This window comes from Amycolatopsis sp. NPDC089917 (assembly GCF_040684635.1).
Classification (GTDB): domain Bacteria; phylum Actinomycetota; class Actinomycetes; order Mycobacteriales; family Pseudonocardiaceae; genus Amycolatopsis.
This window is the reverse complement of sequence record NZ_JBFBGL010000008.1, coordinates 55,581-110,952: the sequence shown is the minus strand read 5'-3', so window position 1 is coordinate 110,952 and position 55,372 is coordinate 55,581. Positions and strand designations below refer to the sequence as shown.

General features: G+C 69.7%; 60 protein-coding genes (2 of these 60 only partly in view). 35 read left to right on the top strand and 25 right to left on the bottom strand.

Annotated elements, in window-relative coordinates:
• Both AB0N89_RS08775 and AB0N89_RS08770 read right to left on the bottom strand, forming a co-directional pair.
• A protein-coding gene (locus tag AB0N89_RS08775; RefSeq protein WP_364201875.1) for a cytochrome P450 crosses the window boundary here: on the bottom strand, positions 1-58 show its beginning. The gene continues 1,112 nt to the left of window position 1, outside the view; the window shows 58 of its 1,170 coding nt (coding positions 1-58); it begins with the start codon at positions 56-58; its stop codon lies beyond the left edge, outside the window.
• 61 nt (positions 59-119) lie between these two features.
• Complete coding sequence (locus tag AB0N89_RS08770) at positions 120-329, bottom strand: hypothetical protein (RefSeq protein ID WP_364201873.1); 210 nt, start codon at positions 327-329, stop codon at positions 120-122.
• A gap of 349 nt (positions 330-678) precedes the next feature.
• Between AB0N89_RS08770 and AB0N89_RS08765 the strand changes: the two genes are divergently transcribed.
• The 5 genes from AB0N89_RS08765 to AB0N89_RS08745 all read left to right on the top strand — a co-directional run bounded on the left by AB0N89_RS08765 (position 679) and on the right by AB0N89_RS08745 (position 4,219).
• Positions 679-1,257, top strand: a complete 579-nt coding sequence (locus AB0N89_RS08765) for a hypothetical protein (RefSeq protein WP_364201870.1) — start codon at positions 679-681, stop codon at positions 1,255-1,257.
• A gap of 82 nt (positions 1,258-1,339) precedes the next feature.
• On the top strand, positions 1,340-2,224 hold the full coding sequence (locus AB0N89_RS08760) for a DUF5926 family protein (protein WP_364201867.1): 885 nt from the start codon (positions 1,340-1,342) through the stop codon (positions 2,222-2,224).
• Between the two features lie 88 nt (positions 2,225-2,312).
• On the top strand, positions 2,313-2,666 hold the full coding sequence (locus tag AB0N89_RS08755; RefSeq protein WP_364201864.1) for a DUF952 domain-containing protein: 354 nt from the start codon (positions 2,313-2,315) through the stop codon (positions 2,664-2,666).
• A gap of 204 nt (positions 2,667-2,870) precedes the next feature.
• Positions 2,871-3,383 (top strand): SigE family RNA polymerase sigma factor, encoded by a 513-nt coding sequence (locus AB0N89_RS08750; RefSeq protein WP_364201995.1) that lies wholly within the window; start codon positions 2,871-2,873, stop codon positions 3,381-3,383.
• Positions 3,380-4,219 (top strand): hypothetical protein, encoded by an 840-nt coding sequence (locus AB0N89_RS08745; RefSeq protein WP_364201861.1) that lies wholly within the window; start codon positions 3,380-3,382, stop codon positions 4,217-4,219. Before AB0N89_RS08750 ends, AB0N89_RS08745 begins: the two co-directional genes overlap by 4 nt.
• 91 nt (positions 4,220-4,310) lie before the next feature.
• On the opposite strand, the gene AB0N89_RS08740 is transcribed toward AB0N89_RS08745, so the two are convergent.
• The 3 genes from AB0N89_RS08740 to AB0N89_RS08730 form a co-directional block, all read right to left on the bottom strand.
• Positions 4,311-4,862 (bottom strand): ferritin, encoded by a 552-nt coding sequence (locus AB0N89_RS08740; protein WP_005149504.1) that lies wholly within the window; start codon positions 4,860-4,862, stop codon positions 4,311-4,313.
• Between the two features lie 157 nt (positions 4,863-5,019).
• Positions 5,020-6,231 carry an arginine deiminase gene (locus tag AB0N89_RS08735; RefSeq protein WP_364201858.1) on the bottom strand — a complete coding sequence of 404 codons (1,212 nt, stop codon included), beginning with the start codon at positions 6,229-6,231 and terminating at the stop codon, positions 5,020-5,022.
• Between the two features lie 13 nt (positions 6,232-6,244).
• Complete coding sequence (locus tag AB0N89_RS08730; protein WP_364201855.1) at positions 6,245-7,042, bottom strand: type II CAAX endopeptidase family protein; 798 nt, start codon at positions 7,040-7,042, stop codon at positions 6,245-6,247.
• 23 nt (positions 7,043-7,065) lie between these two features.
• On the opposite strand from AB0N89_RS08730, the gene AB0N89_RS08725 reads away from it, so the two are divergent.
• Positions 7,066-7,527, top strand: coding sequence for a PPOX class F420-dependent oxidoreductase (locus AB0N89_RS08725; protein ID WP_364201852.1), 462 nt, complete (start codon positions 7,066-7,068; stop codon positions 7,525-7,527).
• Here the strand turns inward: AB0N89_RS08725 and AB0N89_RS08720 are convergent.
• Positions 7,524-8,312 (bottom strand): DUF2470 domain-containing protein, encoded by a 789-nt coding sequence (locus AB0N89_RS08720; RefSeq protein WP_364201849.1) that lies wholly within the window; start codon positions 8,310-8,312, stop codon positions 7,524-7,526. The genes AB0N89_RS08725 and AB0N89_RS08720 overlap by 4 nt on opposite strands.
• A 95-nt stretch (positions 8,313-8,407) precedes the next feature.
• Here AB0N89_RS08720 and AB0N89_RS08715 point away from each other — a divergent pair, with 95 nt between their 5' ends.
• Complete coding sequence (locus AB0N89_RS08715) at positions 8,408-9,415, top strand: hypothetical protein (RefSeq protein ID WP_364201846.1); 1,008 nt, start codon at positions 8,408-8,410, stop codon at positions 9,413-9,415.
• A 2-nt stretch (positions 9,416-9,417) separates the two neighbouring features.
• Here the strand turns inward: AB0N89_RS08715 and AB0N89_RS08710 are convergent, their stop codons facing one another.
• The 3 genes from AB0N89_RS08710 to AB0N89_RS08700 form a co-directional block, all read right to left on the bottom strand.
• Complete coding sequence (locus AB0N89_RS08710; protein ID WP_364201843.1) at positions 9,418-10,155, bottom strand: hypothetical protein; 738 nt, start codon at positions 10,153-10,155, stop codon at positions 9,418-9,420.
• A gap of 11 nt (positions 10,156-10,166) precedes the next feature.
• Entirely contained in the window at positions 10,167-11,984 is a 1,818-nt protein-coding gene (locus tag AB0N89_RS08705) for a substrate-binding and VWA domain-containing protein (protein ID WP_364201840.1), read from the bottom strand.
• A gap of 119 nt (positions 11,985-12,103) precedes the next feature.
• Positions 12,104-13,282 carry a homogentisate 1,2-dioxygenase domain-containing protein gene (locus tag AB0N89_RS08700; RefSeq protein WP_364201838.1) on the bottom strand — a complete coding sequence of 393 codons (1,179 nt, stop codon included), beginning with the start codon at positions 13,280-13,282 and terminating at the stop codon, positions 12,104-12,106.
• A gap of 85 nt (positions 13,283-13,367) precedes the next feature.
• Between AB0N89_RS08700 and AB0N89_RS08695 the strand changes: the two genes are divergently transcribed.
• Positions 13,368-14,222: a hypothetical protein gene (locus AB0N89_RS08695; RefSeq protein WP_364201993.1), complete on the top strand. Its 855-nt coding sequence runs from the start codon at positions 13,368-13,370 to the stop codon at positions 14,220-14,222.
• Positions 14,219-14,860: a helix-turn-helix domain-containing protein gene (locus AB0N89_RS08690; RefSeq protein ID WP_364201835.1), complete on the top strand. Its 642-nt coding sequence runs from the start codon at positions 14,219-14,221 to the stop codon at positions 14,858-14,860. The genes AB0N89_RS08695 and AB0N89_RS08690 overlap by 4 nt, the downstream gene beginning before the upstream one ends.
• Before the next feature lie 4 nt (positions 14,861-14,864).
• Here AB0N89_RS08690 and AB0N89_RS08685 read toward each other — a convergent pair whose 3' ends face one another.
• Together AB0N89_RS08685 and AB0N89_RS08680 are read right to left on the bottom strand one after the other, a co-directional pair.
• Positions 14,865-15,536 (bottom strand): DUF998 domain-containing protein, encoded by a 672-nt coding sequence (locus AB0N89_RS08685; protein ID WP_364201833.1) that lies wholly within the window; start codon positions 15,534-15,536, stop codon positions 14,865-14,867.
• An 88-nt stretch (positions 15,537-15,624) separates the two neighbouring features.
• Positions 15,625-16,212, bottom strand: coding sequence for a TMEM165/GDT1 family protein (locus tag AB0N89_RS08680; protein ID WP_364201990.1), 588 nt, complete (start codon positions 16,210-16,212; stop codon positions 15,625-15,627).
• Positions 16,213-16,400: 188 nt separating this feature from the next.
• Here AB0N89_RS08680 and AB0N89_RS08675 point away from each other — a divergent pair, with 188 nt between their 5' ends.
• The 9 genes from AB0N89_RS08675 to AB0N89_RS08635 all read left to right on the top strand — a co-directional run bounded on the left by AB0N89_RS08675 (position 16,401) and on the right by AB0N89_RS08635 (position 27,289).
• The gene (locus AB0N89_RS08675; protein WP_364201830.1) at positions 16,401-17,354 is read left to right on the top strand and encodes a S41 family peptidase; all 954 of its coding nucleotides are present in this window, start codon (positions 16,401-16,403) and stop codon (positions 17,352-17,354) included.
• A gap of 82 nt (positions 17,355-17,436) precedes the next feature.
• The gene (locus AB0N89_RS08670) at positions 17,437-18,948 is read left to right on the top strand and encodes a cytochrome ubiquinol oxidase subunit I (protein ID WP_364201827.1); all 1,512 of its coding nucleotides are present in this window, start codon (positions 17,437-17,439) and stop codon (positions 18,946-18,948) included.
• A gap of 318 nt (positions 18,949-19,266) precedes the next feature.
• Entirely contained in the window at positions 19,267-20,274 is a 1,008-nt protein-coding gene (gene cydB / locus AB0N89_RS08665; RefSeq protein WP_364201825.1) for a cytochrome d ubiquinol oxidase subunit II, read from the top strand.
• A complete protein-coding gene (gene cydC, locus AB0N89_RS08660) occupies positions 20,271-23,522 on the top strand; it encodes a thiol reductant ABC exporter subunit CydC (protein WP_364201822.1) in 3,252 nt (1,083 codons plus the stop codon). The genes cydB and cydC overlap by 4 nt, the downstream gene beginning before the upstream one ends.
• A 14-nt stretch (positions 23,523-23,536) precedes the next feature.
• Positions 23,537-24,682, top strand: coding sequence for a GAF domain-containing protein (locus tag AB0N89_RS08655; RefSeq protein ID WP_364201819.1), 1,146 nt, complete (start codon positions 23,537-23,539; stop codon positions 24,680-24,682).
• 111 nt (positions 24,683-24,793) lie between these two features.
• Positions 24,794-25,210 (top strand): excalibur calcium-binding protein, encoded by a 417-nt coding sequence (locus AB0N89_RS08650; RefSeq protein ID WP_364201816.1) that lies wholly within the window; start codon positions 24,794-24,796, stop codon positions 25,208-25,210.
• Positions 25,207-25,785 (top strand): sortase, encoded by a 579-nt coding sequence (locus AB0N89_RS08645; RefSeq protein WP_364201813.1) that lies wholly within the window; start codon positions 25,207-25,209, stop codon positions 25,783-25,785. The genes AB0N89_RS08650 and AB0N89_RS08645 overlap by 4 nt, the downstream gene beginning before the upstream one ends.
• A gap of 9 nt (positions 25,786-25,794) precedes the next feature.
• Positions 25,795-25,923 (top strand): hypothetical protein, encoded by a 129-nt coding sequence (locus AB0N89_RS08640; RefSeq protein ID WP_364201810.1) that lies wholly within the window; start codon positions 25,795-25,797, stop codon positions 25,921-25,923.
• Positions 25,924-26,014: 91 nt separating this feature from the next.
• Complete coding sequence (locus AB0N89_RS08635; protein WP_364201807.1) at positions 26,015-27,289, top strand: HAD family hydrolase; 1,275 nt, start codon at positions 26,015-26,017, stop codon at positions 27,287-27,289.
• A gap of 3 nt (positions 27,290-27,292) precedes the next feature.
• Here the strand turns inward: AB0N89_RS08635 and AB0N89_RS08630 are convergent, their stop codons facing one another.
• The gene (locus AB0N89_RS08630) at positions 27,293-27,919 is read right to left on the bottom strand and encodes a response regulator transcription factor (protein ID WP_364201804.1); all 627 of its coding nucleotides are present in this window, start codon (positions 27,917-27,919) and stop codon (positions 27,293-27,295) included.
• Positions 27,920-27,945: 26 nt separating this feature from the next.
• Positions 27,946-28,266 (bottom strand): nucleotide pyrophosphohydrolase, encoded by a 321-nt coding sequence (locus AB0N89_RS08625; RefSeq protein ID WP_364201802.1) that lies wholly within the window; start codon positions 28,264-28,266, stop codon positions 27,946-27,948.
• Positions 28,267-28,417: 151 nt separating this feature from the next.
• Here AB0N89_RS08625 and AB0N89_RS08620 point away from each other — a divergent pair, with 151 nt between their 5' ends.
• The 5 genes from AB0N89_RS08620 to AB0N89_RS08600 all read left to right on the top strand — a co-directional run bounded on the left by AB0N89_RS08620 (position 28,418) and on the right by AB0N89_RS08600 (position 33,160).
• Positions 28,418-29,311 carry a nitrate- and nitrite sensing domain-containing protein gene (locus AB0N89_RS08620; RefSeq protein ID WP_364201799.1) on the top strand — a complete coding sequence of 298 codons (894 nt, stop codon included), beginning with the start codon at positions 28,418-28,420 and terminating at the stop codon, positions 29,309-29,311.
• Positions 29,308-30,621: a hypothetical protein gene (locus tag AB0N89_RS08615; RefSeq protein ID WP_364201796.1), complete on the top strand. Its 1,314-nt coding sequence runs from the start codon at positions 29,308-29,310 to the stop codon at positions 30,619-30,621. Before AB0N89_RS08620 ends, AB0N89_RS08615 begins: the two co-directional genes overlap by 4 nt.
• Before the next feature lie 200 nt (positions 30,622-30,821).
• Complete coding sequence (locus AB0N89_RS08610) at positions 30,822-32,378, top strand: DUF1841 family protein (RefSeq protein ID WP_364201793.1); 1,557 nt, start codon at positions 30,822-30,824, stop codon at positions 32,376-32,378.
• Between the two features lie 69 nt (positions 32,379-32,447).
• Positions 32,448-32,747, top strand: coding sequence for a type II toxin-antitoxin system Phd/YefM family antitoxin (locus tag AB0N89_RS08605; protein ID WP_037315524.1), 300 nt, complete (start codon positions 32,448-32,450; stop codon positions 32,745-32,747).
• A complete protein-coding gene (locus tag AB0N89_RS08600; protein WP_364201789.1) occupies positions 32,744-33,160 on the top strand; it encodes a type II toxin-antitoxin system VapC family toxin in 417 nt (138 codons plus the stop codon). The genes AB0N89_RS08605 and AB0N89_RS08600 overlap by 4 nt, the downstream gene beginning before the upstream one ends.
• A gap of 37 nt (positions 33,161-33,197) precedes the next feature.
• Here AB0N89_RS08600 and AB0N89_RS08595 read toward each other — a convergent pair whose 3' ends face one another.
• The 3 genes from AB0N89_RS08595 to AB0N89_RS08585 form a co-directional block, all read right to left on the bottom strand.
• On the bottom strand, positions 33,198-33,368 hold the full coding sequence (locus AB0N89_RS08595) for a hypothetical protein (RefSeq protein WP_364201787.1): 171 nt from the start codon (positions 33,366-33,368) through the stop codon (positions 33,198-33,200).
• 441 nt (positions 33,369-33,809) lie between these two features.
• Complete coding sequence (coaA, locus tag AB0N89_RS08590) at positions 33,810-34,742, bottom strand: type I pantothenate kinase (protein WP_005149547.1); 933 nt, start codon at positions 34,740-34,742, stop codon at positions 33,810-33,812.
• A 158-nt stretch (positions 34,743-34,900) separates the two neighbouring features.
• Positions 34,901-35,542, bottom strand: a complete 642-nt coding sequence (locus tag AB0N89_RS08585; RefSeq protein WP_364201784.1) for a macro domain-containing protein — start codon at positions 35,540-35,542, stop codon at positions 34,901-34,903.
• A 97-nt stretch (positions 35,543-35,639) separates the two neighbouring features.
• On the opposite strand from AB0N89_RS08585, the gene pheA reads away from it, so the two are divergent.
• The 3 genes from pheA (at position 35,640) to AB0N89_RS08570 (ending at position 37,971) form a co-directional block, all read left to right on the top strand.
• Positions 35,640-36,548: a prephenate dehydratase gene (gene pheA, locus AB0N89_RS08580; RefSeq protein ID WP_364201782.1), complete on the top strand. Its 909-nt coding sequence runs from the start codon at positions 35,640-35,642 to the stop codon at positions 36,546-36,548.
• Positions 36,545-37,165, top strand: a complete 621-nt coding sequence (locus AB0N89_RS08575) for a histidine phosphatase family protein (protein ID WP_364201779.1) — start codon at positions 36,545-36,547, stop codon at positions 37,163-37,165. Before pheA ends, AB0N89_RS08575 begins: the two co-directional genes overlap by 4 nt.
• Before the next feature lie 155 nt (positions 37,166-37,320).
• On the top strand, positions 37,321-37,971 hold the full coding sequence (locus AB0N89_RS08570) for a DUF4232 domain-containing protein (RefSeq protein WP_364201776.1): 651 nt from the start codon (positions 37,321-37,323) through the stop codon (positions 37,969-37,971).
• Positions 37,972-37,984: 13 nt separating this feature from the next.
• Here the strand turns inward: AB0N89_RS08570 and AB0N89_RS08565 are convergent, their stop codons facing one another.
• The 4 genes from AB0N89_RS08565 to AB0N89_RS08550 all read right to left on the bottom strand — a co-directional run bounded on the left by AB0N89_RS08565 (position 37,985) and on the right by AB0N89_RS08550 (position 41,333).
• Entirely contained in the window at positions 37,985-38,419 is a 435-nt protein-coding gene (locus AB0N89_RS08565) for a hypothetical protein (protein WP_364201773.1), read from the bottom strand.
• A 61-nt stretch (positions 38,420-38,480) separates the two neighbouring features.
• Positions 38,481-39,752 (bottom strand): MFS transporter, encoded by a 1,272-nt coding sequence (locus tag AB0N89_RS08560; RefSeq protein ID WP_364201770.1) that lies wholly within the window; start codon positions 39,750-39,752, stop codon positions 38,481-38,483.
• Between the two features lie 215 nt (positions 39,753-39,967).
• A complete protein-coding gene (locus tag AB0N89_RS08555) occupies positions 39,968-40,318 on the bottom strand; it encodes a metallopeptidase family protein (RefSeq protein WP_364201767.1) in 351 nt (116 codons plus the stop codon).
• A gap of 4 nt (positions 40,319-40,322) precedes the next feature.
• A complete protein-coding gene (locus tag AB0N89_RS08550) occupies positions 40,323-41,333 on the bottom strand; it encodes a septum formation family protein (RefSeq protein WP_364201765.1) in 1,011 nt (336 codons plus the stop codon).
• 94 nt (positions 41,334-41,427) lie between these two features.
• Here AB0N89_RS08550 and AB0N89_RS08545 point away from each other — a divergent pair, with 94 nt between their 5' ends.
• Genes AB0N89_RS08545 through AB0N89_RS08530 form a run of 4 tightly spaced genes read left to right on the top strand, consistent with a single transcriptional unit; the run spans position 41,428 to position 44,672 of the window.
• Positions 41,428-42,036 (top strand): hypothetical protein, encoded by a 609-nt coding sequence (locus AB0N89_RS08545; RefSeq protein ID WP_364201762.1) that lies wholly within the window; start codon positions 41,428-41,430, stop codon positions 42,034-42,036.
• Positions 42,037-43,203, top strand: a complete 1,167-nt coding sequence (locus tag AB0N89_RS08540; RefSeq protein WP_364201760.1) for a glutathionylspermidine synthase family protein — start codon at positions 42,037-42,039, stop codon at positions 43,201-43,203.
• Positions 43,204-43,259: 56 nt separating this feature from the next.
• Positions 43,260-43,712, top strand: a complete 453-nt coding sequence (locus AB0N89_RS08535) for a DUF350 domain-containing protein (protein ID WP_005149563.1) — start codon at positions 43,260-43,262, stop codon at positions 43,710-43,712.
• A gap of 54 nt (positions 43,713-43,766) precedes the next feature.
• On the top strand, positions 43,767-44,672 hold the full coding sequence (locus AB0N89_RS08530) for a haloalkane dehalogenase (RefSeq protein WP_364201757.1): 906 nt from the start codon (positions 43,767-43,769) through the stop codon (positions 44,670-44,672).
• A 69-nt stretch (positions 44,673-44,741) separates the two neighbouring features.
• Here AB0N89_RS08530 and AB0N89_RS08525 read toward each other — a convergent pair whose 3' ends face one another.
• Complete coding sequence (locus tag AB0N89_RS08525; protein WP_364201754.1) at positions 44,742-46,025, bottom strand: aspartate aminotransferase family protein; 1,284 nt, start codon at positions 46,023-46,025, stop codon at positions 44,742-44,744.
• A 166-nt stretch (positions 46,026-46,191) separates the two neighbouring features.
• On the opposite strand from AB0N89_RS08525, the gene serS reads away from it, so the two are divergent.
• Entirely contained in the window at positions 46,192-47,460 is a 1,269-nt protein-coding gene (gene serS, locus AB0N89_RS08520) for a serine--tRNA ligase (RefSeq protein WP_364201751.1), read from the top strand.
• A 26-nt stretch (positions 47,461-47,486) separates the two neighbouring features.
• Positions 47,487-48,479 carry a DUF3558 family protein gene (locus AB0N89_RS08515; protein ID WP_364201748.1) on the top strand — a complete coding sequence of 331 codons (993 nt, stop codon included), beginning with the start codon at positions 47,487-47,489 and terminating at the stop codon, positions 48,477-48,479.
• Here AB0N89_RS08515 and lhgO read toward each other — a convergent pair.
• Positions 48,476-49,663, bottom strand: a complete 1,188-nt coding sequence (gene lhgO, locus AB0N89_RS08510; protein WP_364201745.1) for an L-2-hydroxyglutarate oxidase — start codon at positions 49,661-49,663, stop codon at positions 48,476-48,478. The genes AB0N89_RS08515 and lhgO overlap by 4 nt on opposite strands.
• 80 nt (positions 49,664-49,743) lie before the next feature.
• Between lhgO and AB0N89_RS08505 the strand changes: the two genes are divergently transcribed.
• The gene (locus AB0N89_RS08505; protein WP_364201742.1) at positions 49,744-50,340 is read left to right on the top strand and encodes a TetR/AcrR family transcriptional regulator; all 597 of its coding nucleotides are present in this window, start codon (positions 49,744-49,746) and stop codon (positions 50,338-50,340) included.
• Positions 50,337-50,825: a nuclear transport factor 2 family protein gene (locus tag AB0N89_RS08500; RefSeq protein WP_364201739.1), complete on the top strand. Its 489-nt coding sequence runs from the start codon at positions 50,337-50,339 to the stop codon at positions 50,823-50,825. Before AB0N89_RS08505 ends, AB0N89_RS08500 begins: the two co-directional genes overlap by 4 nt.
• A gap of 65 nt (positions 50,826-50,890) precedes the next feature.
• On the opposite strand, the gene AB0N89_RS08495 is transcribed toward AB0N89_RS08500, so the two are convergent.
• Both AB0N89_RS08495 and AB0N89_RS08490 read right to left on the bottom strand, forming a co-directional pair.
• A complete protein-coding gene (locus tag AB0N89_RS08495) occupies positions 50,891-52,438 on the bottom strand; it encodes an MFS transporter (protein WP_364201736.1) in 1,548 nt (515 codons plus the stop codon).
• Positions 52,435-53,532, bottom strand: coding sequence for a C45 family peptidase (locus tag AB0N89_RS08490; protein ID WP_364201734.1), 1,098 nt, complete (start codon positions 53,530-53,532; stop codon positions 52,435-52,437). Before AB0N89_RS08490 ends, AB0N89_RS08495 begins: the two co-directional genes overlap by 4 nt.
• A gap of 124 nt (positions 53,533-53,656) precedes the next feature.
• On the opposite strand from AB0N89_RS08490, the gene AB0N89_RS08485 reads away from it, so the two are divergent.
• Complete coding sequence (locus AB0N89_RS08485) at positions 53,657-54,352, top strand: hypothetical protein (RefSeq protein ID WP_364201731.1); 696 nt, start codon at positions 53,657-53,659, stop codon at positions 54,350-54,352.
• On the opposite strand, the gene AB0N89_RS08480 is transcribed toward AB0N89_RS08485, so the two are convergent.
• Positions 54,322-55,372, bottom strand: partial view of a BTAD domain-containing putative transcriptional regulator gene (locus AB0N89_RS08480; protein WP_364201728.1) — the end only. 2,081 nt of this gene lie beyond the right edge of the window; only the last 1,051 of its 3,132 coding nucleotides appear in the window; its start codon lies beyond the right edge, outside the window; its stop codon occupies positions 54,322-54,324. The genes AB0N89_RS08485 and AB0N89_RS08480 overlap by 31 nt on opposite strands.

The window sequence follows — 55,372 nt, the reverse complement described above, 5'->3', positions numbered from 1 at the left end:
GATCGGCGAAGGACGGATACGGATTCGCGAGGAAGGCCGGGTCGGCGAGGTCGAACACCCGCCGACTGTAACCCGGCCGGGCGCCGCGCCGGGGTGGTCGCCCCGGCGCGGCAAGGGAGCTACAGATGCAGCCAGAGTCCCAGGTGCAGGCCGATGCCGTGGTGATGGTGCCCGTGGTGACCGACGCACAGCAGCAGGCAGTCGCGGGCCTGGGTGGCCGACTCGGACTGTGGCGCGGCCGAGGCCGTGCCCACGGCGGGGCCGGCCAGCATCAGCCCGAGTGCCACGGGCAACGCGGCCAGCGCGGCCCGGCGCTTCGAGGTGCTCATCTGTGATCCCTTCTCCGCACTACGACGCCGGATGGCGCCGAGATCGAGTATTCGGTGCGGTGAGGGGAAAACGGCAGGCTGATCACCCGCGATTAGATCGACCGGATGATGACAACCGTTTTCAGTCACGTTTGCGTGATACCCGAACGGCCGCTGAAACCGGCCGATCCGGTAAACCCCGTGGGCGGAGGGGTGTCATCCGCGACGGTTTCGTTACCGACCCCGGTGAACCCCGGGCGCCGCTTGGCGTCTCTAGTGGTGTCGGAACGCGGTAGCGCGGGACGGCAAGGGGATTCCGTGGCCGTCTGGCCCGGAATGAATTCGTCTCTTTCGGAACTGGGGTATTTCCATGCGTGTTCGTCATGCCGTTTTCGCCGGGGTCACCGCCGCCGCGCTCGCGCTGCTGCCCGCGACCGCCTTCGCCACCGAACCGCTGACGGGGGTGCCGGAAAAGCCGAAGGGGACCAAGTTCTGGGTGTCGCCGAAGACCGTCGAGGCGGGAGGGAAGGTGACGGCGCAGGGCCGTTGCGTCACGCCGCACGACTTCACGATCGTCGCTCCGGAGAGCGTCACTCGGCTCTCCGACAAGTCGGTCAAGCGTGACGGCGGCACCGACGTCAAGGTGACCTACCAGGTGCGGTCGGACGTCAAGCCCGGCGATCAGCTGTTCGTCCTGCTGTGCGACGCCAACGAGCTCGCGGCGACGGTGAAGGTCGTCCCGGCGGCCAAGAAGCCGGAACCGGCCAAGTCGGAGCCGGTCAAGAAGCAGGTCGCGAAGGTCCCGGCGGGTGCGCCGCAGACCGGTGGCGGTCCCGTCGAAGACGACCCGGCTTCGGTCGGCTGGCTGATCGCCGGGCTGGCCGGAGCGGGCGCGGCGGGTGCGGGTGGCGTCCTCCTGACGCGCCGCCGTACGGCCTCGCGGTCCTGATCGCGTGCGGGAAGGGCGGGGGTCTTACGAGGCCCGCGTCCTTCCCGCGATAGCGTTTCGAACCGAGCTTGAGGAGGCTGACGTGGGCAAGGGTTCGCGCAAGAAGGGTCCCAAGACGACCTCGGACCGCAAGCCGAAGGTGCGCGACGTCTTCGTCGGCCAGCCCTTCGAGGGACTCGCGGCGGAGACCGAGCTGATCGCGCTGCGCGAGTTCGTCCCTTCGGCGACGGCCTCGCTCACGCTGGCGGGTTCCGGCGAGAAGGTCACCCTCGGCACGGTGCTGCCGATGGCGGCGGCCGCGTTCGTCCGGTCCGACGGCGAGCGCTACGTCGGGATGCAGGTGCAGACCCGGTCCTCGGACATCAGCCGCGACCTCGGCCGCGCGCTCCAGTGGGTGCTGGAGGCCAAGGAGGGCGACGTCCTGTCCGTGCCGGACACCACGACGCCGCCGACCGCCGACGAGAAGGCCCGCCTGCAGGACCTGCTCGACACGAGCGCCGAACTCGACGTCACGCTCTACAACGACTTCGCCTGGTGGCTGCCCGAGGACGCCGACGCGAGCGGCGACGTCGCGCTGTCCCTTGAGCGTGCGAACGCGGCGATCATGCCGACCGAGCGCCTCGGCGCGGGTGCCTACTGGGTGCTCGCCGGCGAGAAGGCGCACCTGCGCTGGGTCCGCCCCGAGCCGGAGAACCTGCTGCTGCAAGCGCTTGCGCGGCTGTCCGCGGCCGGTGAGCTGGGCCTCGGCGAGGGCTCCCGCTACGCCGGTTCGTTCCGCGCTCACGGACTGCTCGTCCCGGTCTGGGACCTCGATCCCGAGGCCCACGCCCGCGAGTGGGCCGACGCGAAGGACCAGCTCGGCGTCCGGCTCGAAGCCGCGCTGAAGTCCCTCGACTCCGAGCCGCTCAACGCCACCGAGCGCCGCTCGCGCGACGGCCTGATCGGCCGCCAGCTCACCATCCGCTGACCCCCTCTTCGCGCACTTCGTCCTCTGATTGCGGTGGTTGCGCACGCAACCACCGCAATCAGAGGACGAAGTGCGCGAGGATGGTCCCGTGATCCTGCACATCTGCCCCGAGGGCGACTGGGCCGCGGTGCCCGAAGGCGGCGTCTACACCGCCGCGTCCCTCGAATCCGACGGCTTCATCCACTGCTCGGACCCCGGAACCGCGCACATCCCGGCCAACGCCGTGTTCCCCGGCCGCACCGACCTGCTGCTGCTGGAGATCGACCCGGCGCTCGTCGGCGCGCCCGTCGTCTGGGAGGACGGCGACCCGCCGCATCCGGCCGGTCTCCAGTTTCCCCACGTGTACGGGCCGATACCGCGTAACGCCGTGGTGGCCGTGCACGAATTCCCTGTTCAGGGGGACGGTTCGTTCAGAATTCCCGAATCCGTGTCGAGACGTTGAGCAGGCAACTCCTCACTCGGACGGGCGTCTCCCGAAAGTGTTCGCGGCGAGAGACAACCTGTGGGGGCGGTCATGCGTTTCGGGAGAGGTGAGCCAGGTGAACCTGGCCGCGTGACCCCGGGAGGAGGCGATACGGTGACCGCTGCCGCGACGGTCGTCCCGGGGACGGACGTCTGGGGGGCCGGCGAGAGCCGAGGGAGGCACGTGCCGGGCGAGCTCACCGACTTCGGCGACTTCGTGCAGGCCAGCCTTCCGGGTCTGCTGAGGTACGGGCACGCCCTCACCGGGAACCCGCACGACGCCGCCGACCTGGTGCAGACCGTGCTGGAGAAGATCGGCTCCCGCTGGTCCTACGTCCAGCACAAGACCGGCGACCCGATGGCCTACATCCGCCGTTCGATGGCCAACGCGCACATCAGCCGCTGGCGCCGGGCCAAACGGGAGAGCCTGGTCGCCGACCTGCCGGACACCCAGCCGTACAGCCCGGCCGACCCGTTCGAGCACGAGCCGTTGTGGCAGGCGTTACGCGCGCTGCCGCCGAGGCAACGCGCGGTGATGGTCCTGCGTTACTACGAGGGGCTGTCCGAAGCGGAGATCGCGGATTCGCTCGGCGTCAGCCAGGGCACCGTCAAAAGCCAGGCGAGCAAGGCGATCGCGTCGCTGCGCACGAAGCTCGCGCTGTTCGAACCCAAGGACGAAGGGAGGGAAGCGGGATGAACATGTCCGAGGAGGACGTGCGGCAGAAGCTGCGCGACCTGTTCGCCGACGATCGGCTGGGCGCGGGATCCACGCTGAATCCCGAGACGATCGTCGCGGGCGCCCGGCGCCGCCGGCGCCGCCGTCAGCTGATGCAGACCACGAGCGGGATGGCCGCCGCGATCGTCATGGTGGGCGGCGGGCTCACGGTCTTCACGATCCACGACAAGGACAACGGCGCGGCCTTCCCCGGCGACCAGCTCACCATGGGCGCGGCTTCGTCGAGCCTGGTGCAGCCGGGGCCGGCGAGCCCGGTGCCGCCCGCGTCGTCTTCGGCGCAGCCGCCGGAGCAGACGTCCGCGCCGCAGCATTCGACGATCTCCGACGGGCCCGTCAAGCCGCCGAAGAGCACCGCCGCCACGAAGCCGCCCGCTCCGGGCAAGGTGACCACCGGTTCCTTGCTGACGGCCGCCGGTTTCGGCAAGCTCCGGCTCGGGATGAGCGAGTCCGAGGCGGAGCTTGCCGCCGGTCCGCTGCGGGCGAAAGAGGTCAGGGGCACCTGCACGTACGGCTACGCGGAGGGAGCCGCGGTTCCGGGACCCGCGTCGGTTTCGCTGACCGAGGGCAACGGGATCACCGTCATCAACCCGTCGGGCACGGTGCACACCCCGGAGGGGATCGGCGTCGGCTCGACCGAGGCGGACATCCTCGCGGCCTATCCCGGCAGCACCAAGGACGGCGGCGCGTACGTCGCGCCGGTCAGCGCGGTGAGCGCGTACCGGATCGTCGTGGCCAAGGACGGGTCGGCCGTCAGCATCCTGCTGACCAGCATCAACCAGGACTGCCAGTTCAGCTGAGGCCGAGGCCGTCCGCGCGAAAGGGAAAACCCGGGCTGCTCCAAGGGGGAGAGCCCGGGTTTTCCCTGTGGTGGGAGCGTTGGTCAGTGCGTCAGAGCGCGCCACCCGCGACCGGGGGCATGCTCGAGTCGGCGCCGCCGTCCCCGACGGATTCGCGGTGCAGGTGGTTCTCCACCTCGAACAGGTTGCCGTCGGCGCGCTTGACGATGTTGAGCAGCGTGGACATCTGGGAGATCTCTTCGACCTGCTCCTTGAGGAACCACTGCGTGAACTGCTCGCCGATGTAGTCCTCTTCGGCGCGGGCGGCCTTGGCCAGCTGCTGGATGTCGGTCGCGACGTCCTTCTCCTGCTGCAGCGCGAGCTCGATGAGCTCACGGACGTCGGAGAAGTCGTTGCGCACGTCGCCGGTGCCGGGGATCTCCACGTGGTGGTCGGTGTCCAGCATGTACTGGACCAGCGCCATTCCGTGGTTCCGCTCCTCGACGGACTGCTTGTAGAAGTGCTTCGCGAGCTGCGGCAGGTCCTCGGCGTCGAACCAGACCGCCAGCGCGATGTACTGCTGGGAGGCGTTGAACTCGTTGTGGATCTGCGCCTGCAGCAGTTCGTAGAACTTCGAGCGCGGTTGCTTCTTGGTGAGGGCCATGTGTTCGAAGATACGTCATGTCCCTATTTGATTTCCAGTTTTTCCTGGTGATCTACCCCCTATTAGGTTACCATTACCGATAATAGTCCCACCTTAATTAAGTAAGCCTTCCCTAATTGATCGCAATTGATTAGGGAAGGCTTACTTAATTTGTTTCTCAGATGCTTTCGCGCCGGATCGGGCACGACATGCAGCGCGGCCCGCCGCGGCCGGAGCCCAGCTCGGAGCCGGTGATGGCCAGCACCTCGATACCGGCTTCGGCCAGGCGCGCGTTGGTTTCCACATTGCGTTCGTACCCGACGACGACGCCGGGCGCGAGCGCGAGGGTGTTGTTCCCGTCGTCCCATTGCTCGCGTTCCGCGGTGACCGGATCGAGTCCGGTGTCGATGACGCGGAGCCGGTCGATCCCCATCGCTTCGGCGGCCGCGGTGAGGAATGGAGCGGGCCCTTCCACCTTCACCGAACCGTCGTCGGTGGGGCGCATGGTGAACGCGGTCAGCGAATCGGCCGAAAGCGGATACATGACGACGGCGTCGGCCGCGACCATCGTGCAGACGGTGTCCAGATGCATGGTCGCGCGGGTCTGCTGGATCGGGACGGCGAGCACGGTATGCGCGATCCCGTCGGCGAACACCGACCGGGCGAGGGATTCCGCGCCCGCCGCCGTGGTCCGCTCGCCGACGCCGATGGCCAGGACGCCCGGCGAGAGCAGCATGACGTCGCCGCCTTCGATCGGCGCCGAATGCGCGCCGTACGCGCGCGCCGCGTGACGGAACCACGGGTGGTAGGCGTAGATCAGGTCCAGCACCGCGGTCTCGCGGACGCGCGCGGGCATCGTGAGCGAGGAGATCGCGACCCGGTCGCCGATCCACGCCGACGAGTCGCGCGTGAACAGCAGGTTCGGCAGCGGGTCGACGGCGAAGTCGTTCGGGTGGTTCATCAGCCGGACCAGCGAGGCGCCCTCGGCGGCGGGCAGCTCCTCGAAGGTCATGCCCGCCATCAGGACCTCGGCCAGCACCGCGGGGGAGACGCTCGACAGATGGGAACGGAGCGAGTCGGCCAGGTCCGGCCCGAGCCGCCGCTCGTCGACGGCCGCGTGCACGCCCGCCGCGTGGGCGCGGTTGTCGCCGAGCGCCGTGCGCAGCGCGTCGGCCAGCAGCAGCACCTCGACACCGCGGCCGCGCAGCACCTCGGCGAACGCGTCGTGCTCCTCCTGCGCGCGGTCCACCCAGGGGATGGAATCGAACAGGAGCTGGTCGTTGTTGCGAGGCGTGAGCCTTTTGAGCTCGTTGCCGGGCCTGTGCAGCAGCACCGCACGCAGGGGGCCGACTTCGCTGTCAACTCGGGGTGGAGTCGTCTCGTCAATCACGGTTTCACCCTAGCTAGGGAAGCCAGGAAACTCGCCCTTTGAGCAGCGCGTATCCGACGAAGGAAACGAAATCCAGCATGGTGTGCGCGACGATCAGCGGCCACAGCCGGTTCGTCTTCTGCCACAGCCTGCCGAACACCAGGCCCATCACGACGTTGCCGACGAAACCGCCGAAGCCCTGGTACAGGTGATACGACCCGCGCAGCACCGACGACGCGACCAGTGACGTGTTCTCGCGCCACCCGAGTTGCCGCAGCCGGGTCAGCAGGTACGCGACGACGAGCACCTCTTCGGCGAACGCGTTCCCGAAGGCCGACAACGTCAGCGTGATCGGCCGCCACCAGGTTTCGCCCAAAGTGGACGGTTGCACCGACAGGCTGAACCCGAGGCTGTAGGAGAGGAAGTACAGCCCCAGCCCCGGAATCCCGATCACGGCGGCGAGCAGGAGCCCGTGGACGACGTCGCGGCCCGGACGTCGTTTGTCGAGCCCGACCTCCGCGAGCTTCATCCCGCCGCGCCACAGCAGGTACAGCCCGAGCGCGCCCCAGCCGACCAGTTGGCCCGCGCTCAGGAGCTGCTTGAGCAGGTCGACCAGGCTCAGCGTCGCCTGGGGGACGTTGAGCTGGGCCTGTTGCCGCGCCAGCGGGACCGGCTGCAGCAGCGAGTCCACAAGGGACAGAAGACTGCGCAGGCCCGAGAGGCCCAGGGTGATGCCGAAGACGACGACGAGTTCGATGACGATCGCGCGGCGGCGCGCCGGGTCTTCCACGAACTCCGGCAGCGCCGGGCGTTCGGGACGCAGCCAGCTCATCCCGCACAAGCTACCGTCGGGTCATGCCCAGGAGTATCGCGACCAACGAAACCGTCGACCGGGCCGCGCTCGTCGACTTCCTGTCCACCCGTCACCGCGTCATCCTCATGACCACCAAGGCCGACGGCGGCCCGCAGCTCTCCCCGGTGACCTGCGGAGTCGACGCCGAAGGCCGCCTGGTCATCTCCACGTATCCGAAGCGCGCGAAGGTCGTGAACATCCGGCGCGAGCCGAAGGTGTCCGCCTGCGTCCTGTCCGACGAGTGGAACGACCAGTGGGTCCAGCTGAACGGCACCGCCGAGGTGCTCGACCTGCCCGATTCGGTCGAGCCGCTGGTCGACTACTTCCGCGCGATCTCGGGTGAGCACCCCGACTGGGACGAGTACCGCGAAGCGATGGTGAAGCAGGGCAAGAGCATCATCCGCGTCACCATCGACTCGTGGGGCCCGATCGCCAAGGGCGGCTTCCCGGCGGAACTCGCTTAGCCGAACGAATACGGGCAGCCGACGAGCCGTCGGATCTCGCCGCTCAGCTGCTGTGGCCCTTCGACCGGACGCGAGAACGCGAGCCGGACGTCGTGGTCGCCGGAGTCGGCCTCGACCCGCAGCCGCAGGCCGTAGCGGTCCAGGCCGAGCGGCCGGATCCAGCCGCCGCGCAGTTCGGCGGGCACGTGCTTGGCGAGCTGCGCGACGACGTCGGCGTGGTCGGTCTCCAGATGCCGCAGCCACGCGGCCTCGTAGTCGTGGAACGGGTCCGGCGGCGCGGCGCTGAACATGTGCGGCCGCAGCGAGTGCGTGCCCTCGGCGTCGGCGAGCACCAGCGACGCCGGGGTCAGCCGCAGCAGCGTCAGGCCGTGTCCGACGTCCAAGAGCCGCTCGTCCGGCCGGGTTTCGGCGATGGAGACCGCGCGGGCGCGCGCCGAGACCTCGGAGAGCGGGCGGAGCCAGCCGGTGATCCACAGCAGCCCGCGGATCGGCTCACGCAGGTCGACCGGCGCCTGATCGGTCAGCTCGACCATCACCGCGAGCTCGCCGCGTTGCGCTTCGTGCGCGCGTTTCACCAGGTGGTGCTCGTCGGGCAGCAGCACGCTGACGCTGCCGCTCGTGTGCACGTGGTGCAGTTCGGGGATGACGCGGCCGTACTGTCCTGGCTGGTCACGCTGTTCGGCGGTCGGCATGAGCGTCGCCGGTCCGTTGCGGGTGGCGATCGTCTTCGCGCGTTCCGCGGGGTTCGGCGCCGGCGGGCGGCGCAGGGACGTCGGTGTGGTCACGGCTCACCTCCTAAGTTAGGTGAGCCTAACCTGATCTCCGTGCCTAACGGAAGTAGCTTCGATCACTTCTCTTCTCACCCGTATACGTTGACCAGGTGGAAGAGCGCAGAATCCAGGTCGTCGAACCACCCGAAGGGGTGCGGGCGGCGGACATGCCGCTCCTGGTGCCCCTGCTCGACCGGCTCACCGTGACGTACGGAACGACGGGCTTCGCGTCCGGGCTGCTCGTCGCGCTGGGCGTCTTCCTGGCGTTTTCGGGGCGGTACGGGGTCGCCGTGCCCGCCTTCCTCCTCTTCTTCATGGCCGCGGTCTCGCTCTACTCCGGCTCTGTCGTGCTGGCCGGATCGTCGCCGATGCGGAAGCTCACCGGCAAGCCGTTCCGCCTGGTGAGCGGGTTGGACGGTGCCCTCGTCGCCGGTTCGCGGGTGAGCGTCCCGCTCGACGGCCGCTGGCTCGTCGTCCGGCTGCCGGCCCCGCTCCGTGCGCAGCTCGCGGCTCAGCGACGGCTGTGGGTGCTCGGCCCGTTCTTCGTGCTTCCCGGCGTCATCGTTCCGCGGCGCGGCAAGATCCGGGACGCTCCGGTGAAGGGCTCGGCGCCGCTGACGGCCGAGCCCGTCTCCCCGGGACGGATGCTGACCTTGCAGCGACGGCTCCTGGCGTCGTACTACCTGCTGGGCGCCTGGACCACGCTGGTGGCGGCCGCCTTCTCGGTCTGGGTCTCCGTCGACCTCCCGGACCGTGACAGCGTTCTCGTGCCGAACACGCGGGTGCTGGCCGTCCTGTGCGTCCTCGCGACGATCGGGCTCGTCATCACGGCTCTCGTGGTGGCCCGGCCGTCCCCGGAGCCGCGGTGGACCGAGCTCGCCGTCGTGTCCGGACCCGCGTCGGTCAACCTCTTCGGCATGGTCACGGTGAAGGGCCGGACGGTGCTGCCCGACGGTCGCGAGGTCACCGTCCGGGCCGGTGGTTCGGATCCGTCGCTGGCCGCCGGCATCGCCGCGACCGGACGGCTGTGGGTGCTCGGGGTGCCGGTGGCCGGGAAGACGGCGAAGGCCGGAGTGCCCGGTCACGCGGTTTTCGGGCCGGTCAAGTTCGGGCGCTGAACTCAACCGAGCGAGCGCCGCGTCGCTTCCTCGGTCTCCACGACGCCCCGCCGGATCCCTTCCAGCTGCTCGCCCAGTTCGCCGATCGTGGTGGTGTCGAGCAGCGCATCGCCGGTGGCGGCCGAAAGTTCCGCCGCCCTGGCGACCAGGCCGTCGAGGCCGAGCGCGCCGGATCGCAGCTGTGCCATCAGCTTCCGCTGCGCGCTCGTAAGCCGCGCGTGGACGTCTTGCTGTGCCTGCACGGCTTCGAGCGACTGGGTCAGGTCACCGCGGATGTCGTCGTCGGCGGTCTTCAATTCCTTCCGCAGCCGGGCTTTCTCGGCGGACACCGCGCCGGCGTCCACCCGCGTCAACGCCTTGCCGGTGGCCGTCGCGCGGCCCGCCAGCCGCCGCAGGGTGTCGACGGTTTCCCGCACCACCGGTGCCATGTCGGCCACCCGGTCGGCGAGCGGCCCGGCTTCGAGCGAATCGGAAATCGAGGAGAAGCCCTCGGCCGCGGCCTCCGCGCGCCGCAGCCAGCCCGCCTCGGGCGACCCCGGTTCGACGTCGGGAAGGGCCCGTTCTTCGGGATCTGGCGCGGGTTTCCGTGTGGCGGCGGCGACCCCGGCACGGGCGGCGAGCACGGTGACGCCGACGCCGAGCGCGGTGACCACCGGCAGCTGCACCGCCCAGGCCGCGCCCGCCGATGTCGCCGCGAGGAGCAGTCCCCACGGTTCGGCGAGCTCACGAACGAAGCGCATATCCGAGGATCTCAGAAATTCGAGATCACGGCGGTGAAGACCTGATCGATCGAATCCGGTTTGGACGAGTCGTAGCCCACGCCCTGGGTGGTTTCGGCGATCTCCTTGAGCACGTTCAAGTCCGCGTCGGAGCCGTAGGCGATGGTGAACATTCGCACCGCCTCGCCGCCGCCTTCGGTCCGCAGCTGCCCGATGAGGTTCTGCAGGTCGATCCCGCCCGGATCCTCGTTCCGGCCGTCGGTGAGCACGACGACGGCGTTGATCGCGTTCGGGTCCAGCCGCTGCTTCATGAACTCGTAGGCCGCGAGCGACGAGTCGTAGAGCCCCGTGCCGTTCTGCGGCGTCAGCCCGTTCAGCCGTGCCGCCAGCTCCTGCCTGCCCGCCTCACCGCCGATCGGTGACACCGGCCGGAGTTCGAAGTAGTCCTTGTCGCCGTTCAGTTTCGTGGAGAACATCCACAGCCCGACCTGGTCCGCGTCGCTGAACTGCGGCAACGACGCCACGGCCGCCTGCTTCGCGAGGTCCATCTTGTTCTTGCCGGTCCCGCTGACGCCGTCGCCCATCGACCCGGAGACGTCGACGACCAGCAGCACGTTCGCCTTCTTCCGCAGGTCCTTCCACGACTTCAGCACCTCGGTCAGCACCGGCGGGCTCGGCGGGCGGATCAGGTTGAGCTTCCCGTCGGGCTGCGCGCCGTTCTCCGCCGTGGTCTGCGAGCCGGGCTTCCCGTCGAACGTGCGGAAGCCGATGTCGCTGAACTTCTGCTGCGCCTCGGCGCCGCGCAGATGCCCGAGGAAGTCCGCCGCGACCTGCTTGTGGAGGTCGTCGGCCCAGTTCAGCACGGTGAACGGGTGATCGGAGTTGAGCGTGCCGTCGCTCGGGTAGATGCCGACGAGCGGCACCTTCGGCGGCGCGTGCTGCCCGCGTTTCGCCGGATCGTTGGTGGGATTGCCCTGGTTGTAGCCGACGAGCGAGTTCTCCTCGACCGTCACCGCCGAGATGTACGACAGCGCCGCGCCGCGGTCGTCGGCCTTCTGCAGGTTCGTCAGGAACGTCAGCGTGTTGTCGCCGTAGTGGACGATGGCCTGCTCGACGTTCTGCACGAACGTCCGCGCCTCCGGTTTGGCGAGCGCGTTCGCGGTGAGGTCCGAAGACGTCCCTGTCGCCGCGTAGTAGGCGCCGATGGTGGCGTTGAGGCCGGACGTCGAGATGTTCGGGTTCGTCTTGCCCAGCCGGAACTTCCCCCATTCCGGATGCCCGTACTTCGCCCAGCCCTGCGGATCTGTGGCGAGCGCCGCGAGATCCTTCCAGCCGATGCCCTTACCCGGCCAGCCGAGCGCCTCGGCCATCGGCTTCGGCATGGCGACCACCAGCGGCGCGTTCGCGACCGATTCCGGTTCGCCTTCGGGCACCAGGGCGGGGTGGTCGGTGCCGGTGAGGTTCTGGCGCAGCAGATTCACCCAGCCGGACGCCGCGGGCGTCCAGACGTCCGGCCGCGGGCCGTCCACCGCCTCGTTCCAGCCGCGCGACAGCGCCTGCATCGCGGTGCCCGAGGACTTCGACTGCACGAGCACGTCGACGCACCGTCCGGCCACCGTGCGGCCGCTGTAACCCTTGGCGATCTCGGCGACCACGCCCGCCTTCTCCGGCGACGACGACACCTGCAGCTTGACCGCGTCGCCCGTCGTGCACTTCGCCTCCGCGGCCTCCTCGCCGGAGTCACTCGTGATCGCGCGCAAGCCGATGATCAGGCCGACCGCGACCACCGCCGCGGCCGCGAACGCCAGGACCTTGCGGCCGCCGCGGGACTGCTGAGGATTCACGACCATGGAGAACCTCCGCCGGTGGGAAGACCGATTATCCGGAGGTTTCGCCTTGTCCGGCTGGGCGTTGCCGAACCGTTGCGGCCGTGGCGGTACTTATCCCGCCACGGCCGTGAGGGGTGTCGCTAAGCGCCCGGACCGCGGCCGGACCAGGTCCACGCGTAACCGGGGTCCTCCGACGCGTCGGCCGCCTCGCCGAGCTCCAGCGGCGCGAAGGTGTCCACCATGACCGCGGTCTCGTCGAAGAACTGGGCCCCGATCGACGCCTCCGCCGCCCCGGGCTGCGGCCCGTGCGTGAAACCGGACGGGTGCAGCGAAAGCGAGCCGACCTCGATCCCGGACCCCTTGCGCGCCTCGTAGTTGCCCCGGACGTAGAACATCAGCTCGTCCGAATCGACGTTCGCGTGGTTGTACGGCACCGGGATCGACTCGGGGTGATAGTCGACCTTGCGCGGGCAGAACGAGCAGACCACGAAGTTCGGCCCCTCGAACGTCTGGTGCACGGGCGGCGGCTGGTGCACGCGGCCGGTGATCGGCTCGAAGTCGTCGATGTTGAACACCCACGGGTACAGGCAGCCGTCCCAGCCGACGACGTCGAACGGGTGGGTCGCGTAGGTGTAGCGCGTCAGCCCGGCGCGGTGCCGCACGAGGACCTCGACGTCGGTGCCGTCGACGACCAGCGGCTCCGACGGGCCCCGGATGTCGCGCTCGCAGTACGGCGAGTGCTCCAGGAACTGGCCCTTCGCCGACAGGTACCGCTTCGGCGGGCCGATGTGGCCGCGCGCCTCGATGGTCAGCAGCTTGACGCCGTCGCTGCTGTCGTGCGGGAGCACGCGATAGGTGCACGACGTCGGGATCACGAGGTAGTCGCCGTCGCCGATCTCCAGCGAGCCGTAGATCGTCTCGACGGTCGCGCTGCCGCCTTGGACGTAGAACAGCTCGTCGCCCGCCGCGTTGCGATACAGCGGTGACGGCCGGGTCGCGTGGACGAAGCCGATGGTGACGTCGGCGTTGCCGAACAGCCGCCGCCGGTCGGTGACCGCGTCGGCGTCGCCGAACTTGAGGTCGTGGGTCTTGAACGCGCGGGGCTTGAGCGGGTGGTTCGGGGTGATCGGGCCACGCTCGTCCTCGATCGCGACGGCGTCGACGATCGCGGTGGGCAGGCCGCGGTGGTAGAGCAGTGCCGAGTCCGCCGAGAAGCCCTCGACACCCATCAGTTCCTCGGCGTACAGGCCCCCGTCGGGCTTGCGGAACGCCGTGTGGCGCTTGTGCGGGATCTCGCCTACCTGCCGGTAGTAAGGCATCGGAATCTCCCCGGAACGTGTCCGTTGTGCGAACGATTTTGTCCTGATGTCGTACGCTACTAGCGTGTCAGTCGTGTCAAGCGCTGTGGAACTCACGCCCCCCGGCCCCCGAGGAATCCCTCCCCTGTTCGCGCGGCTCGTCGACGACTCGGCGTTGTTCCCGCCCGGTGAGGCGTCCATGCCCGAAGCGCTGCGCGCGCACTTCGCGTCGAGGGCCGGCGAGCACTCCGGCGTCCTCGGTGTGTTCCTGTGCCAGGCGTCGCGGCTGCCCGAGCTCATCACGGAACTCATCAAGATCAAACCGAAGGAGCCGCTGCCGCTGTCGCTGATCATCGACACCGGCCTCGGAGGGGTTCCGAAGGCGATCTCGATCGTCGAATCCCGCAGCGAGATCCTCGCGCTGCGCATGGTGGAGATGCCGGCGCCGTCGGACGTCGACGAGGTCTGGCTGGAGCGCGTCTCCGAGTTCGTGCCCGAGGACGTCATCCGCGTGGTCGAACCGCGGCGCGGCGTCGGCTGGCTGGACGGCGTGCGGAAGGTGATCGAGCACGGCAGCTGGCCGAAGATCCGCTGCGGCGGCAAGGCGGGCGAGAACTTCCCCAGCGTCGACGAGGTCGCCGACTTCCTCGCGGTGGTCAGCGGCTCGACCGGGGCGTCGTTCAAGGCGACGAACAGCCTGCACCGCGCCGTCCGGCACACCGAGGAGTCGAGCGGCTTCACCCACCACGGGTTCCTGAACCTGATCGTGGCGTCCGCGCGCTGTCTTTCCGGCGGCGACGTGCGCGCCGCCCTCGAATCGACCGACGGCGCCGCGCTGGCTGCTGAGGCCAAGGAGATGTCGGAGCCGGCCGCGAAGGCCGTTCGCGGGCTCTTCGCCTCGTACGCGGCGGCTTCGTTCGACGAGCCCGTCGCCGACCTCGGGGAACTCGGGTTGCTGTGACCCGCGAAGGGTCGCTCACCCTCGACAGAGGGCTGGCGCTGCTGCAGGCCGTGGCGGACGCCGGTGGTGAGGCGGCGACGATCTCCGAGCTCGCCGTCGCCATCGGCGCGAGCCGGGCCGCCGTCTACCGGCTGCTCGTCCCGCTGTCCGAACGCGGCCTGGTGTGGCGCGACGGGAACAAGGTGCGGCTGGGCGTCGGCCTGCTCCGGCTCGCCGGGCAGGTCCTCCCGCAGCTGCGGGAGGCGGCCAGGCCGGTCCTGCGGGAGCTGGCGGAGAAGGTCGGCGCCACGGCGCACCTGTCGGTCGCGCAGGGGGATCAGGCGCAGGCCGTCGCGGTCGTCGAACCGTCCTGGACGAGCTTTCACGTCGCCTACCGCGTCGGCACACGCCATCCGCTCTCCGCCGGCGCGGCGGGCAAAGCGATGACGCTGCGCCCCGGCGGCGGCGAAGGCTGGGTGACCTCGTCCGGCGAACTGGAGGCGGGCGCGTCCGGCGTCGCCGCGCCCGTGCGCGGGGTGCCGGGACTGAAGGCGAGCATCGGCGTCGTCTCGCTGGAGCCGCTGGACGCCTCCGTGGTGGGTCCCGCGGTCGTGGGTGCCGCCGTCCGGCTGGCCGAGGTGCTGAAGCAGCCCGAGTAGCGCGTCAGCGGGTGCTGAGCAGTGGGCGGACCATGGTCGCCAGCAGCGTGAGGTCGACGGCGAACAGGAGCCGCTCGAACAGGCCGAGCGTGACCTCCTGGTGCGACGGCCCGGTGAGCATCGTCCAGACGAAACCGCCGAGCACGATGCCCACGGCGGCGAAGCTGGCCACCGAAAGCCGCCGGATCGTCGTGCGGCGCGGCTCCCACGGGCAGCGCGCCCGGCCAGGGCGGGTGAGCACCCAGGCGGCGGCGGGAAGCGCGAGGAAGGCCGTCAGCGCGGCGTAATTGTGGATCTGCCCGGCCAGCGACCGGGCCTGGCCCTCGGGGTCGACGGGGACCAGCGCGAGGACGAACAGCCCGGCGCACCAGACGCCGAGCAGGACCAGAACGGACTCGTACCCGCTGCGGTGCGCCTTCGCGATGCCGCCGAGCAGGGCGAGCGAACCGAAGCCCAGCGCCAGGCACATCGCGCCGAACAACGGGGCCGCCGTCGAACCGGGCGAGAGGTAGCCGTAGACGTACTCGGACAGCGTCTGCCAAATCGGGCTGACCTGGCTGGACAGCCGCAGATGCAGGTCGATCGAGATCGCGACGGCGACGGCCATGCCCAGGATCGCGAGCCTGCCGTGCACCGGGGAGACGGCACGGGCCGCGACGATCTTGGGCGAGGTCACGACCAGTTTCTCCAGGCACGTCGGGGCGGGTGTTCACCTTTTCGTTCCCGAAAGGTTACCCGGCGAACCTGTGAACAAGCCGTGTGCCTCAGAAGACGAGCTGGGTCAGCGCGAACAGCGAGAACCCGGCGAAGACGAAGCCCGCCACGCGCTGGATGAGCTTCGGGCGGATGCGGCTCCGGACCTTCGCGCCGATGAAGACGGCGAGCCCGGCGACGGCGACCAGCGCGACGAAGGAGCCGAGCGCGACCGCGAACGGGTTGCCGAAACGGGCCGTGAGACTGGCCGTCGCGAGCTGGGAGGCGTCACCCCACTCCGCGGCGAACAGCACGCCGAACGACGTCAGCGCGGAGCGGAGGAAGGACACGGGGCCGGCTCCGGAGCGCGACGCGTCTTCACCGCCGTCCTGACCGGGGCTGAACCCTTCGCGAAGGAGCATGTACGCGCCGATACCGAACATCGCGGCGACGATCCCGGTCACCAGCGCCTCCGGCAGCAAAGTGAGCACACTGCCGAACGTGGCGGCGATCGCACATTGCACGGCGAAGGCCGCGGTCACCCCGGCGAATACCGGCCAGGCGCGGAAACGGGTGGTGAGAACCAAGGTGGCGACAAGGGTCTTGTCCGGCAGCTCCACGGCCAGTACCAGGCCGAACGCGCTGATCAGCGCCAGCATCGAGCTAGACATGATGAATTCGCACCCCTTTCACTGCAACGATAAAGGGGCGATTCAGAGAAAGGCAAGCTGATCGCATTTCCGAATCGCGCCGCATGCGCGGGCGAATTGTTTTCCTCGGTGGAGCGGAAAAGAGATTTCGGCGAACCGAATTCTTTTTTCAGGCTTCACTGGTAGCTTCGGCCGTCATGGACGAGAGAGCGCGGATCGAGCACGTGTGCAACCGGCTGAAGGACCACTACGTGTTCCCCGACGTCGCCGAGAAGCTGACGGTGTTCCTGCGGGCGAGGCTGGGCGACGGCGCGTACGCCGGACTCGACGATCAGGCGTTCGCCGTCGCGGTGACCCAGGACCTGCAGTCGGTCAACGGGGACAAGCATCTGCGGTTGCGCCACCACGTCGACCCGCTGCCCGAGGTGAACGGGGAATCCTTCGACCCCGAGGAGTACCGGCGTGAAGCCGAGCTGAACGGTCACGGCATCGCGTCGGCGCGGCGGCTGGCGGGGAACGTCGGCTACCTGGAGACGAAGCTGTTCTACGGGCCGGATGTCGCCGGCGAGGCCCTCTCCGCGGCGATGACGCTGCTCGCGACCACCGACGCGCTCATCCTCGACGTCCGGGAGAACCGGGGCGGCAGCCCCGCGGCGGTCGCGCTGCTGATCAGCTACCTGGTCGACGAGCCCACCCACTTCAACAGCATCTATCTGCGCGACGGCGACGTGACGAACCAGATGTGGACGTTGCCGTACGTGCCGGGCCGGAAGTTCGGCGCGGACAAGCCGGTGTGGGTGCTGACGAGCCCGACGACCTTCTCCGGCGCCGAGGACCTGAGCTACTCGCTGCAGCAACTGGGACGGGCGAAGACGGTGGGCGCGGTCACCGGCGGCGGCGCTAACCCGCGGCAACAGTACAAAGTGGACACCCATTTGGATGTCACCGTCCCGGGTGGACGTGCCGTGAACCCGGTCACGGGCACCAACTGGGAAGGCGTCGGCGTCCGGCCCGATATCCCTGTCGAAGCCGAAGCCGCGTTCGACACCGCGTACGCGTTGGCGCTGGAACACGTGCTGACACTGGGGGATTCGGGGCTGCGGCGGCCGGTCGCCGACGAGGCGCGGCTCACCCTCGCCGATCTCGGCTGAACCAGGGCGTGGGACCTACGTCCCGCCGAGATCAGGACCACTTGAACTGGCGGGCTCATCGGGCGTTGAGCAGGCTTGAGGCGTGGAGGTTCTCGATCTCGCGCGGTGGCAGTTCGGCATAACCACCGTCTATCACTTCCTGATGGTCCCGCTGACCATCGGGCTTTCGGTCCTGGTCGCCGGGATGCAGACGGCCTGGGTCCGCACGGGTGACGTGCGCTACCTGAAGATGACCAAGTTCTGGGGGAAACTCCTGCTGGTCAACTTCGCGATGGGCGTGGTCACCGGGATCGTGCAGGAGTTCCAGTTCGGGATGAACTGGAGCGCGTACTCGCGTTTCGTCGGTGACGTGTTCGGCGCGCCGCTGGCGATGGAAGGGCTCGTCGCGTTCTTCGTCGAGTCGACCTTCCTGGGGCTGTGGATCTTCGGCTGGGACAAGCTGCCGAAGAAGGTCCACCTGGCGTGCGCGTGGGCGTACTCGCTGGCGACCGTGGCGTCCGCGTACTTCATCCTGGCGGCGAACTCGTGGATGCAGCATCCGGTCGGCGTCGAGTTCGTCGACGGGAAGCCGACGATGAACTCGATCTGGGCGGTGCTGACGAACAACACCGCGCTGGCCGCGATCCCGCACACGATCGCGGGTGCCTTCTCGGTGGCGGCGGCGTTCCTGGTCGGGGTCGCGGGCTGGCAGCTGTGGCGCAAGCGTTCGGAGGACGACGAGCACCGCGCGGTGTGGCGTTCGTCGTTGCGTCTCGGCGGCTGGACCGGCGTGGTGGCCTTCGCGGTGCTGGCGATCACCGGCGACATGCAGGGCAAGCTGATGTTCGAGCAGCAGCCGATGAAGATGGCTTCGGCGGAAGCGCTGTGCCACACGGAGAAACCGGCGAGCTTCTCGATCATCGCGATCGGGGACGTGAGCGGCTCGAACTGTGAGGACGTCAAGACGTTCAACGTGCCCGCGCTGCTCTCGTTCCTGGCGCACAACGACTTCACGACCGAGGTCAAGGGTGTCGAGAACCTGGTGACCGAGTACCAGGCGAAGTACGGCACGAACTACCCGGACGACCCGCAGCTCGGTTCGCTCGCGGGGAAGCCGATCGACTACGTGCCCAACCTGCCGGTGACCTACTGGGGTTTCCGCGCGATGATCGGCTTCGGCGCGATCTCGGCCGGGATCGGCGTGCTCGCCCTGTGGCTGACCCGGCGCGGACGGATCCCCGGGCAGCGGTGGTTCCCGTGGCTCGTGCTCGGCGGGATCGCGACGCCGTTCGTCGGCAACAGCGCCGGCTGGATCTTCACCGAGATGGGCCGCCAGCCGTTCGTGGTGGTGCCGAACCCGACCGGGGTGGACGGGGTGTGGATGTTCACCGCCCAGGCCGTCTCGAAGTTGTCCACAGGCGAGGTGTGGACGTCGCTGATCGCTCTGACGACCGCCTACGCGGCGCTCGGCGTCGTCGAGGTCTACCTGATGCGCAAGTACGTACGCGGCGGTGTCGACGCCGTCATGCCACCCAAGAAACCGACCTCGACCAGCAAGAACAGCGATTCCGAAGGCGGTGACGGCGATGACGACGCGCTGGCCTTCGCCTACTGATCGCCTCTTGACGTCACCTGCCCAGCCCCCCGCCCTTCCCGGGGGACGGCCCCGCACCCAGCGTATCGGGGTGATCGCTCAGGTGGGTTACCCACAGCCGATCTGTGGACAACTTGAGTGGTTGTGGATAACTCAGGGCGAGCAAGGGCTGGAGCGCCGGATCGGGCGGGGCGGCGTGGTAGCGGCGGGTTGCGAAAGTGGCTTTCGCAACCTCCGGAGCGGACAGGTGGCCGAACGCGGGGCCAAGCGGGCTGAAGGCTCCCTTCACCGCATCGCACGCGGCGAAAGCGTCCTTCGGCCCAGGAAAGTGAGCACCCGATGACCCTCGAAACGATCTGGTTCTGCGTCATCGCCCTGTTCTGGCTCGGCTACCTCTTCCTCGAAGGCTTCGACTTCGGCGTCGGCATGCTCATGCCGGTCCTCGCGAAAGACAACACCGAGCGCCGCGTCATGGTCAACACGATCGGCCCGGTCTGGGACGGCAACGAGGTCTGGCTGATCGTCGCCGGCGGCGCGATGTTCGCCGCCTTCCCCGGCTGGTACGCGTCATTGTTCTCGGCCACGTACCTGCCGCTCCTGGTCGTCCTCCTCGCGCTCATCGGCCGCGGCGTCGCGTTCGAATACCGCGGCAAGGTCGACTCCGACCGCTGGCGCCGCACCTGGGACCGCGTCATCGGGATCGGCTCGTGGATCCCGCCGTTCGGCGTCGGCCTCCTCCTCGCGACCACCACCCTCGGCCTCCCGCTCGACGCCGACGGCGACCGGGTCGGCGGCCCGTTCGCCGCCATCAGCCTCGAAACGCTGCTCGGCGCGATCGCGGTCGTCGGGTTCTCGCTGGTCCACGGCGCCGCGTTCCTCGCCCTCAAGACCGAGGGCGACCTCCGCCACCGGGCCCGGAACCTGGCCACGCGCCTGCTCCCGGTCGCGCTCCTGCCGCTGCTCGCGTTCCTGATCGTCGTGCAACTGCGCTCGGGTGACCTGTGGACGCTGCTGCTCATCGGCGTCGCCGTCGTCGCGGCGGTCGTCGCCTGGTTCCGGATCCGCGCGGGCCGCGAAGGGCAGGCGTTCGCCGCGCTCGGCGGAGTCATCGGGGCCGCGGCGGTGGCGATCTTCGTGGCGCTGTACCCGAACGTCCTCCCGTCCACTTTGGACTCGGCGAACACGCTCACCATCGCGGGCGAGGCGTCGAGCCCGTACACGCTGACCGTGATGACCTGGGTCGCGCTCTTCGGCGCCCCCGCCGTCCTGATCTACCAGGGCTGGACGTACTGGGTGTTCCGCAAGCGCATCGGCACCCGGCACATCCCACCGGTGCACGCACCATGACCGAACTTCCCGGCCGCGACACCCTTTCCGCCAAGGAGTCCACAATGGACCCAGCGCGACCGGGGAAGGGTCCGCTCGGCGCGCTGGCTCCACTTTCGAGTGCGGCGCGCCGGGCGTTGATCCTCAGCGCCATCCTGTCCTTCGTCAACGCCGTTTTGCTGGTGGGACAAGCGTTCCTGCTGGCCGATGTCCTCTCCGCGGTCGTCCGCGGAACCATGGGGGACCGCACCGCCCAGCTGGCCGTGCTGCTCGCGTTCGTCGTAGGGCGCGCGTTGACCGGCTGGGCGGTGCGGATCGTCTCCGTCCGCGCGGCGGCCCGCGCGAAGGAGGAACTGCGAGCCAAGGCCCTCGACCACGCGCTGAAACTCGGTCCGGAATGGATCGCGCGCCGCGGGCACGGCGAGCTGACCTCGTTGACCACCAAGGGACTCGACGCGCTCGACGCCTACTTCACCCAGTACCTCCCGGCGCTGGTGACCGCGGCCATCGTGCCCCTCGCCGCCGGGATCGCGATCCTGTTCGCCGACTGGCCGTCGGCCGCGCTCGTCGTGATCACCGTGCCGCTGGTGCCGATGTTCGCCATCCTGATCGGCAAGCACACCGCCGAGCGGGTCGCCGAAGCCGCCGACGCCGAGCAGCGGCTGTCGGGACACTTGCTGGAACTCGTCCGCGCGCTGCCGATCCTCAGCGCGTTCCGCCGGGCCGAGGCGCAGGCCGAGACGGTCCGGAAGATCTCCGAACGACACCGCCGCGCGACGCTCAAAACCCTGAAGGTCGCGTTCGCGTCCGCGTTCGCGCTGGAACTGATCGCGACGCTGTCGGTCGCGCTGGTCGCCGTCGTCATCGGCGTCCGGCTGGTCTCCGGCGACCTGCCGCTGGCCATCGGGCTCGGCGTCCTGATCCTCGTCCCGGAGTGCTACCAGCCGCTGCGCGCGGTCGGCGCCGCGTTCCACGCCAGCGAAGACGGCGTCGAGGCCGTGCGCCGGGTCGCGGACGTGCTCGCGGAACCGTTGCCGCCCAACGGTTCTGAGACGCCGGCCAAGGGTGAGGTCCACGTCGGCGGACTGCGTGTCTCACGGCGCGGCGGGTTCGCGCCCGACGGCGAGACGTTCTCCGTCCGGCCCGGCGAACTGACCTGGCTGCGTGCGCCCAGCGGCGGCGGCAAGTCGACGACGCTGGCCGTGCTGCTCGGCTTCGTGCAGGCCCACGACGGATCGGTCACCATCGCCGGTACCGACCTCGCCGACACCGATCTCGACCGCTGGCGCGAGAACGTCGCCTGGGTGCCGCAGTCACCGGTCTTCGGCGGGGGCACGGTCCGCGACGAGGTCGGCGATGAGAGCATCCTCGGCGAACTCGGGCTGGCCGGACTGGCCGGACGGCCGGTTTCGAAGCTGTCGCAGGGACAACGTCAGCGCGTCGCGGTCGCGCGGGCGCTGGTGCGGGTCCGCTCGGGCGCGTGGCTGCTCCTGCTCGACGAACCCACCGCGCACCTCGACGAGGCCAACGCCGGGCTCGTCATGGCCGCCGTCCGCGCGGCCGTCGACAACGGCGCCGCCGCGATCATCGCGGCCCACGAACGCCCGTCCGGTGTCGACATATCGACTGACGCGGCGAAGGAAGTCGTCACGGCAGAGGAGCGGACGGCGACCAAGCCGGTGCCGTGGCGCGACCTGCTGCGGCCCCGGTTCTTTGGCGGCGCCCTGCTCGGCGCCGCCGCCCTGCTCGCCGGGGTCGCACTGACCGCGCTTTCGGGCTGGCTGATCGCCAAGGCGTCGCAGCAGCCGCCGATCCTGACCCTGACGGTGATGATCGTCGGCGTGCGGACGTTCGGCCTCGGCCGCGCGGGCCTGCGTTACCTCGAACGGCTGGTCACGCACGACGCCGCGTTCCGGATCGCCGGGAGCCTGCGCGTCCGGCTGTGGGAGTCGCTGGTGCGGCTCGGCCCGGCGCGGGCGCTCCGGGCCGGTGAGGAACAGCGGCGGCTGGTCGGCGACACCGACACCGTGCGCGACCTGCTGCCCCGGGTGATCACGCCGCTGATCGTGGTCGCTTTGGTGGCCGTCGGCGCCGTCACGGTTCAGGCCGCCGTGCTGCCCGAAGCCGGACTCGCGCTGGCCGCGGCCGTCGTGGTGAGCGCGTTCGCGCCGCTGCTCGCGCTGTGGGCCGAACGCCGCGCGACCAGCGCCCTGGCCGCCGGACGGCGTTCGGTGTCGGCGCAGGTGCTGAGCCTGTTCGAGGCCGCGGCCGAGCTGATCGCGTACGGCGCCGACAAGGATCGCCGTCGACGGATCGCCACGACCGACGCCGCGCTGACCGCCGAAGCACGGCGGCAGGCTTTCGGCGCCGGAGCGGCCGATGCCCTGATCATCCTGGCGACGGGGGCCGCCACCGTCGTGAGCGCCGGGTTCGCCGTGAGCGCCGTCGCCGCCGGCGCCTTGGACCCGGTCCTCGCGCCGGTGGTCGCCCTAGTGCCGCTCGCGCTGGCGGAGGTCTTCTCCCTTCTTCCGCCGGCCGCGCAGCACTGGGACACCCTGCGCCAGGCCCGTCTGCGCCTCGCCGCGTGTCAGGAAAGGGTCGTTCAGGACGAAAAACGTCAGGAAAGCCCCTTTCCTGACATCGGCGGGGTGCGGATCCGGAACGCCGACCTCGGCTGGCCCGGCACCGAGCACCCGGTCCTCACCGGCGTCGACCTCGACATCGCGCCCGGTACGCACGTCGCCGTCATCGGCCCGAGCGGCGCCGGGAAGTCGACGCTCGTCGCGGCCCTGCTCGGCTTCCTCAAACCCAGCAAGGGCGACGTCGCCACGCCCGAGAACGTCGCTTGGGCGCCGCAGGAACCGATGCTCGTCTCGACCACCGTCGCCGAGAACCTGCGCCTCGCCCAGCCGACGGCGTCCGAGGCCGACCTGCGGAAAGCCTTGTACCAGGCCGTTCTCGAGGACGTCGAGCTCACCACGATGCTGGACAGCGCGGGTGCCGGACTGTCCGGCGGGCAGGCGCAGCGGGTCGCGCTGGCGCGTGCGGTGCTCGGTGCCGCGCACGCCGAACTCGTCCTGCTCGACGAACCGACCGCGCACCTCGACGAGCCCACGGCGAGGACCGTCCGCGAACGGCTCGGCGTGGCGCTGGCCGGGAAAACCGTCGTCCACGTCACGCACAACGCCGCCGAAGCGGGCGACGCCGACGTCGTGCTGGAGGTCCGAGAGGGCCGCGTCACAACGCGCGCACTGGCCGGAGCGGACTAATGTCGATAGCGCTCATGGATCCCACGCTTGCCGCGCGCGCACTGTCCGCCGCCACCGAGATCACCGGCACCGCCCTGTCCGGCGAAGACCCCGGCGACGTGCTGGAGACCGTGGTCGCCCGCGCCGTCGAACTGGCCGAGGCCGACCTCGGTCTCGTCATGGTGCGCGCGGACGACGGCCAGGTGGTCGCCGAAGCCGCGCACGGGGCCGACATCCGAGGGCTTCGGGGGCTGGCCTTTTCCGCCGATTCCGCCGCCGGACAGGTGGCTCGCGGCGGCGAACCGGTCGTCAGCGAGGACTTCACCGTCGATCCCCGCACGGCGCCGTTCGTGCCGCCGGAACTCCAGGGTTTCGGGCCCTTCGCGGCGGCGGCGTTCGGCGCGGGCGGGCGCGTCCTCGGCGCGCTCACCGTGTACCGCCGCCACGGCGGGGATCCGTTCTCCGCCAGCACTGTCGAGCTGCTCACCGCCTTCGCGGCGCAGGCGGGCGTGGTGCTCGCCCTGGCGGAAGGCGCCAACGCCCGGCACCGCGTGACCCTCTACCAAGAACGCGAACGCATCGCGCGCGAACTGCACGACGTCATCGTGCAGCGGCTCTACGGCGCCGGGATGCAGCTCGACCGCGTCCGCAAGAACATGCGGAAGAGGTTCGCGCAGGCCGACGGCGCGCGGTTGTCCGAGGCGATCGACCAGCTCGACCAGACCATCGAGGAGATCCGCGGCACCGTGCGCGCGCTGCGCAGCCCGGAACCCGCGCACGAGACGGTCACCGCCACCGACCTCGCCGAATCCGCGCGGGGCGAGGTGCGCATCGCGGGCGAACTGCTCGGCTACCCGCCGACCCTCGAACTGTCGGGAGAGCTCGCCGACATCCCCGCGGAGCAAGCGGACCACATCCGCGCCGCGCTCCGCGAAGCACTGTCCAATGTGGTCAGACACTCCGGGGCGAGCGAGACCCGCGTGACGCTCAGCCGCGACGTGGAAGGCGTCAAGCTTCGCGTGCGGGACAACGGATCCGGTGTCCCGCAGGGGGTCGCCAAACGCGGTCTCCGTCATCTCGCCGAACGTGCGACGACGTCCGGCGGGCGTTTTTCGATCAATTCGTCGCCGAGCCTGGGAACTTTGGTCGCCTTCGACGTTCCCCTCGATCAAACCGTGTGAAATTAACGGTCTTTTCGGTCATCCGAGTGACTATTCAGGATTTCGGATTAATCCGTAACAGCAGGGGTCGACACGCGATTCTAAGGGAAATTCCCAGCGAAAGGACCCCGCATGTCCTCGGTTCGTCGAGTCATCGGCACCGCAGCAATACTCGCCGGATTCTCCTTGTTCGGCCCGGTTTCTGTCGCGTTCGCGCTGGAGCTGCCCGCCGTCGCCGACCAGAACTGCGAGGGCTTCGAGGTCGACGGAATCGCTTGCGAAACGCGTCCGGCGCAATTACCGGACAAGGACTGCGCCGGTTTCCCCACCCGTGACGGCCACTCCTGCGGATCCCGGTTCGGCGGACCCGTGCGGCCCGGCCAGGTGGAGGTCAAGCCCGTCGGCGGCGTCGCGACCGGCGGCGGGGAACCCGACGAACCCAACGGCGGTCTCCTGGAGATCGGCGCGGTCGCGCTGACCGGCACGGCCCTGTTGATCGGGTCCGCCACGGGCGCGTCCCTCCTGCTCCGGCGGCGTGCCGAGCGATGACCCGGGCTCCCTGGTGCAGGTGGCCGGTTCCGCTGGTCGTCGGCGCCTTCATCGGGGTGGTGCTCGCGGCCGCGCTGACCGCGTGCGCCGATCCGCCGTCAGGCAAGGTCGCGTCGCCCGCGTCGCCTTCCACGGTGACCGCGGTGGCCCCCGCCGTCCCGCGGCTCGCGCCCGCGAAACCGGCGGCGCTCGAGATCCCCGCGATCGGGGTCCGCACCGGCGGGATCGTCGACCTCGGCCTGGCCGGTGACGGCAGTCTGCAGGTGCCGCGCGACGCGGTGATCACCGGCTGGTTCGCCGGCGGCCCGGCACCCGGCGAGATCGGGCCCGCCGTCCTCGCCAAGAAGATCCCCGGCGTCTTCGGCAGGCTGAAGGACCTCAAGAACGGCGTCACCGCGGTGTTCACCGTGTACGCCGTCGAGCGGCATCCGAAACGATCGTTCCCTACGGAACGGGTCTACGGCGACACGCTCGAACCGGAACTGCGCCTGATCACCTGCGGCGGGGATTTCGACGCCTCGACCGGGAACTACCTCGACAACGTCGTCGCCTTCGCGAGACTGACCCGCACGTAGATTCTCCGGATGCGCACCATCCACGTCGTCACGCTGCGCGCGAAAGTGCCGGACGACGTCGAGATCTACGCGTCGGACCAGCGGCCGAGCACGACGAGGGGGTCCCCGGTTCACCCGGGAGCGCACCGTGCTGCGTGAGGACGACTACTTCCACAACCGGCAGGTCGTCACGCTCGCCGGAAAGTGACAGGATCTCCCCGGACCGTCGCCGATGATGTGGGGAGATGACATGCCGAGGTTCCTGCGAGCCGTGGCCCTTGCCGCCGCCGTGGCGGTCGTACCGGTGGCCTTGCCCGGCACGTCCGCCGCTTCGGCCGTGTCGACATCGTCGCGCTGCCCGCAGCTGCGGCTGGCCGACCACTGGTACGGCGACAACGCGGCGAAGATCCAGCGGGTCATCGACGAACGCGGCCGCTGCGGCGCGAAGCACGGCGAGCGGCCGGTCGCGGTGTTCGACTGGGACAACACGGTCATCAAGAACGACATCTCCGACCAGACCGTCTTCTGGATGATCCGGCACGACAAGGTCCTGCAGCCGAGGAACCAGGACTGGCGCACGACCAGCCGGTTCATGACCGACGCCGGCGCGAACGCGCTGAGCAAGGCGTGCGGTACAGGCACCTCGGCCGGGAAACCACTCCCGACCAGCAAGAACGTCGTTTGCGCCGACGAGCTCCTTTCGGTGCGGAAGAACGCGAAGACGACCACCGGCGAAGAGGTCTTCGCAGGGAACAACCGGCGGTACATGGAGGCGGCTTACGCCTGGGTCGCGCAGATCAACGCCGGATACCGGCCCGACGAGGTCCGCGCGATCGCCCGGCAGGCCAGGGCGGCGGCGCTGCTCGCCCCGGTCGGCGCGACCCAGAAGGTCGGTTCGAGCACCCAGGTCGCGTGGATCCGGTACTACCCCGAGATCAAGGACCTGATCGCGACGCTGAACAAGGCGGGCTTCTCGACCTGGGTCGTCTCGGCCTCGCCCAAGGAGTTCGCGGACGTCTGGGGTCCCGCGATCGGCATCCCGCCGAGCCGCACGCTCGGGATCTACTCGCAGACCACGAACGGCCGGATCAACGGGCACCTCGAAGGCTGCGGCGGGCACGCCGACGGCGCCGACGAGATCATGACCTACATCGACGGCAAACGCTGCTACATCAACGAGCGGATCCTCGGGATCCGCGGCGCGAAGGCGATGGAGGCGGCACCGGCGGACAAGCGGCAGGCGCTCGCCGGCGGCGACGCGACCACCGACGTCACGATGCTGCGCGACGCCACCGGGGTCCGCGTCACGCTCAACCGCAACAAGGACGAGCTGATGTGCCGGGCCTACGACGACGCGGACGGGAAGTGGGCGGTGAACCCGATGTTCATCGAGCCCTTCCCGGCGTTGAACCGCACCTATCCGTGCTCGACGACGGCGTACGAGAACGCCGACGGCACGCACGGGCCGGTGCTGCGCGACGACGGCACGGTCATCCCGGACCAGCGGGACACCGTGCACCCTTGAGCGCTAGCGGTCGCGGCGTGCGATCCACGCCGCGGCCTGCGTGCGCCGCTGCATGCCCAGCTTCGCGAGGACGGACGTCACGTAGTTCTTCACCGTCTTCTCGGCGAGGAACAGGCGTTCCGCGATCTCGCGGTTCGACATGCCCTGCCCGATCAGCTCCAGCACCTCGCGCTCGCGTTCGGTGAGGGAACCGAGTTCGTCCTCGGGCGGATGCCGCAGCTTGTCCAGCACCCGCGCGGTCGACAGCGGGTCGAGCAGCGACCGGCCGGCCGCGACTTCGCGGACCGCGTTGACGACGTCCTGCCCGCGGACCTGTTTCAGCAGGTAGCCGGCCGCGCCCGCCATGATCGCGCCGACCATGGCCTCCTCGTCGTCGAACGCGGTCAGCATCAGGCACTGCGGCGGGTTCGCCTTCGAACGCAGTTCGCGGCAGAGCGCGATGCCGTCGCCGTCGCCGAGCCGCACGTCGACCACCGCGACGTCCGGCTCCACGTGCATCGCCACGGCGAGGGCCTCGTCGACCCCGCTCGCCTCGGCGACGACCTCGATGTCGGGCTCGTCGGTGAGGAGGTCGCGCAAACCGCGCCTCACCACCTCGTGGTCGTCGATGAGCAACACCTGGATCGGCATACCCCCACGTTACTTCGCCATACGGCTTAACGTCCGGGCGCCGGGAACCGGTGCTCGTTCCGGTCGATCTTGGCGTTGGCCGCCTCGATCAGATCCACGCCGAGGCTGTTCGCCAGCTGGAGGAGATACAGCGTGACGTCGGCGATCTCGTCGACGACGTTGTGCGCCAGCTCAGGATCGGAACGCCACTTCGCCGACTCCTCCGGCGTGAGCCACTGGAACAGCGAAGTCAGCTCGCCGACCTCGCCGGACAGGGCCATGACCAGATTCTTCGGGGTGTGGAAAGGCTCCCAGTCCCGTGCGGCGGCGAAGTCGCGGAGGCGCTGGTGAAGGTTCTCGAGAGTCACATGCCGTGCCTACCAGATCGTCACGGTGCGCTAACGGCCGTATGGCGGACGAGCGTTGACGCGCGATTCTCGCTTTCCCTAACGTCGCTCCGCGTCGGGAAACCGATCCGGAAGGAAAGTCTTGACGTACCAGCGAAGCCTTCGCTCTCGCATGCTCTCCATCGCCTTCGTCCCCTCCGCGGCCCTGGTGCTCGTGGCGTTGTTCATCGGCGGATTCCTCGTGCAGCAGGCCATCCGGGACCGGGACGACGCCGAGAACGGGGCGGTCACCATGGCAGGCACGAGCCGAGGAATCGCGACGCTGCAACGGGAACGGGCGGTCGCGTTGCAGGCGCCGGGCAGCCGTTCCGCCACCTACCTCGCGTACGCCGATCGCATCGACACCTCGCTTTCGTCCCTGCGCGAGATCGCGCGGTCGGCTCCCGACGCCGAGGTCGGCTACCAGCAGACGATCGCCGTCGAACTGCTCACCGCCGTCGAAGGGATGGACCGCAGCGACGCCCTCGCGGTCGCCGGGATCGACGACGAGGGACGACACGAGTTCGCCGCGGCCGTCGGCGCCTATCGGTCCAGGCTCGACGCCGTCGCCGGAAAAATGACGGAAAGTAATCGCCAGGCGTACCGGAATCTCGTCGCGAGTGTGGACTGGAGCCGGTTCGGCGCGGTCGAAACCGCGTTGAGCGCGGCCACGCCGCCGCCCGTCGGCCAGGACGCCTGGCGCGTCGCGGCCGGCGTCGTCGGCCGCTCCCTCGGGGACCTCGCCGCCCGCCAGATCGAGTATTCGGCGCAGATCGCGATCGACGGCGGACGCCGGGTGCTGGGCGGCGCGCTCGCCGCCGCCACGGCGATCGCGCTGCTCGCGGGGGTGGTGATGGCGATCGCCATGCAGCTCGCCCGGCGGCTCCCGATCCCGATCATCCGCTGCCCGTCGCGCGTCGAAGTGACGCCGCCGGACCTGTCACACCTGGTGAGCGATTACGCCGAAAAGAGCACGCTGTTGGCCCACACGAGTCGGCGAACGGGTCGGGCAGACTTGTCCAGGTGAGTTCCACGACGGATCTGCGCCCCTACCTGCGCACCTTGGACGCGGAGACGCTGGCGGACCTGCTGCACGCCCAGGCCGAGCGTGACCCTGCGTTACGGCAGGCCCTGGAGAACCGTTTCGCCACCCAGGGGAGTGACCTCGCCGAGGCGCACCGCCTCCTCGACACCGCCGTGCTGGCGGGCAACGTCGAGTACGCCGCGAAGGTCGGCTCCGTCCTCGACACGTTGCAGCGGCTTCTCGACGCGGGCAGCCGGGCCGATCTCGCGCCGCTCGCCCGCCGGACCGTGGACGACATCAGCGAGATGCTGGAGCAGATCGACGACGCCTCGGGTGAGGTCGCGGACCGGCTGGACCGGGCCGTCGAGCTGTACGCGCGGGCCTGCGCCGCGCGCCCGCCGGATCCGGAGAGCCTGGCCGACTGGATCCTCGAAGTGGAGTTCGACGGTCCCGGCTGGCCGGCCATCGAGCTGGCGGACTTCGCCTCCGCCTTGGGGGACAAGGGGATCGCGCATATAAAGTCTACTGTGGACAGTGTGCTCGCGGAACATCCGTTCGGCGCGAAACACGAGACGGCCGAGCGGTTGCGCGAGGAGCTGGCGGAGGTGTCCGGCGACGTCGACGCGCTCGTCGCGATCCTCGCCGCCAAGCCGCCGCGGGTCGACGTCAGCCTCAAGATCGTGCGCGTGCTGCGCGCGGCGGGACGGCACAGCGAGGCCATCGCGCACGCGGCACGGGCGCTCACACACGACAAGAAGGAAGAGGCGCCTCCGGCCGAAGAGGAGCCGATTCCCTTGTCGCGCAAGGACTTCGACGAGAAGCCCGAGGCGGCGACCTACCTCGCTCTGCGCGAGGAGTCGCTGGAATCAGGGCGGTGGGTCGCGCAGCGGAAGACCGCGCTGGCCCGGTTGCGGGAGCTCGCCGCCGGCAGCACGAAGGCCGCCGACGAGCTCGTCCGCGCGCTGCTCGGCGAGGATCGCGTGGACGAGGCATGGCGGTCGGCGGTGCGTTTCGAGGCGTCTTTGGCGGTGCGCGTCGAACTCGCGGATTCGCGTTCCGTCGCCCATCCGGCCGAAACCATTCCCGTCTATCGAGACCATGTCGAAGAATTGATCACGCACAAAGATCCGAACTCCTATCGCGAAGCGGCCCGGCAGCTGCGCAAACTGCGCACGGTCCACAAAAAGGCCGGTACCGCTGAAGAATTCAGCTCCTACCTGGGCAACCTGGTGGAAATACACAAACGCAAGACCAGGCTGATCGCCGAGGTCAAGGCGGCCAGAATCGCGATTCCGAAACCGGCGAAGGCGTAACCGCTTCCGCCGCCGATCGTTATTCGAAGCGAACCGAGGGAAAATCCGGCGAAGAAGGTCGAGCCACACGGGCGGGCCGTTGAAGTCGCGGTGGTCCTGAACCGGTGTCCGCCCGCGTCCTCCCCGCGACCGGGACGCCGTGTTTCGCGCCCAGGACCACCGCGACGAGCCCGATCGGGTCCGCGTGCAAACATGTCGCCATGAGTCCGGTCAGTCGTGCCCGCAAGAAGGCAGCTCAGCCCTCCACTCCGAGTGTGACGGGCCTCTTCAAGGACGTCCTCCGGGACTTCTCGACCCTCGGCGCCGAACCCGAGGTGCTCGACGTCGAGCTGCTGACCTCCGAGGTGCTCGGTCAGTGGTGGGAGATCGAGGTCGAGGAGGACGAGACGCCGCTGGGGCTGGAGCTCATCGCGTTCGCCGAGCGGAAGATCACCCCGGCCGCGGCCGCGCTGCTCGCCGGGCTGCGGGTGTTCGCCGAGACCGACGAGGAGCGCGAGGCGGCCGCCGCCGCGCTGGACACCGTGCTGGGCCGCGGGATCCCGGAGCCGGAGTGGGTCGCGGACCTGGCCGCGGTGACCGTCGGGGACTGCTGGCGGACCGGTGACGTCTTCGGCGACGAGTCCTCCCTGCTCTGCGTCTTCTCCCGCGGCGGGGTCGAACACGGCCTGCTCGCGCTGGTCGACTTCACCGAAGGCGGCCGCATCCGCGACGTCGTCGTGGTCGACAAGCCGCAGGACGTCCTGGCCGAGATGCGGCAGCAGGCCGCCGACGACCCGGAGCTGGTCACGCTGGAGCGGGTGCTGCCCGAACGCGCCCACCAGCTGCTCGCGGACGGCCTCGCCGCGACGGACGTCGTCGAGGAACCCGACGTCAGCGAGGACTACGCGCGGTTCCACGCGCTCGCGCTGGCCTGGATCCGGACGCTGCCCGCTCCCGAGCCCTCGCCCGAGCTCATCGAATGGCCCGAGCAGGTCCGCGAAGAGGTCGTCGCCGACTTCATCGGGGCCGGGCTCGTCGAGGACACGGAGGCGACGCGGTTCTACGCGCGCCTGCTCGTCGACTACGGCTGCGAGACCGAGCCGGGCAGCCCGCTGCGCGTCGGTCCCGAGAAGCTCGCCCGGTTCCTCGAATCGCTGCTGGACGGCGAGTTCGAGATCGACGAGGCGTACGAGGAAGCGCTGGAGCCCGCGCTGCTCGGCTGGGTCACCTGGGCCGCCGACCGCGCCGGCCTCCCCGAGGCCGCGCGCGTGACGCTACTGGAGAGCACGACCGAGTTCCTGGAGGAGTTCGCGCAGGACGAGGACTCCGCGCTCGACGTCTACTTCGACGGTTCCGAGGGGATCGAAGACCCGGCGGAACTCGCGGAGGCGCTCGAACGCCGGATGTTCGCCGTCCCGACGGTCTACACGGAGATCGGCGACGAGGAGCTGGAACTCGAGCCCGCCGATCCGGAACAGCGCCGCCTGCTGGTGATCGGCGAGCACCCCGAGTACCACGAGGCGCTGGCCGAGGAGACCTTCGACGGCGAGCCGAGGATGCGGCTCGCGCTCAAGACCACGATCGTCGACCAGCTCTGGGCCGACAAGCCCGCCGAGGTCTGGCAGGCCGTGCGGCGGCTGAGGGAGACCGGACAGGAGCGCGACGAGATCTTCGACCGCCTCGTCGACGCCCTCGCCGCCCAGCTGGTCGAGGCGGGCGAGCACGAGATGGACTACGACGTCGACGACTACCGGAAGGCGCTCGACGACCTGTCCTGACCTCCCCCTTTCCCCGGTCGCTCCTCTCCTGACCTTGCCAACCCCGATCAATCCGTCTAGTCTGTCTAGATGGAAGCAGCAACCTGGCAAGTGCAGGACGCCAAGCAGCGGCTGAGCGAGCTGCTGCGCCGGGCCGCGGCCGAAGGGCCGCAGTTCGTCACCAAACATGGGGAGGAGGTGGCCGTGGTGCTGGACATCGCGGACTACCGCAGGCTGGCCGGGGGCGGTGAAGCCGTCGATTTCAAACTCGTGCTCTCCGGTGAGCAGCACCATCCCGAATACGGGGAGGCGCTGGCCGACGTGCTGGAGGAGATCGCCGCCGAACGCGCGGAGGACCTGCCGAGGGATGTCGTGGAGGTGAGCGGGTGAGCTTTCTGCTGGACACGAACATCGTGTCCGAGGCTCGGCGTCGCACGCAGAACCCGGGTTTCGCCCGGTGGTGGGGCGGGGTTTCGTCGAGCAGGCTCTATTTGAGCGCGCTGACCGTCGGAGAGATCGAGAGGGGGATAAGCAAACTCAGGCATCGAGGGGAGCGGGACAGGGAGCGTGCGGACGCGCTGGCCGGCTGGCTGGCCGGGCTCACCGCGCAGTTCTCGGAACGGATCCTTCCGGTGACCGCCGAAATCGCGGCCGAATGGGGCAGGCAGTACGCGCCGCGGAAAGTGCCGTCCGTCGATGGGCTGATCGCCGCGACCGCCCGGGTCCACGAGCTGACCTTGGTGACCCGGAACCTCGCCGACATGGCGGGGCTCGGGGCGCAGGTGCACAACCCGTTCGCTTGAGCGCCCAGTGAGTTCTTTGTTCAGCCTCGTACTTTGTTCAGCCCAGCGGGGCCGCGGGAGTGCCCTTGCTCTCCGTGACTTGCGTCTTCTTCCGGCGACGGTCCCCGCGGGCGTCGTCGAAGTCGACGACGAAGGCGCCGGCGGCCATGGCCACCAGGAGTGCGAGTCCGAGAATCGAGCCGACCCAGGTCAGGATGATCGAGAACATCGTGAGCCTCCTCCCTGCTCAAGGTCCCTTTTCGAGACCTCTTGAACCCCTGACACAAGGGTCACCTCAGGGGGCTGTAGCCGGTATCGGCCAACCGGTTACACGTACTGAGCGTGGATCGGCCGATCGGCCGAGGGAAGCCGTCCGCCGGTCGCGGTGCGCGACAGAACGGTGACCAGGGCTCGCCGGTCGTGCGACGGCTGGTCTTTGTGAGGGAACGACCGGAAAACGCCCAGGTGATCGGCTTCCGGTGAAATGATCTTGGATGTCGTCGTGAACGCTCGCCGTGAGTAGAGATTCCGGGCCCGAGCGACTACTCAGTGTCCCTATCACGTGAGTTCCGTCTTCAAGCACGCGAGTCGCGTCCTCGATCACGTGAGTTAACCGTCTGATCACGCGAGTCACGCCTCCGCCCCCGGCCGCCGTGCGACCCGGCCCGGTTCAGAGCTTGCGCAGCCGGACCCGGTTGATCGCGTGGTCGGCGTCCTTGCGGAGGACGAGGGTCGCCCGGGGCCGCGTCGGCTTGATGTTCTCCATCAGGTTCGGCTCGTTGATCGTGCGCCACAGATGGCGTGCCTCGGCCCGCGCCTCGTCGTCCGGGAGGCCGGCGAAGTGGTGGAAGTGTGACGCAGGGTCCGCGAAGGCGGTGTGCCGCAACTTGAGGAAGCGCTCGACGTACCAGCGTTCGATGTCGGTCGTCGCCGCGTCCACGTAGATCGAGAAGTCGAACAGATCGGAGACGCTGAGCCGAGGGCCGGGCTGGAGGACGTTCAGGCCTTCGAGGATCAGGATGTCGGGTTGCTGAACGACCTGTTCCTCGTCGGGAAGGATGTCGTAGGCGAGGTGCGAGTACACCGGCGCGCTGACCCGTTCCGCCCCGGACTTCACCTCGGTGACGAACCGCAGCAGCGCCCGGCGGTCGTAGCTCTCCGGGAAGCCCTTGCGGTGCATGATCCCGCGCCGGACCAGTTCGGCGCGCGGGTGGAGGAACCCGTCGGTGGTGACCAGGTCGACCCTGGGGTGATCCGGCCAGCGGGCGAGCAGGGTCCGGAGGATGCGCGCGGTGGTCGACTTGCCGACGGCGACGCTTCCGGCGATCCCGATGATGTACGGCACCTTGGTGCCCCGACTGTCTTCACCGAGAAAGGTGGTGGTGGCTTCGTACAACCGTTGCCGGGCGGCGACCTGGAGATTGATCAGCCGCGAGAGCGGCAGGTAGACCTCGGCGACCTCGGCCAGGTCGACCTGTTCGCCGAGACCGCGCAGCCGCAGCAGTTCCGCGGCGGTCAGTGGCAGGGGAGTCGACCTGCGCAACTCGCGCCACTGCTCACGGTGAAGCTCGACGTAGGGACTGAGCTCACGGACCCGCGGCATCGCACACTCCTCGCCCGTCGCCTGCGCTGGCGCCGTACAAAACCGTGTTGACGAGTTCTCGGCGGGTGAACGTTGCCGCGAACCGGATGAAGCCGCTTTAACGGTAGGGCTTACGGCTCGTGAACGCGCTTCGATGTGATGTACCCCGCTTCGGGGCGTTACCGTCCGTTACGAGGGCGGTCGGGGGCGAAGACCTCGTCCCACGCCGCGGCGACCTGCCGGGCGCAGGAGGCGGGCGCGACCCCGCCGACACCGGTACCGAGTCCGGGCATCGCGATCGTGTGCACCAGATCACGGACGCGGCCCTGGTCGAGCCTGCCGTCGCGCCACTGCTGGAACACCGCCCTGGCGGCCAGGTACGGGTGCACGGTGTCGCGCGGGAGGCTCTCGCCGGGTTCCCGCATCGTCGGCGCGCTGATGAGCCAGGCGGGTTCCGCCTCGCCGGTGGGCACGATCACCGCTTCGCCGATCGGCAGTTCCCCGCCGTGGTAAGCGAGGACGGCGCTGCGCACGTTCTGCTCGACGTCCGGGTAGGCGCGGGCGTAGACGGCGTCGATGCCGCCGCGCATCCAGCCGTAGGAGTTCGCGGGGCTGACGACGGCCTGGGCGACGACGTCGAGCACGGATCCGCGGTGGACGAAGACCCGGCCGTCCACAGTGTCCGCGACGGTGGCCCAGGCCTGGGCGAGCAGGTCGTCGACGGCGCACAGCACCAGCTCCGGAGTGGGACGGTCCGGCTGAGGAGCGAAAGAGGAGCCGGCGTCCTCTCGGCCGGTGCGCGTGCCCGGTTCGGCGGTCACGCCCTAAGCATGGCAAAAAAAGCCACCTGGCGTAACCGGCGCGCGTACCGGCTGTCCGAGTGAAAGTCGCCACCCGTGGCGTGCGTAATCTGGCGAGGTGTCACGGATCGCCTACTTCGGCCCCCAGGGAACCTTCACCGAACAGGCCGCGCGCCGGCTCGCTCCCGGCGAGGAGCTGATCCCCGCCGAGACCATCCCGGCGGCACTGGCCGCGGTGCGCTCGGGCGCGGCCGACGCGGCCTGCGTGCCGATCGAGAACTCCGTCGAGGGCGCGGTCACCGCCACCCTCGACAGCCTGAGCGAGGCCGAGCCGCTCGTCGCGGTGGCGGAGGCGCTGCTGCCGGTCCACTTCAGCGTGCTGACCCGCCCCGGCACGACCGAGATCCGCACCGTGGCGAGCCATCCGCACGCGCTCGCCCAGGTCCGGCACTGGGTCGAGGCGAACCTGCCCGGCGCGCGTCCGGTCGCGACGTCGTCCACCGCGGCGGCCGCGGTGGCGGTCGACGCGGGCGAGTTCGACGCCGCCGTCACCGCGCCGGTCGCCGTCGAGCACTATCCGCTGGAGGTGCTGGCCACCGAGGTCGCCGACGTCCGCGACGCCAAGACCCGGTTCCTGCTGGTCCGCGCGCCCGGTGAGCTGCCGGCGCCGACCGGGGCCGACCGCACGTCGATCGTGGCCGCCGCGGCGAACCGGACCGGCACCCTGGCGGAACTGCTCACCGAACTGGCGGTCCGCGGGATCAACCTGACCAAGCTGGACGCCCGCCCGACCAGGAACAACTTCGGCGAGTACCGCTTCTTCATCGACTTCGAGGGGCACGTGGCCGAGCCCCGGATCGGCGACGTGCTGGCCGCGTTGCGCCGCCGGTGCCGCAACGTCCGGTTCCTCGGCTCCCATCCGCGCGCGGACAACGGCACGACCGAGATCGAGCCGGGCGCCGCCAACGAGGATTTCACCGACGCGATCGACTGGGTCGAGTCGGTACGGAAGGGAGCACAAGCGTGAAACTTCTCCTCGTCCGCCACGGCCAGACCGATGGCAACGTGCGCGGCGCGCTCGACACCGCGCTGCCCGGGCCGCCGCTCACCGACCTGGGCCGTGAACAGGCCAAGGACCTCGCGACGCGACTGGACGGCGAGCCGATCGTCGCGGTCTACGCGTCGCAGGCCGTCCGTGCCCAGCAGACCGCCGCGCCGCTGGCCGCCAAGCTCGGCTTCGACGTCCAGGTCGTCGACGGCGTGCACGAGGTCGCCGCGGGCGACCTCGAAGGCAAGACCGACAAGGACTCGATCACGACCTACATGAGCGTCGTGCGCCGGTGGACGCTCGGCGAACTCGACCCGCCGATCCCCGGCGGCGAGACCGGGGCGCAGGTCCGCGCCCGGATGCTCGACGCGGTCGCCCGGCTGCGCGCCAAGCACGAACAGGCCGACCCCGACGGAACGGTGGTCCTGGTCAGCCACGGCGGCGCCATCCGGCTGGGCGGCGAGTGGCTCGCCGGGAACGTGACCGCGGAGGTCGCCAACCAGGGCCTCATCCCGAACACCGGCGTCGTCGAACTCGTCGCGACCCCCGCCGGCTGGACCTGCCTCACCTGGGCGGACGCCCCCGTCGAACGCTGACCAGGGACGTTTGCCCCCACACCCGCCGGGGAATACCCCCCACAAGATCGATTAACACCTTGTGGGGAATTAACCGGTAGAGCGCAACCCGCGCGGCGGACAACACGTCTACTGAACGGTGGGTCACCCGGCAGCGGTTGACTACAGGGAGGCGAATGACCATGGCTCGTTCGAAGATGATCTCCATCGGCGGTCTCGTCGCGGGCGCCGCCGGGCTCTTGCTGCTCGGCGCCTGCGGTTCGGAAAGCGCGCCCGTCGCGCAGAGTTCGTCCTCGTCGCCGTCCAGTTCGGCGCCGGACACCTCCGCCGCGCCCAGCGCGAGCTCGTCGAGCCCGGCGCCGACCTCGCAGCCCGCTCAGACCTCCGCGCCGGCGTCGAAGAGCGACGGGCTCTGCAAGGCGGGCGACGTCAAGCTGGCCGTCAAGAACGGCGACGCCGCCGCGGGCACGGTGTACCGCACGCTCGTCATCACCAACACGAGCGGGCATCCGTGCACCGTCCAGGGATTCCCCGGTGTCTCCTATGTGACGGGCGCGGACGGCCACCAGGTCGGCGAGGCCGCGTTCCGCGCCGGTGACAAGGGCGGGCCGGTCCAGCTGAACAACGGCGAGAGCGCGTCCACCGACATCGGCTTCGTGAACGTCCGCAACTACGACGAGGCGGCCTGCAAGCCCACCGAGACCCGGGGCCTGCGGGTGTACCTGCCGCAGGAGACGGCGTCGAACTTCGTGTCGCTGCAGGGGCTCGGCTGCTCGGGGAAGATCCCCGGCAACCAGCTGACCGTCAAGACGGTCCACAAGGGCTAGTGCTTCACGACAGCTAGAGCTGGGTGCAGAGCTGTTCGGCCTGCGCCAGGTGCCGCTGACCGGAGATGTCGTTGAAGTGCAGGCTGAACACCATCCGGCTGACGCCGTCGATGTGATCGGCCAGCGGCCGGTAGGTGTCGTTGGCGGCGGCCGCCGCGGCGGAGAGCTCGCGCGCGGCCGTCATCCGGTGCAGGACCTCGGGCGCCAGGACCGCCACGGTCCGGTCGCCGGGCGAGTCGGTGGTGTCCGGGATGGTGCCGACCCTGGCCAGGGCCTGGCACGCGTCCTGCGCGTCTTCGAGCGCTCCCGCGTTGACGCCCGAGAGCGCCCACAGCATGCCGATCACGCCGCCGCCGATCACGAACCCGGCGACGGCGGTGAGCACTTGCGGACGTCTGGAAGGTTCAGTCGTCCCCACGCCGGCCTCCGGCACCAGTGTCTGCTCCATCGCGGACCTCCCGTCACCAGCTGGCGGTGATGGGATATTTCAGCACCAAAGGCCTGGGTTTTCACCGGTCTTGGTGGAGAACCGGGACCTCCGTGGCCGTTTCGTCATCGAAGGCTCCTCGCCGTAACGAGACGAACGCGAAAGCGGCTACTCCGAACAGCAGCAGCCCGGACGTCAGGAACGTCCGGGCCGGGGAGCCGAGGGCGTGGGTGAGGACCCCGCCGAGCAGCGCGCCGATCGGGATCGCTCCCCAGACGACGGTGCGCCACACGCCGAGGACCCGGCCGAGCAGCTCACCGGGGACGAGTTTGTGCCGGGCCGTTCCCAGCACGATGTTCACCGCGACGACGGCCGCCGCGAACAGGCCGAACAGCGCCGCCCCCGCGATCGGGGAGGCGGTCAGGCCCATGCCGGTGAACGCCACGCCGCACAAGGCGGTGCCCCCGATGAGCACCGCGCGGCGGCTGGACACCTTGACCAGCCGCGGAGCCACCCCCGCGCCCAGCAGGCCGCCGATGCCGCCGACGAACGCGAAGACCCCGAAGGCCGCTTCGCTGAGCCGCAGGTAGTCGATCGCGTACAGCACCAGCTGCGCCTGCGCGAGTTCGCTGACCAGGCTGATCAACCCGGCGACGACGACCAGGCGCAGCACCAGCCCGCTGTGCCTCAGCCAGCGGAAACCTTCTGCCAGCTCGGTGCGGAGCGCGGCGCGCGAGTTCTCGGAGGCCGTGGTCGAAGGCCGGGCCCGGTAGCTCCCGGCGAGGCCGATCAGCACGACCGCCGCGATCGCGAAGCCCACCGAGTTGAGCAGGAACGGGAACGTCGCGAAGAGCGCGAAGGTGGCGCTGCCGACCGGTCCGCCGAGGAAGGTCTGGCCGACGATCTCGCAGGCCTGGAGCTTGCTGTTCGCGCCGTCGAGCGAACCCTCGCCGACGACCGCCGGGATGAGCACGTTCGCGGCGCTGTCGGCGACCACCTCCGCGACGCCGATGAGCAGGGCGGCGGCGTAGACCACCCAGATCGACGCGCCGCCGGTCGCGACCAGCACGGCCGTCCCGCCGACGACCACCGCGCGGGCGCTGTTCGCGAGGATCATCGCGCGCCGCCGGTCGATCCGGTCCAGGAGCGCGCCCGCCGGGAGCGCGAACAGCAGCCACGGCAGGAACTGGGTCGCCGAAAGACCGGCGATGAGCAGCGGATCCCGGGTCAGGGTGACCGCGAGGAGCGGGAACGCGACCTTGCCGATCCCGTCGCCGAGATTCGACGCCGCACTGGACGCGAGCAGCCAGCGCAACCGCCGGTCCCCGCGCCCGCGCACCGTCGACTCGGCCATACAGCGCCTCCCCAGGCATTCGCCGGCGACGGCCGACGACAACGTGGTCGAAAGTTTAGCGGGGCTGTCGCTCAAAGTGGTGGGGTTGTTACGTCCAGTTAAGAATCCGGAGAACCCTTGGTGCCCGACGCCCAAAAATCACCCACCACGCCGCCCCTGGCGCGGAATCCGTCGGCGGGGGAGCAAGGGACCTTTGCTATCGCCCGTCCGGCGGCTCAGCCCCAGCCGAGTTCGTGCAGCCGCGCGTCGTCGATGCCGAAATGGTGGCCGACCTCGTGCACCACGGTGATCAGCACCTCCTCGACGACGTCCTCCTCGGTGTCGCACATCTGGAGCAGCGGACGCCGGTAGATCGAGATCCGGTCCGGCAGCACCCCGCCGTACTCGTGGGTCCGTTCCGTCAGCGCTACACCGTGGTAGAGCCCGAGGATCGTGGGCGACTCCTCGTTGAACTCCTCCACGAGGACCACGACGTTGTCCATGGCCTCCGCGAACTCGGGCGGGAGCTCGTCCAGCGCTTCGGAGACCAGTTCCTCGAAGCGCTGCCGGGTCATCTCGACGGGCACGGGATCACCCGCCGGTCTTCGGCGCCGAGGAGGACGCGGGCGGAGCGCCGCCGTCCGAGGGCGGGGCGTCGCCGTTGCCGCCGCCGTTGCCGACCTTGACGCTCCCGGTGACCGGGGCGAGCCCCTTGTTGTCCGGCAGGACCGCCGCCACCTTGCAGTTCACCAGCGTCGACCCGGCGTCCCAGCTCTCCTGCTCGCGGACGTCCCAGCTGAGGATGAGCTTCTTCGCCGACAGGTCCGCGTTGCCGGTGTACTCCTGCGCGGCCGTCGAGCATTCGGTGTCCAGCCAGGTGTTCTGCTGCTCCTGCGACGGGTAGCCGTCCTTGAACTTCGTCTTGAGGTCGATCGTCGAGATCATCTCGTACGAATGCGGCTGGGCGCAGTCGATCGGGTCGCCGAAGCTGTTGTTGAGCAGCGCGAGGCAGGTGCCCGGCTCCCACACCGCGGACTGGTCCTGCTCCTTCGCCGGTCCCTTGGTCGGCTGGAGTTTGCCGCCCTGACCCGCCCACTGCAGACCGCACCGCAGCTGCCGGTCGCCGTCTTCCCACTGCGCGGGCGTCGGCCGGAGCAGGTTCATGCTCAGCTTGCCGTAGGGATCCAGCGTGCGGCCGAGGTACGGCTTGACGTCGACCGTGCAGCGCGACCGGGAGATCTCCTGCCACTGCTCCAGGTTCGGGCTGGGCACGCCCGCCGGGTACTGCGCGCCGATGTCGACGATGCTGGTGACCTCGAACAAGTGGGACTCCGCGCACGAAACGCGCTTCGCGTCGGTGGCGTCCGGGTTGTTCCAGGTGAGGCAGGTGCCAGGGGGGGACTGGAACGCTTCGGCCGCGGCGGGCGACAGTTTGGGGGCGCCTCCGCCCGCACCGCCCTCCGGGCCTACGTTCCACGAGAAAGCCACACTCAGCGAAAGCGCGATGATCGCGCCCACGAACACACCGGCCATGACGAGCCGGGTGCGCAGGGTGCTCAGCGCGTTTCGCGGATAACGGAACCGCTCGGCCTGTTGAGACATCCACTCCATGATGCCCGCGCCGCACGTAAGGTGCGCGTACCGGGTGGTTAGTGTTGGACACGGGTTCGGGCCGGCGGGCGATTACGGAGCTTCGATGACGCAGGATGACAACCAGGGGGCACAGCCGCCTCAAGAGCAGCCCAAGCGCGGCACCATGCGCTTTCAGGACGCGAACACGCAGGCACGGCAGCCGTCGCTGGCCGAGCAGCGGGCGCGACAGCAGGCGCTGGCGGAGCAGGAACGGCAAGAGGCGCTCCAGGCCGAACAGGCCCGAGTCGCCGAGAAGAAGTCTTCGACCAAGAAGAAACTCCTGATCGGGACCGGTGTGACCGTCGGCCTGGTCGGTCTGGTCGCGACGTTCTACACCGTCGCGAAGCCGCAGAACGTCACGGCGGTCTGCACGCACGACGACCTCGTCGACAACGACCAGAACTGCGACGAGACCTACGTACGGTCGCACGGCGGTTACTCCAGCGGCGGGTTCTTCTTCATCCCGATCCCGGGCGGCGGCGGATACAACAGCTACCGCTACAACTACGGCGGCACCGGGACCATCGGGCAGCGGGTGTCGGGTGGCTCGTACACCGCGCCGTCGAACGCGAACGTCAACACCAAATCGGGCAAGTCCGTCCAGCGCGGCGGGTTCGGCATCAGCGGCAAGAGCGGTACCTCGGGCGGTACCGGCAAGAGCGGGGGCTCGTAGTTGTATCGGGATTCCAAGCCGCCCCGGCGGGACTGGCAGCGCATCGTCGAGGGACAGGGCCTGGTCTTCGGCACCCCCGCCCGTGACGGCTCCGGCAAGTCCAGGCCGTACTGGGACGAGTCGGTCCACTACGTCTTCGACATGGACGAGATCCTGTCGGTCGAAGCGGACGTCGAGCTGCTGCACTCGATGTGCCTCGAAGCCGTGGACAACGTGATCACGACCGAGCAGTACCACCGCTTCGGCATCCCCGAGTGGGTCTGGCCGCACATCGCGGAGTCGTGGAAGCGGCAGGACCCGCACGTCTACGGCCGGTTCGACCTGCGCTACGACGGCAAGAGCCCGGCGAAGCTGCTCGAATACAACGCCGACACCCCGACCTCGCTGCTCGAGGCCGCGGTGCTGCAGTGGGACTGGAAGACCGCGGTCTTCCCCGACGACGACCAGTGGAACTCCATCCACGAGAAGCTGGTCGAGCGCTGGGGCGAGCTCGCCGAGAAGCTGCCCTCCAACGAGCTGCACTTCACCTGGTCTTCGGCCGATCCGTCCGGCGAGGACCACGTGACGACGGCGTACCTGCAGGAGACCGCGGCCGAGGCCGGGCTCGACACCGTCGGCCTGTCGATCGAGGAGATCGGCTGGGACCCGGTGCTCAAGCGGTTCGTCGACCTCGAAGAGGCGCAGATGGCGACCGTGGTGAAGCTCTACCCGTGGGAATGGGTGGTCGACGAGGAGTTCGGCCGCTTCGCCGTCGAGACCATGCCGCGCACGCTGTGGGTCGAGCCACTGTGGAAGATGATCCTCTCCAACAAGACGCTGCTCGCGATCCTGTGGGAGAACTACCCGGGGCATCCGAACCTGCTGCCCGCCTTCGCCGACGACCCCGGTCTGCTGACCGAGTACGTCCGCAAGCCGAAACTCGGCCGCGAGGGCGCGAACGTGCAGATCGTCGCCACCGGGTACGAGACGCAGACCGATGGTGTCTACGGCGCGGAAGGGTACGTCTACCAGGCGTTCGACCCGCTCCCGGAGTTCCAGGGGTACCGGCCCGCGCTGGGCGCGTGGATCGTCGGGGACCAGGCCGCCGGCCTCGGGATCCGCGAAACCGCGGGTCTTGTCACGGACGACGGTGCGGCGTTCGTCCCGCACCGCATCGTCGAGTCGTGATAGAAGCAACCGCACAAACCTGACATTCTCGACTTGTATCTCTCCGGGAGCACCCTGTGACCACCACCCTTGCGCTGTCCGACACGTTCGGCTCCGACCTCGTGCGAGGGATCGGCGCGATCCTGCTGTACGGCGTCGTCGGCCTGCTGATGATGTTCGCCGGGTTCTGGGCGATCGACTGGACCACGCCGGGCAAGCTGTCCCAGCTGGTCACGCGCGGCCTGCCGAACGCGGTCATCGTCACCGCGTCGGGGCTGCTGTCGATGGCCTTCATCATCGTCGTGGCGATCGCGAACTCCGCCAGCGATCTGACCGAGGGCCTGATCACCTCGCTGGTCTACGGCCTGCTCGGCATCATCGTGCAGGTGCTCGCGGTCCGGCTGCTGGAGTGGGCGACCCGCATCGACATCCGCTCGACCATCGAGAGCGAGAAGTTCGCCCCGGCCAGCGTCGTGGTGGCCTCCGCGCACCTGGCTCTCGGCCTGATCGTGGCCGTCGCCATCTCGTGATCTTCTGACGTACGAAATCGGCATCGGCGCACGATTCCCACTAACGTGGGAGCCGTGCGCCTTTTAAGGACACCGGACGACCGGTTCTCGGACCTGCCCGATTTCGACTTCGAACCGCGCTACGCGGAACTCGTCGACCTTCACGGCGGCGTGATCAGAGTGGGTTACGTGGAGGCCGGCCCCGAGGACGGCCCGCCCGTCCTCCTGCTGCACGGTGAACCAACCTGGTCCTACCTCTACCGCAAGGTCATCCCGGTGCTCGCCGACGCCGGACTGCGCGCCATCGCGCCCGACCTGGTCGGCTTCGGCCGCTCCGACAAGCCCGGCGACATGGTCGACCACACCTACCAGCGGCACGTCGAATGGATGCGCGCGTTCGCCTTCGACGTGCTCGACCTGCACGACGTCACCCTCGTCGGCCAGGACTGGGGCGGCCTGATCGGCCTCCGGCTGGTCGCCGAGAACCCCGACCGGTTCGCCAGGGTCGTCGCGGCCAACACCGGCCTGCCCACCGGCGACGCCGACATGCCGGAGGTCTGGCACAAGTTCCGGGACGCCATGGAGAACGCCCAGGTCATCGAAATCGGGCGGTTTGTCCAATCGGGTTGTCAGACCAAACTCTCCGAGGAGGTGCGCGCCGCCTACGACGCGCCCTTCCCGAACGAGATGTATAAGGCCGCGCCGCGCGCGATGCCGTCGCTCCTCCCGATCACCCCGGAGGACCCGGCGTCGGCCGCCAACCGGGCCGCGCTGAAAGTGCTCTCGGAACTGGACAAGCCGTTCCTGGTCTCGTTCTCCGACGGCGACCCGATCACCGCGCCGTGGGGTCTCGAACTGCGGGCCTCGATGCGGGGCGCCCGGGAACTCGAACACCCGACGATCACCGGCGCCGGTCACTTCCTGCAGGAGGACGCGGGGGTGCGGCTGGGCGAGGTCATCGCGCGGTTCGTGACCTCCTGAGTCCTGTGGATGTCATGAACGACCCTTTCCTGACGAAAAACGTCAGGAAAGGGTCGTTCATGACACTCGTCAGGAGATCGCGGCCAGCGCGTCGGTGATGATCCCCAGGCCCTCCGCGGCCTCGTCGGCGGTCAGCGTCATCGGCGGCGCGATCCGCAGCACGTTGCCGTGCAGCCCGCCCTTGCCGATCAGCAGCCCGCGCGCCTTGGTCTCCTCCATCATCCGCGCCGCGGCCCCCGGATTCGGCTCCATGCCGCCCGGCTCGACCAGTTCGACGCCGATCATCAGGCCCTTCCCGCGGACGTCGCCGATCAGCGGGTTCCCCGCCGCGCGCAGGCCGTCGAGCAGTTCGGTGCCCCGCGCGAGCGCGTTGGCCTGGAGGTCGTGGTCGGCGATGTGGTCGAGGACCGCGGCCGCGCCCGCCATCGCGACCGGGTTGCCGCCGAAGGTCGAGATCGAGTTCGCGGTCAGGCAGTCGACGAGGTCGCCGCGGGCGACCAGGCCGCCGATCGCGAGGCCGTTGCCGAGGCCCTTCGCGAAGGTCATCGCGTCGGGGACGACGTCGTGCGCCTGGATGCCCCAGTAGTGCTCACCGGTCCGGCCCCAGCCAGTCTGGACCTCGTCGGAGATGAAGAGGATCCCGTACTGGTCGAGGACCTCCTTCATCGCCTTGAACAGGCTGTCCGGCGGTGAGCTGAACCCGCCGACGCCCTGGATCGGCTCGGCGATCATGCAGGCGACGTCGCCCGAAGTGCCCGTCTCCAGCACGTCGACGAGGTCCGCGACGCACGCGTCGATGTACTCCGTGTCCGAGAGCGCCCGGAACGGGCTGCGGTACCGGTAGCCGCCGTGCACGTAGCTCACCTTCACCGGACTGAGCGACGACGCCGACCAGCCGCGGTTGCCCGTGATGCCGACCGTCGCGAACGACCGCCCGTGGTACGAGTTCCGCATCGCCAGCACCTGGTTGCTGCGCCGGTACTGGGTGGCGAGCATCAGCGCGGTGTCGTTGGCTTCGGTCCCGGAGTTGGTGAAGAACACCTTCGCGTCCGGGATGCCGGAGAGCTTCGCGATCCGCTCGGCCAGTTCGACCTGCGAGCGGATCAGGTACAGCGTCGAGGTGTGCAGGATCCCGGTGTCGAGCTGCTTGCGCACGGCGTCGCTGATCGCCGAGACGTCGTAGCCCATCGAGTTCGTCAGGATGCCCGCGAAGAAGTCGAGGTAGGTGCGCCCGGTCGAGTCGATGACCCGGCGGTCCTGCGCGTGCACGATCTCGATCGGCTCGTCGTAGTAGAGCGCCAGCCATGACGGGAGTACCGCCTTGTGCCGCGCCAGCAGGTCCGCATCGGTCATCGATTTTCTCCGTCCGCAGCAGGAGATTTCAGTATGGGGACGGCCCGAAACGGGCGACAACGATCAGACTGTCGGGTTCTCCGCGACGCCCCGCACAGTGTGTACGGGGGCCTTACCGGGAAACTGCCTCGAAGTGCGCGAAGGCCACGGACTACCCTCAGCTCTCGTGATTGACCCCAGGACTCTGCGCGATGACCCGGACGTCGTGCGCGCTTCGCAGCGCGCCCGTGGCGAGGACGAAGGAGTGGTCGACAAGCTGCTCTCCCTCGACTCCCGCCGCCGGTCTTCGATCGCCGCCGCCGACAAGCTGCGCGCCGAGCAGAAGTCGCTGGGCAAGCTCATCCCCAAGGCCCAGGGTGACGAGCGGGCCGAGCTGCTCGCCAAGGCGAAGGACCTCGCCGCCCAGGTCAAGGCCGCCGAGGTCGAGCAGACCGAGGCCTCGGAGGAGTTCGAGCAGCTGCACCGCGTGGTGCCGAACCTCGTCCACCCCGACGCGCCCGAAGGCGGCGAGGACGACTACGTCGTGCTCAAGCACGTCGGCGAGCCGAAGAAGTTCGACTTCAAGCCGAAGGACCACCTCGAACTCTGCGAGGGTCTCGGCGCGCTCGACATGGAGCGCGGCGCGAAGGTCTCGGGTTCGCGGTTCTACTTCCTCACCGGCATCGGCGCCCAGCTCCAGCTCGGCCTGCTGAACATGGCCATCGCGCAGGCGAGCGCGAACGGCTTCACCCCGATGATCACGCCGACCCTGGTCCGGCCGGAGATCATGGCGGGCACCGGCTTCCTCGGCGCGCACTCGTCGGAGGTCTACCGGCTGCGCGACGACGACCTGTACCTCGTCGGCACCTCCGAGGTCCCGCTCGCCGGCTACCACGCCGACGAGATCCTCGAACTGGGCGACGGCGCGAAGCGCTACGCGGGCTGGTCGTCCTGCTACCGCCGCGAGGCCGGCTCGTACGGCAAGGACACCCGCGGCATCATCCGCGTCCACCAGTTCGACAAGGTCGAGATGTTCGTCTACACGCGTCCCGAGGACGCCGAGGCCGAGCACGCGCGCCTGCTGGACTGGGAAGAGCAGATGCTCGCCAAGATCGAGGTCCCGTACCGGGTGATCGACACCGCCACCGGCGACCTCGGCACCTCCGCGTACCGGAAGTTCGACTGTGAGGCGTGGGTGCCGTCGCAGGACACCTACCGCGAGCTGACCTCGACGTCGAACTGCACGACGTTCCAGGCCCGCCGTCTCGGCATCCGCTACCGCGACGACGACGGCCGCCCGCAGACCGTCGCCACGCTGAACGGCACGCTCGCCACCACCAGGTGGATCGTCGCGATCCTGGAGAACCACCAGCTCGAAGACGGTTCGGTCCGGGTCCCCGAAGCACTCCGCCCCTTCCTCGGCGGAACCGAGGTGCTCACGCCCACATCGAAGTAGGGTGCGAGCCGAAGAGGAGGGGACGCATGCGGTTTCGGAATTCGCTCGCGATCGGACTGGCGGTGCTGGCGCTCGGCGGCTGCACGTCGACGATTCCAGGCACGGCCGCTCCGGTGCCCGGACAGGGGCCGGTGATCACGAAGGCCGAGCCGTGCGCGCTGCTGACGGCCGAGCAGGCGGATGCCCTCGGCGTCACGTACCCGGGCAAGGAACGTCCGGCGAAGCCCGAGCGGAAGATCCCCGGCGTCTGCCGCTTCCCCGAGCTGGATGACGCGCCGGAAGGCGTCGCGCTGGAGGTATCGCAGAGCAAGGACCTCTCGGCGGTCGACTACTACGCGGGCGCCCAGCCCGGCGAGAAGTTCGGCGTCGGCGGCTTCACCTGGACCAGGTACGCGACCATCCTCGGGCCGAGCTACTGCTCGCTGACCACCGAACTGGACGCGAAGACGTTCATCGAGGTCTCCAGCGACGCCCCCGGCGGCGACAACAGCAAGGCCTGCGACCTGGCGAAGGCCGCCCTTCCCGCGATCGCCTCGCATCTGCCCGGCGGGCAGCCGAACCCGCAGATCACCGCGCCGCCGGGGCAGAAGCCGATCGAGCCGACTGGTCCGCTGGTGAACGTCGACCCGTGCTCCCTGCTCAAGCCGGACCAGACGTCCTCGCTGGGCCTCGCGGCCCCGCGGCCGATGAACGGCTCGTCGAGGGATCCCAAGAACGGCTGCCAGTGGGAGGACACGGACGGCGAGAAGGGCAAGAAGCCGCTCGACCTCTGGGTCTACACGGCGACCAAGACCGAGGACGTCCCCGGGCTGGAGGGCACGCCCGCCGAGCAGATGGTGAACGGCCGGAAGTGGATCGTCTACTCCGCTTCGGACAGCCCGATCTGCATCGCGCTCTTCCCGATCACGGCGACCTCGGCGATCAAGATCGACACCGGAGACCTCAGCGACAACGCGAAGGCCTGCGAGATCCCGCAGGCCGTGATGCCGCTCGTGACCGCGAACGCGCCCGCCGCCTAGCCGGTGCTCACCTCGTCGGCGATGTGCTTCGCGATCTCCAACGCGCTGGTCGCCGCCGGTGAGGGCGCGTTGAGGACGTGCACCTGGTCCCGCGCGGTCTCGATCAGGAAGTCGTCGACGAGCGCGCCGTCCGGGCGCAGCGCCTGCGCCCGGACACCGGAGCCGTGCCGCACGATGTCGTCCTCGGTGACGGCGGGCACGAGCCGGGCGAGGCTTTCGGCGAAGCGGCGGCGCGAGAACGACCGGCGGACCTCGTCGAGCCCGGTCGGGTACGCGTACTTGCGCGCGAGCCGCCAGACGCCGGGGAAGCGGGCGACCTCGGCGAGGTCCTTCGCCGAGACGTCGCGCCAGGTGTAACCCTCGCGGCGCAGTGCGAGCACGGCGTTGGGGCCGGCGTGCACGCTGCCGTCGAGCATGCGGGTCAGGTGCACGCCGAGGAACGGCAGCGACGCGTCCGGGACCGGGTAGATCAGGCCGCGCACCAGATGGCGGCGTTCGGGCTTGAGCTCGTAGTACTCGCCGCGGAACGGCACGATCCGCGCGCCCGGGGTGAGCCCGGCGAGCCGCGCGACGCGGTCCGCGTGCAGGCCCGCGCAGTTGACGAGCGCGTCCGCGCGGATCACCTCGTCGCCGGTCGCCACCTCGACGCCGCCGGTGCGGCCCGGGCGGATCCCCAGCGCGGACGTGCCGAGGCGCAGGTCCGCGTCGGATTCGTCGAGCAGCCGCACCAGCGCGGCGCAGACGGCGGGGAAATCGATGATGCCGGTGGATTCCACGCGCAGCGCGGCGACGCACGAGACCTCGGGCTCGTACTCGCGGGCCTCGCTGGGCGTGATCAGCTTGGCCGGGACGCCGTTCGCCTCGGCGCGTTCGGCGAGCACCTTCAGTGCCGGAAGCTCCGCTTCGGAGGTGGCGACGACCAGTTTGCCGCACACCTCGACCGGCACCCCGTACTGCCGCGCGAAGTCCACAATGGACCGATTGCCCGCGGTGGACATCCTCGCCTTGAAGGATCCCGGTTTGTAGTAGAGCCCCGCGTGCACGACGTTCGAATTGTGCCCGGTCTGGTGGGCCGCCCAGCGGTTCTCCTTTTCGAGCACCGTGACGTCCAGGCCTCGTTTGGTCAGTTCCCAGGCTGTGGCGAGACCGACGATCCCGCCCCCGATGACTACGACTGTGCGCACGATCGACCAGGTTACCCGGAGCGCTACCTGACAAGTGTCAGGTTGACTGCTAGCATACCTGACCGATGTCAGGTAAACGGTTGAGCAAGAACGAACGCCGGGAGCGGATCCTGGCCGCGGCGGCGCGGGTGTTCGCCGCGTCCGGATACGACGCGGCGGGGATGCGCGAGGTCGCGACGGCCGCCGGGATCAGCACGCCCGTGCTCTACGACCACTTCCCGTCCAAGGCCGCGCTGTACGCCGGGCTGCTGGAGTCCGAAGTGGACAGTCTGCTCGCGGGCTGGGCGGAGCTGCCGCCGTCGGACACCGCCGAGGACCTGCTGCGCGGCCGGGTGGCGGCGATCTTCGCGTGGATGGAGACGAACGAACGCGGCTGGCGGATGATCTTCGCCGAGACGCCGTCCGACGAAGGTGTCGCCGAGGTGCACCGGCGCGGGCAGGCCAGGGCCACCGGGCAGCTGATCGAGGTGTTCGCCCAGGTCCCCGGTCTGGCGCTGACCGCCGACCTGCCGCGCGACCGCGCGAACGAAGCGCTCGCCGAAGCGGCGAAGAGCGCGCTGAACGCCATCGCCACCTGGTGGTGGAGCAACCGCGACATCCCCCGAGAGCAAGTCGTCGCGCTCACGACGGATCTGTTGTGGCGCGGTCTGGGGAACCTGATCCAGGAGGACGGATGAGCACCGAAACCACCGAGCGGTACCGCCGGGCACTAGAGACCCGGGACGTCGGACTCGCGCTGAGCGCCTTCGCGCCGGACGCGGTCGTCCACTCGCCGCTGACCAGCCGGGTCCGGTTCACCGGGCACGCGGAACTCGAGCCGCTGCTGGAGGTCGCCTACGCGCATCTGCACGACGTGCGGTTCCACACCGACACCGGCGACGCGTCCACGCGGACGGTCGTCTACACCGCACGCATCGGCACGGAGGAGATCGAAGAGGCCGCGGTGCTGAAGCTCGGCGAGGACGGGCTCATCACCGAGGTGACGCTTTTCGTGCGTCCGCTGCCCGGCCTCGTCGCGCTGATGGACGCCTTCGGTCCAGACATCGCGCGCCGCAACGGACGCACGATCGCGGCCAGGCTGCTGGGCCTGGCCGCGAAACCGTTGCTGGCCATGGTGCGGACGGGGGACAAGCGGGCGGTCCCGCTGGCCGGACCCCGCTGACGAGTGTCATGAAAGACCCTTTCCTGACGAAAAACGTCAGGAAAGGGTCTTTCATGACACTTCGGCTAGCCCACCGGGGCCGGAACCGGAGCGGACGCGTCTTCGGGGTCTTCGAGCTCCTTCGGCACTCCGCGCAGCGTGAACAACGCGCTCACCGCCAGCAGCGCCATCAACCCCGCCGAGCACAGCATCGTCACCTGCAACCCGTCGACGAACGCCAGTTTGGCGCTGGTGAGGACCAGAGCGCCTTGCACCGGCGGTAGCTGCGCCGCGACCTGGACGGCGCCGCCGAGCGTGTCCGAGATCGCCCCGGCGGCCTCGGGCGGCACGCCGTCCGGAACGACGAGTTCGCGGCGGTACAACGCGCCGAGCACGCTGCCGAGGATCGCGATCCCCAGCGCGCCGCCGAGTTCGGTCGCCGTCTCGGAGATCGCCGACGCCGCGCCCGCCCTGGCCTTCGGCACGACACCGAGCACCGTGTCCGTCGCTACGGCGAGGATCAGCGAGAGCCCGATCCCGAACACGATCATCGCGAACAGCAGGTCCGGGTAGTCGATCGTCACGCCGATACCCGAGTACAGCGCGAACCCGGCCGCCGACAACGCGCAGCCCAGCGCGATCGTGAACGCCCGTCCGAAAGCCTTGATCGCCAGCGGCGCGAGCACGCCGCCGAGGATCGCGCCGCCCATCCCGGGCAGCCCGGCGAGCCCGGACTTCAGCGGCGACCAGCCCGCCACCAGCTGCAGGTACTGCGCGAACATCAGCGACACCGCGAGCTGCGCGAACATCGCCAGGATCGTGGTGCCGACGGTCGCCGAAAACGCCCTCTGCGCGAACAGTCTCAAGTCCATCAGCGGTTCGGCCAGCCGCGGCTGCCGCAGGACGAACGCCAGCAGGCCGCCGAGTCCGAGCGCCGCGGCGAGGCCGATGTCCCAGTGCCCCCAGCCCTTGTACGCGATTTCCTTGATCGTGTAGACGATCCCGACCATGCCGGCGACGGACAGCAGCACGCTGGGCACGTCGATCCGGCCCGGTGCGGGGTTCTTCGATTCGGGCAGGATCAGCGCGCCGGCGATCACCATCACGACCACCACCGGCACGTTGACCAGGAACACCGAACCCCACCAGAAATGGTCGAGCAGGAAACCGCCGACGAGCGGTCCCATGCCGAAACCGAGGATCGTCAGCCCGCTCGAAACCCCGATCACGGCCGCGCGTTCCTTGCCGGTGAAGACGTTCCGCAGGATCGACAGCGTCGACGGCATCAGCGTCGCGGCGGCGACCCCGAGCAGCGCGCGGGCGGCGATCAGGAACTCCGACGTCGGCGCGTAAGCCGTGATCACCGAAGCGACCCCGAACAGCGACGCCCCGATCAGCAGCAGTTTCTTCCGGCCGATCCGGTCGCCGATGTTCCCCATCGTGATCAGCAGCCCGGCGAGCGCGAAGCCGTACGCGTCGGCGATCCACAGCAGTTCCGTCGCCGACGGGTGCAGCTGCTCCGAAAGCGACGGCAGCACCAGATGCAGCACGGTCAGGTCGATCGCGATCAGCAGCTGCGCCAGGACGCAGACCGCGACCGTGCCGATCTTGCGGCCCTTGCCGATGGCGGTCACCTCGAAACGCCGAAGGTGAGTTCCGGCGAGTGCCGCGTGGTGCCGTTCTCGCCGTCGCCCAGGTAGAACCGGGTGCTCATCGTGCGCGCCGCCGGATCGAGGACGCTGCGCCACAACGTCCGCCACGGCGCGCCGGGTTCGATCGCGACGGACACCGCGTCGAGCGCGTCGCGCGGCCCGGCCTCCGCCTCCTTGGTGAGGGTGCGCAGCCGCTGGTAGGTGAGCATGGTCTCCGGGGTGTCCTCCGGCAGCGCCTCGATGTCCGGGTGGCGATGCAGCAGGTGGTTCGTGACGCACAGCGGCCCGTCGGCGACCTCGACGAAGTACTCGATGTCGTGCGCCCCGCGCTCGTGGACGAAGCCGCGCCCGGAGGCGTCGGCGACGATGTAGTGGCAGGGCGCGCCGTGCGCGTACTGCTTGGCGAGCATCAGCGCTTCCTTGGCCTCGTCGACGGTTTCGCAGGTGTCGAGCAGATACCGGCAGACCTGCGGCACCGAGAGCCCCGCCTGCGGTCCGGGATCGTGCTCCAGCGGCGTGGCCGCCTCGATATCGGCCATCAGCAGCGCGACGACGAGCCCGGCCTCGTTGACGCCCTCCATCGCACCGTCCACTGTGGACATCGAAAGCGACGTCGAAGCGATGCCGTCGTCGGGGATCGTGGTCAGGACGTACGGCCGCGACGCCATCGGCACGGTCCCGTCGTCGACGGGCTCCGCGCCCGCCATCACCGCGCCCAGCTGAGTCCAGCTCAAGGTGAAGAAGTCGTAGTTCCGGCCCAGCGTGCTTCCCGTCCAGATCGCCGAACAGCCCGATCCGGCGGGCAGGGCCGAGGCGTTGTCGAAGGAGACGGCCGCGTCGGCAGGCAGTCCGTACGCCGCGGCGAACCCGGCCGTGCGTTCGGCGTACTGCGGCCAGTTCCGCGCGAACCAGGTGCGCCGCGCCCTGGCGGCGATCGGGTCGATCGACGGCGGCGACCAGTCCGAACGCGCCTTCGTCTCGACGCCGAGGGCGTGCCCGATCTCGGCCTGGGTGCCGCGCAGCGTCAGGTGCCGCACGGCGAGGAAGTCTTCGGGAGATCCCGCGAGGTAGGTCATGCTCCGGAGCGTGTCCGCCGCCGCTGACCGTCCACGCACCACGCGCTGACGGCTTGTCATCCGAATGTCATGTGCCCCGGGCGAAAGTGCTTTCACCACGGCAGACAAAACGATGGAGAGCACCATGAGGAACATCGACGGCGGTTTCCTCGCCGCCGGGGATCAGGCCGCGCTCGACCGCCGGGAGCGGGAGGTGCGCAAGGGCAAACTCGCGCTGGCCCTGACTGTCGTCGGCGGATTCGTCGCGCTGATCGCCGGGTACAACGCGCTGGTCGACTTCACCCCGAGCTCGCTGGTGGTGACGCTGATCGCGCTGGCCGCCGCGGTCGGTGGCGGCCTGCTCACGAAACACCTGACGCACAACGTGCGGTTCCGGGTGCACAAGCCGAACGCGGGCCTCGTCGGCGCCGCGAAGCTGACCGGGGTCCTGGTGGTCTTCTTCGGGATCGCCGCCCTGCTCGGTTCGATCGGGGCGCCCGGTCCGCTGCGTTTCGTCCTGATCGCCGGCGGCGTCGGCGCCATCGGCTACGTGAAGGCGCTGCACGACCAGCAGTGGGTGCTCTTCGAGCTGGACGCGGTCGGCGTCCGGGTCGAGCGGACGGTCGTGCCCTGGCGCGACGTCACCCGGCTCACCACCGACCCGGTCGGCCCCGGGATGACCCGGCTCGGCGCGGCGCCGGTCAACGCGGAACCGCTGTACGTCGCGGTCCAGGACAGCGAGCTCGACGCGCGTCTGCTGACCGAGGCCATCGGCCGCTTCGCCCCGCAGGGGATCCGGCTGACCCGGGCTCAGGACTCGCTGGGGAACCCGGCCAGCTGAGCCGCGCCGCGCAGGCCGAGCCCTCGGCGGTAGGCCCGGTCGAAGTCGTCGCCGAGCCGCTTCCTCGCGGACGTCCGGAGCAGGGCGGCGTCCAGGTCGACGGCGAACGGGGTGCCCCGGATGGTCACCGCGGCGCCGATCAGGACCGCCGCCCGCTCGGGGTCGTCGCGGAGCAGCGCGACCCCGGCGAGGCCTTCGACGGCGCAGGCCAAGGTGGTGCTGTCGTTCCACTGGTCCGCCGACTCGAGCGCTTGCCGGTGCAGTTCCTCCGCCTGGTCGGCGTCGCCCTCGGCGGCCGCGACCCAGCCGAGCGAGATCCGCGCCCCGGCGCGGCCTCCCTCGGACGTGAAAGAGCCGCCGGAGCACTCCGAAAGCGCGAGTTCGCTCAGCGCGCGAGCCGTGGCCAGGTCCCCGCCGTGTCGCGCGAGGGTGGCGAGGCCGACATACCCGAATGCCCGGCTTTCGGGCATCCCGGCGCGGCGCGCGATCTCGATGGCGAGTTCGAAGTCCGCCCGCGCTCCCGCCGCGTCGCCGTGGAGCAGCTTGCTGGTGCCCCGGCGGCACAGGAGGTCCGCGTTGTCGTCGGACGCGCCGAGTTCCCGCATCAGCCGGAGCGCTTCGTCCATCATCTCCAGGGCTTCGGCCTGCCGGTTCGTCCAGATCAGGATCTGCGACAGGTGATCGAGCGTCATCGAAAGGCCCCAGCGTTCCCCGAGCGCGCGGAACGCGGCCTCCCCCTCGCGCAGCAGTCCTTCCGCCGATTCGAGTTCGCCTTGCATCAGCATGCGCAACCCGTAGCCGGTCGGCACCAGCGCGAGGCTCCACGCGTCACTGTGCGCCAAGAGGGCCTGGCCGCGCTTGAGCAGCTCGTCGTCGTCACCGGGCGGCCCGGTCACCACCCCCATCAGCATCAGCAGCGCCGGGTTCTTCGGCGCGCTGACCATGGTCCGCACGAGGCCGTCCACCTCGGCGAAGTGACGGCCGAGGGCTTCGTGACCGCGGAGTCCGGCGGCGGCGCCG

Coding starts and splice junctions, on each gene's coding strand:
- AB0N89_RS08770 (WP_364201873.1), bottom strand. CDS start 329: ATGAGCACCTCGAAGCGCCGGGCCGCGCTGGCCGCGTTGCCCGTGGCA.
- cydB (WP_364201825.1), top strand. CDS start 19,267: ATGACCCTCGAAACGATCTGGTTCTGCGTCATCGCCCTGTTCTGGCTC.
- AB0N89_RS08740 (WP_005149504.1), bottom strand. CDS start 4,862: ATGGCCCTCACCAAGAAGCAACCGCGCTCGAAGTTCTACGAACTGCTG.
- AB0N89_RS08610 (WP_364201793.1), top strand. CDS start 30,822: ATGAGTCCGGTCAGTCGTGCCCGCAAGAAGGCAGCTCAGCCCTCCACT.
- AB0N89_RS08725 (WP_364201852.1), top strand. CDS start 7,066: ATGCCCAGGAGTATCGCGACCAACGAAACCGTCGACCGGGCCGCGCTC.
- AB0N89_RS08730 (WP_364201855.1), bottom strand. CDS start 7,042: ATGAGCTGGCTGCGTCCCGAACGCCCGGCGCTGCCGGAGTTCGTGGAA.
- AB0N89_RS08485 (WP_364201731.1), top strand. CDS start 53,657: ATGAGGAACATCGACGGCGGTTTCCTCGCCGCCGGGGATCAGGCCGCG.
- AB0N89_RS08565 (WP_364201773.1), bottom strand. CDS start 38,419: ATGGAGCAGACACTGGTGCCGGAGGCCGGCGTGGGGACGACTGAACCT.
- AB0N89_RS08765 (WP_364201870.1), top strand. CDS start 679: ATGCGTGTTCGTCATGCCGTTTTCGCCGGGGTCACCGCCGCCGCGCTC.
- cydC (WP_364201822.1), top strand. CDS start 20,271: ATGACCGAACTTCCCGGCCGCGACACCCTTTCCGCCAAGGAGTCCACA.
- AB0N89_RS08655 (WP_364201819.1), top strand. CDS start 23,537: ATGGATCCCACGCTTGCCGCGCGCGCACTGTCCGCCGCCACCGAGATC.
- AB0N89_RS08645 (WP_364201813.1), top strand. CDS start 25,207: ATGACCCGGGCTCCCTGGTGCAGGTGGCCGGTTCCGCTGGTCGTCGGC.
- AB0N89_RS08710 (WP_364201843.1), bottom strand. CDS start 10,155: ATGCGCTTCGTTCGTGAGCTCGCCGAACCGTGGGGACTGCTCCTCGCG.
- AB0N89_RS08545 (WP_364201762.1), top strand. CDS start 41,428: ATGACGCAGGATGACAACCAGGGGGCACAGCCGCCTCAAGAGCAGCCC.
- AB0N89_RS08705 (WP_364201840.1), bottom strand. CDS start 11,984: ATGGTCGTGAATCCTCAGCAGTCCCGCGGCGGCCGCAAGGTCCTGGCG.
- AB0N89_RS08640 (WP_364201810.1), top strand. CDS start 25,795: ATGCGCACCATCCACGTCGTCACGCTGCGCGCGAAAGTGCCGGACGAC.
- AB0N89_RS08630 (WP_364201804.1), bottom strand. CDS start 27,919: ATGCCGATCCAGGTGTTGCTCATCGACGACCACGAGGTGGTGAGGCGC.
- AB0N89_RS08550 (WP_364201765.1), bottom strand. CDS start 41,333: ATGTCTCAACAGGCCGAGCGGTTCCGTTATCCGCGAAACGCGCTGAGC.
- AB0N89_RS08500 (WP_364201739.1), top strand. CDS start 50,337: ATGAGCACCGAAACCACCGAGCGGTACCGCCGGGCACTAGAGACCCGG.
- AB0N89_RS08620 (WP_364201799.1), top strand. CDS start 28,418: ATGCTCTCCATCGCCTTCGTCCCCTCCGCGGCCCTGGTGCTCGTGGCG.
- AB0N89_RS08675 (WP_364201830.1), top strand. CDS start 16,401: ATGGACGAGAGAGCGCGGATCGAGCACGTGTGCAACCGGCTGAAGGAC.
- AB0N89_RS08650 (WP_364201816.1), top strand. CDS start 24,794: ATGTCCTCGGTTCGTCGAGTCATCGGCACCGCAGCAATACTCGCCGGA.
- coaA (WP_005149547.1), bottom strand. CDS start 34,742: ATGCCGCGGGTCCGTGAGCTCAGTCCCTACGTCGAGCTTCACCGTGAG.
- AB0N89_RS08560 (WP_364201770.1), bottom strand. CDS start 39,752: ATGGCCGAGTCGACGGTGCGCGGGCGCGGGGACCGGCGGTTGCGCTGG.
- AB0N89_RS08515 (WP_364201748.1), top strand. CDS start 47,487: ATGCGGTTTCGGAATTCGCTCGCGATCGGACTGGCGGTGCTGGCGCTC.
- AB0N89_RS08525 (WP_364201754.1), bottom strand. CDS start 46,025: ATGACCGATGCGGACCTGCTGGCGCGGCACAAGGCGGTACTCCCGTCA.
- AB0N89_RS08570 (WP_364201776.1), top strand. CDS start 37,321: ATGACCATGGCTCGTTCGAAGATGATCTCCATCGGCGGTCTCGTCGCG.
- AB0N89_RS08680 (WP_364201990.1), bottom strand. CDS start 16,212: ATGCTGGCGCTGATCAGCGCGTTCGGCCTGGTACTGGCCGTGGAGCTG.
- AB0N89_RS08700 (WP_364201838.1), bottom strand. CDS start 13,282: ATGCCTTACTACCGGCAGGTAGGCGAGATCCCGCACAAGCGCCACACG.
- AB0N89_RS08490 (WP_364201734.1), bottom strand. CDS start 53,532: ATGACCTACCTCGCGGGATCTCCCGAAGACTTCCTCGCCGTGCGGCAC.
- AB0N89_RS08745 (WP_364201861.1), top strand. CDS start 3,380: ATGAACATGTCCGAGGAGGACGTGCGGCAGAAGCTGCGCGACCTGTTC.
- AB0N89_RS08635 (WP_364201807.1), top strand. CDS start 26,015: ATGCCGAGGTTCCTGCGAGCCGTGGCCCTTGCCGCCGCCGTGGCGGTC.
- AB0N89_RS08605 (WP_037315524.1), top strand. CDS start 32,448: ATGGAAGCAGCAACCTGGCAAGTGCAGGACGCCAAGCAGCGGCTGAGC.
- AB0N89_RS08595 (WP_364201787.1), bottom strand. CDS start 33,368: ATGTTCTCGATCATCCTGACCTGGGTCGGCTCGATTCTCGGACTCGCA.